43 protein-coding genes and 4 tRNA genes are annotated in these 46,354 nt (G+C 72.1%); 27 read left to right on the forward strand and 20 right to left on the reverse strand.

What is annotated here, in order from left to right; translation table 11 throughout:
• The 4 genes from AC1DQC_RS15935 to AC1DQC_RS15950 all read left to right on the forward strand — a co-directional run.
• A partial coding sequence (locus AC1DQC_RS15935) for a type VII secretion integral membrane protein EccD (protein WP_477052221.1) occupies nt 1-880 on the forward strand: 880 nt, incomplete at its 5' end.
• A gap of 7 nt (nt 881-887) precedes the next feature.
• On the forward strand, nt 888-2,276 hold the full coding sequence (gene eccB / locus AC1DQC_RS15940; protein ID WP_477052222.1) for a type VII secretion protein EccB: 1,389 nt from the start codon (nt 888-890) through the stop codon (nt 2,274-2,276).
• Complete coding sequence (locus AC1DQC_RS15945) at nt 2,273-3,502, forward strand: S8 family serine peptidase (RefSeq protein ID WP_477052223.1); 1,230 nt, start codon at nt 2,273-2,275, stop codon at nt 3,500-3,502. Before eccB ends, AC1DQC_RS15945 begins: the two co-directional genes overlap by 4 nt.
• On the forward strand, nt 3,499-4,233 hold the full coding sequence (locus AC1DQC_RS15950) for a PP2C family protein-serine/threonine phosphatase (RefSeq protein WP_477052224.1): 735 nt from the start codon (nt 3,499-3,501) through the stop codon (nt 4,231-4,233). The genes AC1DQC_RS15945 and AC1DQC_RS15950 overlap by 4 nt, the downstream gene beginning before the upstream one ends.
• On the opposite strand, the gene rarD is transcribed toward AC1DQC_RS15950, so the two are convergent.
• On the reverse strand, nt 4,220-5,200 hold the full coding sequence (gene rarD / locus AC1DQC_RS15955) for an EamA family transporter RarD (RefSeq protein ID WP_477052225.1): 981 nt from the start codon (nt 5,198-5,200) through the stop codon (nt 4,220-4,222). The two genes, AC1DQC_RS15950 and rarD, sit on opposite strands and share 14 nt — an antisense overlap.
• Nucleotides 5,201-5,403: 203 nt before the next feature.
• Between rarD and AC1DQC_RS15960 the strand changes: the two genes are divergently transcribed.
• A complete protein-coding gene (locus AC1DQC_RS15960; protein WP_477052226.1) occupies nt 5,404-6,777 on the forward strand; it encodes an FAD-dependent oxidoreductase in 1,374 nt (457 codons plus the stop codon).
• Nucleotides 6,778-6,837: 60 nt separating this feature from the next.
• Here the strand turns inward: AC1DQC_RS15960 and AC1DQC_RS15965 are convergent, their stop codons facing one another.
• From AC1DQC_RS15965 to AC1DQC_RS15975, 3 genes are read right to left on the reverse strand one after another with little or no spacing between them, the layout of a single operon-like run.
• A complete protein-coding gene (locus tag AC1DQC_RS15965; protein WP_477052258.1) occupies nt 6,838-7,599 on the reverse strand; it encodes an amino acid ABC transporter ATP-binding protein in 762 nt (253 codons plus the stop codon).
• A gap of 23 nt (nt 7,600-7,622) precedes the next feature.
• Nucleotides 7,623-8,489, reverse strand: coding sequence for an amino acid ABC transporter permease (locus AC1DQC_RS15970; protein WP_477052227.1), 867 nt, complete (start codon nt 8,487-8,489; stop codon nt 7,623-7,625).
• A gap of 19 nt (nt 8,490-8,508) precedes the next feature.
• Nucleotides 8,509-9,345 carry an ABC transporter substrate-binding protein gene (locus AC1DQC_RS15975; RefSeq protein WP_477052228.1) on the reverse strand — a complete coding sequence of 279 codons (837 nt, stop codon included), beginning with the start codon at nt 9,343-9,345 and terminating at the stop codon, nt 8,509-8,511.
• A 108-nt stretch (nt 9,346-9,453) separates the two neighbouring features.
• On the opposite strand from AC1DQC_RS15975, the gene htpX reads away from it, so the two are divergent.
• A complete protein-coding gene (gene htpX / locus AC1DQC_RS15980; RefSeq protein WP_477052229.1) occupies nt 9,454-10,338 on the forward strand; it encodes a zinc metalloprotease HtpX in 885 nt (294 codons plus the stop codon).
• Nucleotides 10,339-10,399: 61 nt separating this feature from the next.
• Complete coding sequence (locus tag AC1DQC_RS15985; RefSeq protein WP_477052230.1) at nt 10,400-11,728, forward strand: low temperature requirement protein A; 1,329 nt, start codon at nt 10,400-10,402, stop codon at nt 11,726-11,728.
• A gap of 46 nt (nt 11,729-11,774) precedes the next feature.
• Here the strand turns inward: AC1DQC_RS15985 and AC1DQC_RS15990 are convergent, their stop codons facing one another.
• Nucleotides 11,775-12,278: a YajQ family cyclic di-GMP-binding protein gene (locus AC1DQC_RS15990; RefSeq protein WP_477052231.1), complete on the reverse strand. Its 504-nt coding sequence runs from the start codon at nt 12,276-12,278 to the stop codon at nt 11,775-11,777.
• 160 nt (nt 12,279-12,438) lie between these two features.
• On the opposite strand from AC1DQC_RS15990, the gene AC1DQC_RS15995 reads away from it, so the two are divergent.
• Nucleotides 12,439-12,520: transfer RNA gene (locus AC1DQC_RS15995), tRNA-Tyr, on the forward strand.
• Nucleotides 12,521-12,619: 99 nt separating this feature from the next.
• Here the strand turns inward: AC1DQC_RS15995 and AC1DQC_RS16000 are convergent.
• Complete coding sequence (locus AC1DQC_RS16000; protein WP_477052232.1) at nt 12,620-13,084, reverse strand: hypothetical protein; 465 nt, start codon at nt 13,082-13,084, stop codon at nt 12,620-12,622.
• A gap of 128 nt (nt 13,085-13,212) precedes the next feature.
• Here AC1DQC_RS16000 and AC1DQC_RS16005 point away from each other — a divergent pair.
• The 5 genes from AC1DQC_RS16005 (at nt 13,213) to AC1DQC_RS16025 (ending at nt 14,544) form a co-directional block, all read left to right on the forward strand.
• Nucleotides 13,213-13,285 (forward strand) — tRNA-Thr (locus AC1DQC_RS16005).
• A 61-nt stretch (nt 13,286-13,346) separates the two neighbouring features.
• Nucleotides 13,347-13,420: transfer RNA gene (locus AC1DQC_RS16010), tRNA-Met, on the forward strand.
• An 85-nt stretch (nt 13,421-13,505) separates the two neighbouring features.
• Complete coding sequence (rpmG, locus tag AC1DQC_RS16015) at nt 13,506-13,676, forward strand: 50S ribosomal protein L33 (RefSeq protein WP_029290226.1); 171 nt, start codon at nt 13,506-13,508, stop codon at nt 13,674-13,676.
• A gap of 8 nt (nt 13,677-13,684) precedes the next feature.
• Complete coding sequence (locus AC1DQC_RS16020; protein WP_477052233.1) at nt 13,685-14,134, forward strand: FAS1-like dehydratase domain-containing protein; 450 nt, start codon at nt 13,685-13,687, stop codon at nt 14,132-14,134.
• A complete protein-coding gene (locus tag AC1DQC_RS16025) occupies nt 14,131-14,544 on the forward strand; it encodes a MaoC family dehydratase (protein WP_477052234.1) in 414 nt (137 codons plus the stop codon). The genes AC1DQC_RS16020 and AC1DQC_RS16025 overlap by 4 nt, the downstream gene beginning before the upstream one ends.
• Here AC1DQC_RS16025 and AC1DQC_RS16030 read toward each other — a convergent pair.
• Nucleotides 14,537-15,601 carry a LacI family DNA-binding transcriptional regulator gene (locus AC1DQC_RS16030; RefSeq protein ID WP_477052259.1) on the reverse strand — a complete coding sequence of 355 codons (1,065 nt, stop codon included), beginning with the start codon at nt 15,599-15,601 and terminating at the stop codon, nt 14,537-14,539. The genes AC1DQC_RS16025 and AC1DQC_RS16030 overlap by 8 nt on opposite strands.
• A gap of 178 nt (nt 15,602-15,779) precedes the next feature.
• Between AC1DQC_RS16030 and AC1DQC_RS16035 the strand changes: the two genes are divergently transcribed.
• From AC1DQC_RS16035 to AC1DQC_RS16045, 3 genes are all read left to right on the forward strand, one after another.
• Complete coding sequence (locus tag AC1DQC_RS16035; protein ID WP_477052235.1) at nt 15,780-17,168, forward strand: MFS transporter; 1,389 nt, start codon at nt 15,780-15,782, stop codon at nt 17,166-17,168.
• Nucleotides 17,169-17,205: 37 nt separating this feature from the next.
• The gene (locus AC1DQC_RS16040) at nt 17,206-18,450 is read left to right on the forward strand and encodes an MFS transporter (protein ID WP_477052236.1); all 1,245 of its coding nucleotides are present in this window, start codon (nt 17,206-17,208) and stop codon (nt 18,448-18,450) included.
• 63 nt (nt 18,451-18,513) lie between these two features.
• The gene (locus AC1DQC_RS16045; protein ID WP_477052260.1) at nt 18,514-19,614 is read left to right on the forward strand and encodes a UDP-N-acetylmuramate dehydrogenase; all 1,101 of its coding nucleotides are present in this window, start codon (nt 18,514-18,516) and stop codon (nt 19,612-19,614) included.
• Here the strand turns inward: AC1DQC_RS16045 and AC1DQC_RS16050 are convergent.
• The 8 genes from AC1DQC_RS16050 to AC1DQC_RS16085 form a co-directional block, all read right to left on the reverse strand.
• Nucleotides 19,536-19,976 carry a GntR family transcriptional regulator gene (locus tag AC1DQC_RS16050; RefSeq protein ID WP_477052237.1) on the reverse strand — a complete coding sequence of 147 codons (441 nt, stop codon included), beginning with the start codon at nt 19,974-19,976 and terminating at the stop codon, nt 19,536-19,538. The two genes, AC1DQC_RS16045 and AC1DQC_RS16050, sit on opposite strands and share 79 nt — an antisense overlap.
• Nucleotides 19,973-20,902 carry a hypothetical protein gene (locus AC1DQC_RS16055; protein WP_477052238.1) on the reverse strand — a complete coding sequence of 310 codons (930 nt, stop codon included), beginning with the start codon at nt 20,900-20,902 and terminating at the stop codon, nt 19,973-19,975. The genes AC1DQC_RS16050 and AC1DQC_RS16055 overlap by 4 nt, the downstream gene beginning before the upstream one ends.
• A 65-nt stretch (nt 20,903-20,967) precedes the next feature.
• Nucleotides 20,968-21,990: an adenosine deaminase gene (locus tag AC1DQC_RS16060; protein ID WP_477052239.1), complete on the reverse strand. Its 1,023-nt coding sequence runs from the start codon at nt 21,988-21,990 to the stop codon at nt 20,968-20,970.
• The gene (locus AC1DQC_RS16065; protein WP_477052240.1) at nt 21,987-22,667 is read right to left on the reverse strand and encodes a response regulator transcription factor; all 681 of its coding nucleotides are present in this window, start codon (nt 22,665-22,667) and stop codon (nt 21,987-21,989) included. Before AC1DQC_RS16065 ends, AC1DQC_RS16060 begins: the two co-directional genes overlap by 4 nt.
• Nucleotides 22,664-24,190: a sensor histidine kinase gene (locus AC1DQC_RS16070; RefSeq protein WP_477052241.1), complete on the reverse strand. Its 1,527-nt coding sequence runs from the start codon at nt 24,188-24,190 to the stop codon at nt 22,664-22,666. Before AC1DQC_RS16070 ends, AC1DQC_RS16065 begins: the two co-directional genes overlap by 4 nt.
• A 63-nt stretch (nt 24,191-24,253) precedes the next feature.
• The gene (locus tag AC1DQC_RS16075; RefSeq protein WP_477052242.1) at nt 24,254-25,084 is read right to left on the reverse strand and encodes an ABC transporter permease; all 831 of its coding nucleotides are present in this window, start codon (nt 25,082-25,084) and stop codon (nt 24,254-24,256) included.
• Nucleotides 25,081-25,929, reverse strand: a complete 849-nt coding sequence (locus AC1DQC_RS16080) for an ABC transporter ATP-binding protein (protein WP_477052243.1) — start codon at nt 25,927-25,929, stop codon at nt 25,081-25,083. The genes AC1DQC_RS16075 and AC1DQC_RS16080 overlap by 4 nt, the downstream gene beginning before the upstream one ends.
• A 7-nt stretch (nt 25,930-25,936) precedes the next feature.
• Entirely contained in the window at nt 25,937-27,166 is a 1,230-nt protein-coding gene (locus AC1DQC_RS16085; protein WP_477052261.1) for a pyridoxal phosphate-dependent aminotransferase, read from the reverse strand.
• A gap of 224 nt (nt 27,167-27,390) precedes the next feature.
• On the opposite strand from AC1DQC_RS16085, the gene AC1DQC_RS16090 reads away from it, so the two are divergent.
• The 5 genes from AC1DQC_RS16090 (at nt 27,391) to rplA (ending at nt 30,211) form a co-directional block, all read left to right on the forward strand.
• A tRNA-Trp gene (locus AC1DQC_RS16090) sits at nt 27,391-27,463 on the forward strand.
• A 151-nt stretch (nt 27,464-27,614) separates the two neighbouring features.
• Nucleotides 27,615-27,905, forward strand: a complete 291-nt coding sequence (gene secE, locus AC1DQC_RS16095) for a preprotein translocase subunit SecE (protein ID WP_477052244.1) — start codon at nt 27,615-27,617, stop codon at nt 27,903-27,905.
• A gap of 107 nt (nt 27,906-28,012) precedes the next feature.
• Nucleotides 28,013-28,846, forward strand: a complete 834-nt coding sequence (gene nusG, locus AC1DQC_RS16100; RefSeq protein WP_477052245.1) for a transcription termination/antitermination protein NusG — start codon at nt 28,013-28,015, stop codon at nt 28,844-28,846.
• Between the two features lie 85 nt (nt 28,847-28,931).
• Complete coding sequence (gene rplK / locus AC1DQC_RS16105; RefSeq protein ID WP_056023364.1) at nt 28,932-29,363, forward strand: 50S ribosomal protein L11; 432 nt, start codon at nt 28,932-28,934, stop codon at nt 29,361-29,363.
• A gap of 128 nt (nt 29,364-29,491) precedes the next feature.
• A complete protein-coding gene (gene rplA / locus AC1DQC_RS16110; RefSeq protein WP_477052246.1) occupies nt 29,492-30,211 on the forward strand; it encodes a 50S ribosomal protein L1 in 720 nt (239 codons plus the stop codon).
• Nucleotides 30,212-30,283: 72 nt separating this feature from the next.
• On the opposite strand, the gene AC1DQC_RS16115 is transcribed toward rplA, so the two are convergent.
• From AC1DQC_RS16115 to AC1DQC_RS16125, 3 genes are all read right to left on the reverse strand, one after another.
• Complete coding sequence (locus AC1DQC_RS16115) at nt 30,284-30,811, reverse strand: hypothetical protein (RefSeq protein WP_477052247.1); 528 nt, start codon at nt 30,809-30,811, stop codon at nt 30,284-30,286.
• Nucleotides 30,792-31,421: an RNA polymerase sigma factor gene (locus AC1DQC_RS16120; protein WP_477052248.1), complete on the reverse strand. Its 630-nt coding sequence runs from the start codon at nt 31,419-31,421 to the stop codon at nt 30,792-30,794. Before AC1DQC_RS16120 ends, AC1DQC_RS16115 begins: the two co-directional genes overlap by 20 nt.
• A 67-nt stretch (nt 31,422-31,488) precedes the next feature.
• Nucleotides 31,489-32,904: a S8 family peptidase gene (locus AC1DQC_RS16125; RefSeq protein ID WP_477052249.1), complete on the reverse strand. Its 1,416-nt coding sequence runs from the start codon at nt 32,902-32,904 to the stop codon at nt 31,489-31,491.
• A gap of 310 nt (nt 32,905-33,214) precedes the next feature.
• Between AC1DQC_RS16125 and AC1DQC_RS16130 the strand changes: the two genes are divergently transcribed.
• Entirely contained in the window at nt 33,215-35,626 is a 2,412-nt protein-coding gene (locus AC1DQC_RS16130) for a CHAT domain-containing protein (RefSeq protein WP_477052250.1), read from the forward strand.
• A 37-nt stretch (nt 35,627-35,663) separates the two neighbouring features.
• On the opposite strand, the gene AC1DQC_RS16135 is transcribed toward AC1DQC_RS16130, so the two are convergent.
• Together AC1DQC_RS16135 and AC1DQC_RS16140 are read right to left on the reverse strand one after the other, a co-directional pair.
• A complete protein-coding gene (locus tag AC1DQC_RS16135; RefSeq protein ID WP_477052251.1) occupies nt 35,664-36,212 on the reverse strand; it encodes a hypothetical protein in 549 nt (182 codons plus the stop codon).
• Entirely contained in the window at nt 36,209-36,625 is a 417-nt protein-coding gene (locus AC1DQC_RS16140) for a DUF4383 domain-containing protein (protein ID WP_477052252.1), read from the reverse strand. The genes AC1DQC_RS16135 and AC1DQC_RS16140 overlap by 4 nt, the downstream gene beginning before the upstream one ends.
• A 321-nt stretch (nt 36,626-36,946) precedes the next feature.
• On the opposite strand from AC1DQC_RS16140, the gene rplJ reads away from it, so the two are divergent.
• From rplJ to AC1DQC_RS16165, 5 genes are all read left to right on the forward strand, one after another.
• Nucleotides 36,947-37,480: a 50S ribosomal protein L10 gene (gene rplJ / locus AC1DQC_RS16145; RefSeq protein ID WP_477052253.1), complete on the forward strand. Its 534-nt coding sequence runs from the start codon at nt 36,947-36,949 to the stop codon at nt 37,478-37,480.
• Between the two features lie 83 nt (nt 37,481-37,563).
• On the forward strand, nt 37,564-37,956 hold the full coding sequence (gene rplL, locus AC1DQC_RS16150; protein ID WP_477052254.1) for a 50S ribosomal protein L7/L12: 393 nt from the start codon (nt 37,564-37,566) through the stop codon (nt 37,954-37,956).
• 483 nt (nt 37,957-38,439) lie between these two features.
• Nucleotides 38,440-41,946 (forward strand): DNA-directed RNA polymerase subunit beta, encoded by a 3,507-nt coding sequence (rpoB, locus tag AC1DQC_RS16155; RefSeq protein ID WP_477052255.1) that lies wholly within the window; start codon nt 38,440-38,442, stop codon nt 41,944-41,946.
• 134 nt (nt 41,947-42,080) lie between these two features.
• The gene (locus AC1DQC_RS16160) at nt 42,081-45,950 is read left to right on the forward strand and encodes a DNA-directed RNA polymerase subunit beta' (RefSeq protein ID WP_477052256.1); all 3,870 of its coding nucleotides are present in this window, start codon (nt 42,081-42,083) and stop codon (nt 45,948-45,950) included.
• A 138-nt stretch (nt 45,951-46,088) separates the two neighbouring features.
• Nucleotides 46,089-46,354, forward strand: a 266-nt coding sequence (locus AC1DQC_RS16165; RefSeq protein ID WP_477052257.1) for a hypothetical protein, incomplete at its 3' end; no start/stop codon positions are given.

Consider the following 46,354-nt stretch of genomic DNA (forward strand, 5'->3'; position numbering starts at 1 on the left):
GGCGGGCGCGGTCCTGGCGCTCGCGTGCGGCGCGGTCGTCGGGCGCGTGGGTCGCGAGCCCGCCACCGGGCGCATCCTCGTCCTCGCGGCCGCGGTCCTGGGCGGGGTCGCCGGCCTGACCGTCGGCACGTCCGCACCGGGCTGGGGCTGGCCCGCCGTCTGGGCGGGCGTCGGGCTCGTCGTCGCCGGGCTCGTCGGGATGCCCGCCCTGGTCGACCGTCGCGAGCTCGCCGCCGGTCCGGTGGTGCTCGGCCTCGGGCTGGCGGTCAGCGGGGCGACCGTCGCGCTCACCGACGCGGCAGCCGGCGAGGTGCTCGCCGTCGTCGTCGCGATCGTCGTCACCGCGAGCATCGGCGTGCCGTGGCTCGCCCTGTCGAGCACCCCGTTGCGCGTGGTCAGCGCGCGCACGGAGGCCGAGATCCTGCTCGACCCGCCCCCCGTCGACCCCGAGCGCGTCCGCCGCCAGCTCGAGAGCGGGCACCGCCTGCAGGTCTCATTGCGGGTCGCCGTCGGTCTCTTCGCGCTCGCGGCCACTCCGGCGGTCGTGGCGCTCGGCGCCCTCGGCACGGTCCTGCTGCTCGTGGGCTTCGCCGGGGTGCTGCTCTCGAGCCGCCAGTCCTACTCGCGCCTCGACGTCCTGCTGGTGGTCTCGGCCGGCATCGTCGGCATCGCCGCGACCCTGTTCGAGGCCGCCGTGCTGCACCCGTCGTGGCGGGGCGCGCTGGTCGCGTCGGCGGGTGCCGCCGCGGCCGTGGTCGTTGCGGTCGGCTTGGTGGCCCCGCGCCAGCGGGTCGGTCTCGCGCGTGCGGGTGACGTCCTCGAGGTCACCTGCCTCGCTGTGCTGCTGCCGCTCGGTGTCGCCGCCGCCGGGTTGGTCTGAGCGGCCGATGGCGTCCAAGCGCGACCTCGTCGAGGCGCAGACCTACAGCCGGCGTCGGCTCCTCACGGCCTTCGTCAGCGGCGCACCGGCGGGCCAGGAGCTCGAGCCCACCAAGCCGATGCGCGGCGTCGTGGCCGGCATCCTCCTCACCGTGATCCTCGTGCTCGGCAGTCTGGCGTACGGCCTGCTCAAGCCCACGCTCCCGGCCGGCTGGGACGACAGCTCGCTCGTGGTGGTCAAGGACGTCGGCACGCGGTACGTCGCGATCAAGGGGACGCTCTACCCGGTGCTCAACACCACGAGCGCCCGGCTGGTCGTCCCGTCGTCGGCCTTCCACGTGGTCCAGGTGTCGGAGGACGACATCGCGGACACCCCTCGCGGCGCCGCGATCGGGATCGCCGACGCCCCCGACGCGCCGCCCGCCGCGGACCGGCTCGTCGCCACCGGCTGGCTCTCGTGCCTGGTGCCCGACGGGGCGCGCACGACGATCGGGGTGGACCTGCCGGTCGACGTCGACGGCGACGGGGCGGACGACGACGCGAGCGCCCCGCCCGTGACCACGGGAGCGGCGCCGGGCGTGCTGGTCTCTGTCGACGACGACGTCTACGTCGTCGCGGGCGGTCTGCGCTACCTGATCCCGCTGGAGCACCAGTCCGCGGTGCTGCGCGCCCTCGGTCTGGACACCGTGACCCCGGCCCCGGCCCCGGCCGGCTGGCTCAACCTCTTCCCGGCGGGCACGGACCTCGCCCCGGTGACGCTGCCCGACGTCGGCAAGCAGGTGCCGTCGACGTCGGGCCTGCCCCTCGACACGGTGATCGGCACGGTCGTCGAGGTGACCGGCGTCGGCACCGGCACCAAGCGCTACGTCGTGGACCAGGACGGCGACCTCGCGCCGCTCGGGGACCTGGCCCTCCCGCTGTACGAGCTGGGGTCCGGGCAGGACGCCGCCGTGGTGCAGGCGAGCGCGTCCGACGTGGCGGACGTCCGCACGTCCACCGAGCCCGTCGCACCCGCGGACTGGCCCCAGGCCGCGCCGGTGCCCGTCCCGGACGACCGCGCCGCGTGCGCGCGCCTGACCACCGGCGAGCAGCTGCACGTCGACCTGGTCACGACAGCGGTCGACCCCGACGCGGCTGCCGGGGTCCTGGTCGCCCCCGGCGGTGGCGCGCTCGTCCGCGCGGCGACGACGGACGCGGGGGCCGGCGGCGTGCTCCTCGTGGACGAGAGCGGTTCGGCGTTCCCGGTGCCGGACGCGAGCGACGAGGTGCTGGCGCGGCTGGGCTACAAGCCCTCCCACGTCACGCGTGTGCCCCCGGCGTGGACCGCGCTCCTGCCGGCGGGACCTGCGCTCACCGAGGACGCGGCCGCGACGCAGGTGAGCTCGGCCGGCGCATGATCAGGGGTCTGGCAGGGGGCGCGGCGGTGACGGTGCTGGCCGCCGTCGGTCTCGTCGCTCTGGGGTCTCCCGCGCCGGCCGCCGACGCGGCGTGCGAGATCGACAAGCCCGTGCTCGTCGACCAGCGGCCGCCCGCGCTCGACCGGCTCTCCGCGGACCTCGCCTGGACGACCGCGACGGGCGCGGGCGTGCTCGTCGCGGTGGTCGACTCCGGCGTCGACCCGAGCAACCCCCACCTGAGCACGGCCGTGGTCCCGGGCGTCGACCTCGTGGGCGTCGCGACGGAGACGACGGGTCGCACGGACGTCTTCGGGCACGGCACGGCCGTCGCCGGCCAGATCGCCGCGCGCCCCGTGGACGGTTCCGGCGTGGTCGGCGTCGCGCCGGACGCCACGATCCTGCCCGTGCGGGTGTACTACTCGGACGACGACCAGGCGCGACGCGACGGGGTCGCGCCGGACGCCGGCCGGATGGCCGCCGGCATCCGGGCGGCCGCCGAACGGGGCGCCCAGGTCATCAACGTCTCGATGAGCACGACGGTCGACGACCCGAGCCTGCGCGCAGCGGTCGAGCAGGCCACGGCCGCCGGCTCGCTCGTGGTGGCCAGCGCGGGCAACCGCGCCACCGCGGACGACAAGGCCGACGTCCCGCACTACCCGGCGGCCTATCCGGACGCGCTCGGCGTGACGGCCGTGGACGTCGACGGCAACGCGACGGAGGACTCGATCCACGGACCGCACGTCGACGTCGCCGCGCCCGGCACCAACGTGCTGACCACGCTGCCCGGCGGTGGGGACTGCATGCTCGGGGTCGAGGCGTCGAGCAGCTGGGCGACGGCGTACGTGAGCGCCGCCGCCGCGCTGCTGGCGGAGCAGCACCCCGACGAGTCGCCGGCGCAGTGGGCGTACCGGCTCGAGGTCACGGCGGCGCGGGAGCACCCGGCCGAGCGGGACGACCTCGTCGGCTGGGGCGTCGTGCGACCGGCGTCGGCGCTCAACTTCGTGGACGACGGCTCCGCGGCCGGGCCGGACAGCCCGACCCACGCGCGCCCGGCCGTCCCGGTGGTGCCCGCCCAGGTGATCGACACGTCGGTCGAGCCGTCGCCCCTCGCGGGGCCGCGTCGGGACGCTGCCTGGTGGGTGCTCGCCGGCCTCACGGCGGTGACCCTGACCGCGCTGGCGGCCCGCATGGTGGGCGCCCGACGACGCCGACCGGTCGCCCGATGATCGACGACCGCGTGGCGCTCGACGTCGGCGTCGCCACCGCGCAGGCGCGACGCTCGCAGAACGAGGACAGCGTGTGGGCCGCCGAGGGGGTCTACCTGGTGGCCGACGGCATGGGCGGGCACGACGCCGGCGAGGTGGCCAGCGCGACGGCGATCGGCGTGCTCAAGGGTCTCGGCGACGAGACGCCGACCACCGACGACGTCCGGCGCGCGGTGGTGGCCGCGCACACCGCGGTGCGAGGCCTGCCGTCCCCGACCGGTCGGCGGCCCGGCACGACGGTGACGGGCGTGGTGCTCACGGTGCACGGCGACACCCCGTGCTGGCTGGTGCTCAACGTCGGTGACTCGCGGACGTACCGGATGGCCGGCGGGGTCCTCGAGCAGGTGACCGCCGACCACTCGGAGGTGGCGGAGCTGGTCGCGCAGGGGCTGGTGACCGCGGACGAGGCGACCCGGCACCCCCGGCGCAACGTGGTCACGCGCGTGCTCGGCGGCGGGGCGTCGGCGGTCGAGCCGGACGTCTGGCTGCTGCCGGTGAGCCCGGGGGACCGCATGCTCGTGTGCTCCGACGGGCTGACGGACGAGCTGTCGGACGCACGCATCCAGGCCGAGCTGCGGGCGGAGGGCGCTGCCCAGCCGGCGGCGGACCGGCTGGTCGCCGCCGCGCTCGCGGCCGGCGGCCGGGACAACGTGACGGCGATCGTGGTCGACGCGACGCTCAGCCGGCGCTGAGCTCCGCGGCGCGGCGCCCCAGCCGCTGCGCGCGCCCGTTGCGGATGCCGTCGAACGTGAGCATGGCGAGCGCGACCCAGACCAGCCCGAACCCCCACCACCGGGCGGCGGGCATCTGCTCGTGCAGCACGGCGACACCGATGATGAGCTGCAGCGTCGGGGCGATGTACTGCAGCAGCCCGAGCATCGACAGCGGCAGTCGACGTGCGGCCGAGTTGAAGAGCAGCAGGGGGATGGCCGTGACGACGCCCGACGAGACGAGGATCAGCGCGTGCCCGAGGCCGTCGGTCGTGAACGTCCCGGTCCCGGTCGCGTTGATCCAGACGAGGTAGGCGAGCGCCAGCGGGGCGAGCACGAGGGTCTCGACGGCGAGACCCGGCACGGCGCCGACGCTGCGTCCGACCCGGTTCTTGATCAGGCCGTAGAACCCGAAGCTGAGCGCGAGGGCCAGCGCGATCCACGGCAGCCGGCCGTACCCGGCGGTGATGACGACGACGGCGGCGGCGCCGAACCCCAGCGCCGCCCACTGCATGGCGCGCAGGCGTTCCCGCAGGACGACGACGGCGAGCGTCACGGTGACGAGCGGGTTGATGTAGTACCCGAGCGCGGCGTCGACCACCCGGTCGGTGAGGATGCCGAAGACGAACACCAGCCAGTTGACGGCGAGGAGCACGGCCGCGATCGACAGCAGGCCGAGGGTGCGGCGGTGCCGCAGCGCGGCGACGAACGCGCCCCACGTGCGCGTGACCCCCAGCAGCAGGACGCAGAAGAGCAGCGACCAGACGACGCGGTTCGCGATGATCTCGACGGCGCCGGCCGGCTGGAGCAGCGGGAAGTACAGGGGCAGGACGCCCCAGAGCACGTAGGCACCGATGCCGGCAGCGAGCCCGAGCCCGTCCAGAGGGGCGTCGAGGGAGGCGCCGCGCAGGGCGGCGGTCGGTCGCGTGGCGGCGGGGGAGTCGGGCACGGGACGAGCCTAGGTCCGGTGACGGCGCCACCCCTCCGGGCGTCTCACGGCTGTCCAGATGGTGGCGCCCGACAAAGGATGCCCTCACCGCCGGTCCTACACTGGTGGCGAGCACAGTCCTGCACCGTGCCGTCTGTCGTGCGCTCAGCCGACGTGACGCACCAGCCCGCAGGGCTCCCCTGATCGGAAGGCACCCGCGTCCCGTGAGCACCCCGACTCTGCGAGTGGCCGTCGTCGGCGCAGGACCGGCCGGCATCTACGCCGCCGACATCCTGTCGAAGACCGACCTCGATGTCAGCATCGACCTCTTCGAGCGCCTGCCTGCGCCGTTCGGCCTCGTGCGCTACGGCGTGGCGCCGGACCACCCGCGCATCAAGCAGATCATCGTCGCCCTGCACAAGGTGCTCGAGCGCGGCGACATCCGCCTGCTCGCCAACGTCGACTACGGCACCGACCTGAAGCTGGACGACCTGCGCCAGTTCTACGACGCCGTCATCTTCTCCACGGGCTCCATCCGCGACGCGGCGCTGCCGGTCCCGGGCATCGACCTCGAGGGCTCCTACGGCGCCGCGGACTTCGTGTCCTGGTACGACGGGCACCCGGACGTGCCGCGCACGTGGCCGCTGAACGCCCAGCACGTCGCCGTCCTCGGCGCCGGCAACGTGGCCCTCGACGTGGCGCGCATCCTGGCCAAGCACGCCGACGACCTGCTGCCCACCGAGGTCCCGGGCAACGTCTACGACATCCTCAAGGCCTCGCCGGTCACGGACGTCCACGTGTTCGCCCGCCGCGGCCCGGCCCAGGTGAAGTTCTCGCCGCTGGAGCTGCGCGAGCTCGGTCACGTCCCCGACGTGGACGTCATCGTCTACCCCGAGGACTTCGACTTCGACGAGGGCTCGATGGCGGCCATCCACTCCTCGAACCAGACCAAGCAGGTGGTGAAGACCCTCACGGACTGGACCCTCAAGGAGCCGGAGGAGAACACCGCGAGCCGGCGCATCCACCTGCACTTCCTGCACAAGCCCGTCGAGATCCTCGGCGAGGACGGCCACGTCGTCGGCGTCCGCACCGAGCGCACGGCCCTCAACGGCGACGGCAACGTCACGGGCACCGGCCAGACGCACGACTGGCCGGTCCAGGCCGTCTACCGCGCCGTCGGCTACTTCGGGTCGCCGCTGGTCGACATCCCGTTCGACGACGTCGCCGGCGTGATCCCCAACCGCGAGGGCCGCGTGGTCGACGTCGACGGTGAGCACCTGCCGGGCGTCTACGCCACGGGCTGGATCAAGCGCGGCCCGGTCGGCCTCATCGGCCACACCAAGTCGGACGCGTCGGAGACCATCCGGCACCTCGGCGAGGACGTCGCCGAGGGCGGCGAGGCGTTCTACACCGCCACCGACCGCGACCCCGAGGCGGTCACGGAGTTCCTGCACGGCCGTGGCGTCGACGTCATCACGTGGCAGGGCTGGGAGCTCCTCGACGCCTACGAGCGCTCGCTGGGCGAGCCGCACGGCCGTGAGCGCGTGAAGCTGGTCCCGCGCGAGGACATGGTGTCGGTCTCGCTCGGCCGCGCGTAGCACCACCCGCAACGTCCGAGCAGCTGCAGGTCGGAGCCTGCAGCTGCTCGACGTTGTCGTCTACGGGCCCGTGATGCGGCGCAGGAACTCGCGCGTGCGCTCCTGCTGCGGGTCGCCGAGCACCTGCTCGGGCGTGCCGCGCTCGTGCACGCGACCCTCGTGCAGGAAGCAGACCTCGTCGGCCACCTCGCGCGCGAACGCCATCTCGTGCGTCGCGACGACCATGGTCAGCCCGGTGTCCTTGAGCTCGGCGAGCAACGACAGGACCTCGCCGACGAGCTCCGGGTCCAGCGCGCTGGTCACCTCGTCGAGCAGCATCACGGCCGGCTTGCCCACCAGGGCGCGCGCGATCGCGACGCGCTGCTGCTGACCGCCGGAGAGCTCGTCGGGGAACGCCTGCGCCTTGCTCGCCAGGCCGACCCGCTCGAGGACGGCGAGGGCCTCGGCCAGCGCCTGCTCGCGCGACGTCTTGTGCACCAGCCGGGGCGCGAGCGTCACGTTGTCGATGACGCGCAGGTGCGGGAACAAGTTGTACGCCTGGAAGACCATGCCGATCCGGGCGCGGACCGCGTTGGCGTCGAGCCGCGGGTCGGTGATGTCCTGCCCCTCGAGCTCGATGACGCCGTCGTCGATCTCCTCGAGCAGGTCGACGCAGCGCAGCAGCGTGGACTTGCCGGAGCCCGAGGCGCCGATCAGCACGACGACCTTGTGCGCGTGCACGTCGAGCGAGAGGTCGTCGAGGACCACGTGGTCGCCGAACGCCTTGCGCACCCCCCGGACGGAGAGCAGGGGCGCCCCGAGGCTCAGGGGCTTGCCCGGCATCGGGTCGCGCATCCGTCCGGGCGTCACCGGAGCGCACCGCCGCCCGCGAGGGCGCCCTGGGACCCCACCCAGCCGGATCGCTTCGCGAACGCGTCCGTGAACCGGGTGAGCGGGATGGTGAGGGCGACGAACAGCACCCCGGCGACGACGTACGGCGTGAAGTTGGCGTAGCGCGCGGTCTCGATCTGCGCGGCCCGCACGGCGTCGATGGCGCCGAGGATCGAGATGAGGCCGGAGTCCTTCGACAGCGCGACCAGGTCGTTGAGCAGCGGCGGGATCACGCGGCGGACGGCCTGGGGCAGCACCACGTGCCGCATCGCCTGCGCGTGGGTGAGCCCGAGGGAGCGCGCGGCGGCGACCTGGGACGGGTGGATCGACTCGATGCCCGCGCGGAACACCTCGGCCACGTACGCCGAGTACGTGAGCACCAGGGCGAGCCCGCCGAGGACGACCGCGGATGTCGGCACCCCCTGCAGGCGCAGCCCGGGCAGACCGAAGCCGACGAGCAGCAGGACGAGGATGAGTGGGAGCCCGCGGAAGATGTCGACGTAGCCGGTGGCCAGCGCGCGGACGGGGTAGAACACCGGGCCGCGCAGCGTGCGGGCGAGCGCGAGGATCATCGCGAACACCACGATGAACACCGCGCTCACCGCCATGACGCGGATGTTCAGCCACAGGCCCTGCAGGATCGCCGGGAAGGACGCCGTCGCCACGTCCCAGTCGAAGAAGGACGCCTTGACGCGCGGCCACCCGGGCGACGACGTGAGCGCGAGGACGGCGATCGCCACGAGCGCGACCGTCGAGACGGCGGCGACGGTGGTGGACCGGCGCGCGCGGGTCCGGCGGTAGGCGTCCCGTTCCTGCTGGCGCTCCGAGGGGACGAAGCTCACCGGGGAGCTCACTGGAGGATCACTGCAGGACCGGAGCACCCGCGGCGTCGGTGAGCCACTGGGCCTCGAGGTCGCCGAGCGTGCCGTCGTCGTCCAGCGCGTCCACGGCGGCGCTCACGGGCTTCGTGAGCGCGCTGCCCTTGTCGAGCACGAGGCCGAACTGGTCGCCGCCCGCGCTGTCCGGCAGCGTGCCGACGAGGATCCCGCCGTCGAGCTCGGCCGCCGTGATGTAGAGGGCGGTCGGCAGGTCGACGACGATCGCGTCCACGAGGCCGGACGTCAGGGCCTGCTTGACCTGGTCGTTGTCGTTGAACGGCGACACCGGCGTGGTCGGGTCGATGGCCTCCTGGGCGGCGGTCAGGCTCGTCGTGCCGACCATGGCGCCGATCTTCAGGGCCTTGAGGTCCGCGAGGGTCTTCGCGCCCGCACCGGCGGAGCCCTCGAGCGTCACGACGGCCTGCGACGTCGTGTAGTACGGCGACGAGAAGTCCAGGTTGGCCTTGCGCTCGTCGCTGATCGACACCTGGTTGATCGCGAAGTCGAACTTCTTGGCGCCGGGCGCGATGATCTGGTCGAAGCTCGCGGCGGTCCACTTCACGTGGTCCTTGTCGAAGCCCAGCTGGTCCGCGACGGCGTACGCGACGGCGGACTCGAACCCCTTGCCGCTGCTCGGGTCGTTGTCGACGACCCAGGGCTCGTAGGCGGGATCGGAGGTGGCGATCGTGAGCACCCCGTCGGTCACGGTGGCGAGGCTGCCGTCGCTCGGGGCGGCCCCCGCGTCGTCGTCGGTCGGCGCGCACGCCGCGAGCGCCAGGGCGGCGAGGGCGGCGAGGGCTGTCCAGCGGGCTGTGCGCACGGCGATCTCCGGAGGGTGTGGTCGGGGCGTGGGGGCCAGGATACGAGGGAACCTGCGCGCGACGGCACGCGTTCCACGGGGTGCACGAGCGGAACAGAGAGAAGGACGATGGGTCACCAGCACAACAACGGACTGAAGACGGCCGCGCTCTTCGGAGCCATGTGGGCCGTCCTCCTCGGGATCGGCTGGCTGCTCGGCGGCGGGACGCCGAAGTACCTGCTCCTGTTCACCGGCCTCGGCCTCGTCATGACCGCCTACAGCTACTGGAACTCGGACAAGATCGCGATCCGGGCCATGCGCGCGCGGCCGGTCAGCGAGATCGAGCAGCCCGGCATGTACCGCATCGTCCGCGAGCTCTCGACGGCCGCGCGGCAGCCCATGCCCCGCCTGTACATCTCCCCGACGGCCGCCCCCAACGCCTTCGCGACGGGCCGCAACCCGCAGAACGCCGCCGTCTGCTGCACCGAGGGCATCCTGCAGCTGCTCGACGAGCGCGAGCTGCGCGGGGTCCTCGGGCACGAGCTCATGCACGTCTACAACCGCGACATCCTCACGTCGTCGGTCGCGGCCGCCGTCGCGGGCGTCATCACGTCGCTCGCCCAGTTCGCCCTCTTCTTCGGCGGGGGCAGCGACCGCGACCGCGGCGGCAACCCCCTGGCCGGCCTGCTCCTCGCGTTCCTCGCGCCCGTCGCCGCGACCATGATCCAGCTCGCCATCAGCCGCACCCGCGAGTTCGACGCCGACGAGGACGGCGCCCGCCTCACCAACGACCCCCTCGCGCTGGCGTCGGCCCTGCGCAAGCTCGAGCTGGGCACCAAGGCCCGCCCGCTCCCGCAGGACCGCGAGCTCGTCGACGTGTCGCACCTGATGATCGCCAACCCGTTCCGCGGCGCGGGGATCGGCAAGCTCTTCTCGACGCACCCGCCGATGGCCGAGCGCATCGCGCGCCTCGAGGCCCAGGCCGGCCAGCAGGGCGGCATCGAGCGCTACTGACAGATCGTCGACACTCGCTGGTCGATGTGCTCGAATCTGACGCGATGAGACGCGCGCGGGCATGAGCGAGCACGACGAGGACGTCAGGTCGGCGCTCCGGCGGGAGCTGCGGCACCGCCTGCGCCCGATGACCGGCCTGGTCCCGCCGGGCGGCGAGCGCCGGGTGACGCCGCTCGAGCTGCTGTACGACCTCACCTACGTCATCGCGTTCGCCGCGGCAGCGGAGGAGCTCGCGTCCGCCGTCGCCGACGGGCACTTCGCGGCCGGCCTGGGGGCGTACCTCTTCGCCATCTTCGCGGTCGGCTGGGCGTGGCTGAACTTCACCTGGTACACGTCCGCCTACGGCAACGACGACGCGCTGTTCCGCGTGGCCACGATCGTGCAGATGGTCGGAGCCCTGATCCTCGTCTTCGGTCTGCCGCAGAGCTTCGAGGACGCGACGGACGGGCAGAGCCCGAACAACGTCCTGCTCGTGGTCGGCTACCTGGTCATGCGGGTCCCGCTGATCCTGCTGTGGTTGCGGGCCGCGGCGCACGATCCCGCCCACCGCAGGACCGCGAGCGCCTACGCCGTCCTCATCGTGGTCGCCCAGCTGGGGTGGCTGCTGACCGCGGTGCTCCCGCTGCCGCTGCCGCTCGCCGCCCTGTCGCTGGTGCTCCTCGTGGCGGCGGAGATGACGGCCCGGGTGGTCATCGAGAACGTCCTGGGCTGGACGCCCTGGAACGCGAGCCACATCGCCGAGCGGTTCGGTCTGCTCACGCTGATCGCCCTCGGGGAGGTCATCGCCGCCACCACGCGCACGGTCAGCGTGCTCACCCACGACTACGGGTGGTCGCTCGGCGCGGTGGTGATCGCCACGTCGGGTCTCGTCCTCGCGGCGGGACTGTGGTGGGCGTACTACCTGGTCCCGTCCCAGGTCCTGCTGCGCCTCTGGCCCGGACGGGTCTTCGCCTGGCGGTACACCCACCTGCTCCTGTTCGCCGCGATCCCGGCCGTGGGCGCCGGGCTGCGGGTCGCCGCCGAGGCCCTCGAGGGTGGCCGCCTGACGCTCATGCAGACGACGCTGGCGCTCGTCGTCCCGGTGGCCTGCGTGCTGGTCCTGATCTTCGTCCTGTGGAGCGTGCTGACCCGGTCCTACGACCTGACCCACGTGCCCCTGCTGCTCGTGTCGCTCGTCCCGCTGGTGGCGGCGGTCCTGGTGGCGGCGCTCGCCGGCGGAGAGGGCGCCTTCGACCCGGGCAGCGGCCCGGCCGTCAGCGCGCTCTGCGCGATCGTGGCGCTGGTCGCCGTCAGCGTCGTCGTCGAGGTCGTCGGCCACGAGCTCGTCGGGTACCCCCACACCCTCAGGGTGGTCGAACGCCAGCTGGCCGAGCCGACGGGCACGGACTGACCGCCCGAGGTCCCGGGACCTCTCCCGCGGTCCCGGGACCGCGGCGTCAGCGGTAGTTCGTGAACTGCAGGTCGGCGTCGACGTCGGCGCCCTTGAGCAGCGCGATGACGGCCTGCAGCTCGTCGCGGCTCTTGCCCGACACCCGCAGCTCGTCGCCCTGGATCTGCGTCTTGACGCCCTTGGGTCCCTCGTCGCGGATGATCTTCGCCACCTTCTTGGCGGTCTCGCTGCTGAGGCCCTCCTTGATGAGCGCCTCGAGCCGGTACTCCTTGCCGGACGGCTTGGGCTCGGGCCCGTCCTCGCCGGTGTCCAGGGACTTCAGCGAGATGCCGCGGCGGATCAGCTTCGACTGGAACACGTCGAGCACGGCGAGCACCCGCTCGGACGAGTTGGCGATCATCAGGATCTTCTCGCCGCTCCACGCGATCGAGGCGCCGACGCCCTTGAAGTCGTACCGCTGGGCGATCTCCTTCGAGGCCTGGTTGAGGGCGTTGTCCACCTCCTGGTGGTCGACCTTGCTGACGACGTCGAACGAGGCTTCGCTCGCCATGGCTCTCCTCCTGCTGCCCGCGCTGGCGCGGGGCTGGTCTCGTGGGCGTCGGTGCGTGCCGGCGTTTCGCGAGCACTGCCCGGGTGTTGCTATCCTTCCACCCGCACGCTGCACGCGCGTTCGCCCCTCGGGCGTCCTCTCGGTCGGCGGGCACACCCTTGGCGGGTTACCCGAGTGGCCAAAGGGGGCTGACTGTAAATCAGCTGGCAACGCCTACGGGGGTTCGAATCCCTCACCCGCCACGATCGGACGGCCGTCCTCCTCGCGAGGACGGCCGTTCGTCGTTGAACCACAGGAAGGGCCGTCCCGGCGATCCGGGGCGGCCCTTCCGTCGAACGCTGTCAGCTCGCCGCGCCGCAGGTGTACGTCCCCTCCGTGAGCGAGACCATCGACCCGTCGTACAGCGTGAAGAACGTCCCGGCGTCCTGCTCGGACGCGAACGCGACGCCGACGCCGAGCGGGTCGGCGATCCCGGTGAGGCCGGCCAGCTGCTCCTCGGCGCCGCTCTGGCACGCGGGGTCCCACGGCAGGGTCGGGTACCCGAGCGCGGACAGCGAGTCGATGGAGGGCTGGAGCGCCGTCGTGTCGCCGTCGCCGGTCTCGGTGACGTCGGTCCACACCACCCAGAACGGCTCGGACGTCACTGTCGGGTCGATCGCGGTGGGCCACGTCGTCGCGGCCGGGGTGCCCGATGGGGCCGGATCGGGGGTGGCGTCTTCGTCCCCGCCCGTGCACGCGGAGGTGGTGAGCAGGAGGGCGGCGGTGAGCGTGAGGGCAGCGACGGTGCTGCGGCGAGGCTGGCGCATGGGCCGGATCGTGGCACGCAGCGCGGGGGGCCGACCATGAGATGAATCGTTTAGGCAGGGCACCGCCGGAGCGGTCCGACCAGCCGATTTCGCGAGCACCCCAGGGCCCGTGTAACCTTGCTCGCGCTGCCCCGATAGCTCAGTCGGCAGAGCGTCTCCATGGTAAGGAGAAGGTCAAGGGTTCGATTCCCTTTCGGGGCTCTGTGGTGTGTTCGAAGGAAGTGCCGTGATTGCGCGGCACGGACGAAGGGCACATCGACATGGCGGGGTAGCTCAGGTGGTTAGAGCACACGGCTCATAATCGTGGTGTCGCGGGTTCGAGTCCCGCTCCCGCTACCGCCAGTGACACAACAGCGCGTCGGCCGGCGCGCAATGACGAGATCGCATGCATCCCGTACCGGGTGCGAGAGGTGGCAAGACCATGGCCAGCAAGAGCTCGGACGTCCGTCCGAAGATCACGCTCGCGTGCACGGAGTGCAAGGAGCGGAACTACATCACGAAGAAGAACCGTCGGAACGACCCCGACCGTCTCGAGATGAAGAAGTTCTGCCCCCGCGACAACCGTCACACCCTGCACCGCGAGACCCGCTGACCTCGCCCATGCCGGTCGACGTCGGGTACGCGGGACGCCAGTACCCGCCGACCGAGGCCTACGAGGTAGGCCGCGAGAAGCTCCGGGAGTTCGCCGACGCGGTCGGCGCMTCCCACGCAGCCCACACGGATCCGTCGGTGGCGCGGACGCTCGGGTATCCGGACGTCATCGCGCCGCCGACGTTTGCGGTCGTGGTGGCCCAGCGCGCCGAGGCGCAGCTGTTCGAGGACCCCGCCGCCGGCATCGACTTCAGCCGGGTCGTGCACGCCGACGAGCGCTTCACGCACCACCGGCCCATCCACGCGGGCGACCGCCTGGTGACCGTGCTGCACGTGGACTCGATCACCGTGCGCGCCGGGCTGGCCATGATCACCACGCGCGCCGAGATCGCGGCTGAGGACGGCGAGCCCGTCGCGACCGTCGTCTCGACGCTGGCCGTCCGCCCGGAGGACTCATGACGAGCGAGCTGACGGTCGGCGACGAGGTCGCCCGCCGCGAGATCACCGTCGACCGCGCCCGGCTGGTCCGCTACGCCGGCGCCAGCGGCGACTTCAACCCGATCCACTGGAACGACCGCGTCGCCACGTCGGTCGGCCTGCCGGGCGTCATCGCGCACGGCATGTGGACCATGGGCGCGGCGTCGAGCGTCGTCGCCGACTGGGCGGGGGACCCGGGCGCCGTCCTCGACTACCAGGTCCGGTTCACGCGTCCCGTCCCGGTGCCCGATCCCGGCGCCGCGACCATCGAGGTCGTCGCCGTCGTCGGTGCGCTCGACCCGGAGGCCGGGACCGCACGCATCGACCTGACGGTCGCTGTCGCCGGCGTCCGGGTGCTCGGCAAGGCGCAGGCGGTCGTCCGGCTCAGCTGACGGGCACGGGGCCCGTCGTGGTCCCGACCCGCAGCTGCACCGGCAGCTCGCGCGTGGACGGACCCTCGCCGGCGAGGAAGTCCTCGACCGCATGACCGACCGCGGCGCCCTTCTCCTCCAGCGGCTGCACCACGGTGGTGAGCACGTCCGGCTGCAGCCACGGCAGGTCGAGCCCGTCGAACCCGCTCACGGACACGTCCTCGGGGACGCGCAGCCCGAGCTCGCGCGCGGCGAGCACGACCCCGGACGCCAGCAGGTCGGACTGGCAGGCGATGGCGGTCGGGCGGTCGGCGGCCGTGAGCAGCGCGGTGCCGGCGGTGCGGCCGTGCTCGACCAGCGAGGCCGGCGTCTCCCAGATCGCGACCGGCGTGACGCCCGCGTCCGTGATGCCGGCCATCCGGCGCCGGGTGATCTCCCAGTCGAGGTGCAGCATCTGGTCGGGTGCGACGAGCCCCTCGCCGCGCGAGCGGTCGAACGGCAGCGTGACGGTGGCGATGCGCGTGTGCCCGAGGCCGAGCAGGTGCTCGGTCACCTGGCGCATCCCGCCCTGGTCGTCGATGCCCACGGAGCTGACGTCGCTCTGGTGCTGGCCCTCGACGAGGACCGTGGGGATGCCGCGGCGACGCAGGGCGCCGAGCATCGGGTCGTCGGTCGTGCCGCCCCACATGATCACCGCGACGTCCATCGCGGCGGACTCGAGGAGCGGGTCGACCGCGGGCCCGCTCGGGTCGCTGGAGCCGGGGATGAGCAGGACGCCCAGGTCAAGAGGGCCGAGCGTGCTCACCAGACCGTCGAGCACCTGGATCGACACGGGGTCCCGGAACGCGCGGCGCAGGGAGTCGCCCACGACGACGCCCACGATCCCGGACCGGCCGCGGCGCAGCTGGCGGCCGAGCGGGTTGGGTCCGGAGTAGTCGAGCGCCGTGGCGGCGTCGAGGACCCGCTGCCGCGTCGCCGCCGCGATGGGGCCGGCGCCCGAGAACGCGAGCGAGGCGGTCGACACCGACACGTGCGCGGCGGCCGCGACGTCGGCGAGGGTGGGGCGGTGCGGAGACAGGTCTCAGACCTCCGGGTCGGCGGCGGACCTGGGGGGACGCGCCGCGCGGGCGGGCAAAGCGTTTGACGCAGCGGCCAGCGTACCCGCAGAATGTCGCCGTCCCTCAAATCGATTCGACCGATCCCGACGGCGCCCGGTCGAATCGATTCGATACGTAGCCAGAACGATGGAGCAAGCCGTGCGCCACCCCACCACCGCCGTGAGTCGAGCCCGCTGGCTCCTCATGGGGCTCTTCGCCCTCGCGGGCATCACCTTCTCCAGCTGGCTCGCCCGGATCCCGACGGTCCGCGACCTGCTCGATCTGTCGACCGCCGAGCTGGGCGTCCTGCTGCTGATCGGCTCGGTCGGCGCGCTGCTCACCGTCACCGTCTCGGGCGTCGTCGTCCAGCGGTTCGGCAGCCGGGTGGGGATCGTGGCGTCCACGGCCGTGCTCGCGGTCGCGCTCGTGCTCATGGGCGTCGGCCCCGCCCTCGGGTCGCTCACCCTGCTCGGCGTCGGCGTCTTCCTCAACGGCGTCGCGGTCGCGCTCGGCAACGTGCCCCTCAACGTCGAGTCGGCCCGGATCGAGCGGGCGATGGGTCGCACGGTGATCCCGCAGTTCCACGCCGCCTTCTCGATCGGCGCGGTGACCGGCTCGGCGCTCGGGGCGACGGCGTCGCACCTCGGCATCTCGGTCACCGCGCAGTTCGTCGCGGTCGCGGTCCTGGCCGTCGTCTGGCGGCTGGCCTCTCTGCGCGGCGTGGTGCTCGCTGCCGCCCCCGGCGACCGGCCGCGCACGCCGGTCGTGGCACCGGCGGGCACGGCGACCGTCGGCCGCCGCCGCCGGATCGCCAGCTCGCTGGACGCGTGGCGCGAGCCCCGCACGCTGCTGATCGGCGTCGTCATCATGGCCGCGGCCCTTTCCGAGGGGTCCGCCAACGACTGGCTGTCGCTCGCGGTGGTCGACGGGTTCGGGCGCTCCGAGGCCGTGGGCGGCGCGATGCTCGGCGTCTTCGTCGGCGCGATGACCGTCGTCCGGCTGCTCGGCACCCGCCTCATCGACCGGTTCGGCCGGGTGCCGGTCCTGCGGGTCTCGGGGGTCGTCTCGATCGTCGGGCTGCTGCTCTTCGGCTTCGCGCCGTCGCTGGTCCTCGCCGGGGCCGGCATCGTCCTGTGGGGCTTCGGCGCCGCGCTCGCGGTCCCGGTCGGCATCGCCGCGGCGTCCGACGACCCCATGCGTGCGGCCGGCCGCGTCGCCGTCGTGTCGGCCTTCGCCTCGGTGGCCTCCATCGCGGCGCCGCCGCTGCTCGGCGTCGCGGCGGCGTCGACCGGTGCCCGGCACGCCCTCGTGCTCATCGCCGTGGCCATGGTGGCCAGCGTGCTGCTCGCCGGCCGCGTCGCCCCGGAGCGGGTGTCGATCGCGGACGAGCCCGAACGTCCTTCCGACGACGAGCCGATCGTCCATCTCGCCGACGCCGACCCCGACCCGTACGGAGCGATCGCCGCCCGGCACGCCGACCGCGTGACGGCCGACAGCCGCCGCATCCACCGCACCCGCACCCGCCGCCGCCTCGTGCGCGTGCCCTGACCCCCGAACGGACGACATCATGAGCAGCGGAGGGCCGATGACGACGCCAGCGGGACGAGACGACGAGCTGATCGGGACCGGCGCGCCCGCGCGGCCCGGCCGCGTGGTCGAGAAGGCGTCGATCGCCGTCTTCCTCGTCTTCTTCCTCAACGGCTTCAACTTCGCCAGCTGGGCCGCGCGCCTGCCGGCCATCCGCGACGGGCTGGGGTTCGACCCTGCCCAGATGGGTCTGCTGCTCCTCGTCGGCGCGGTCGGCTCGCTGGTCGCGCTGCCGCTGTCCGGCATGGTGATCGAGCGCCTCGGTGCCCGCCGCACGGTGCTCGCGTTCGCGATCCTCAACGCGAGCGGGCTCGTCGTCGCCTCGATCGGCGTGGCGCTCGGCCAGGTCCCCGTCGTCGGCCTGGGCCTCGTGCTCTTCGGCGTCGGCACCGGGGTGTGGGACGCGTCGATGAACGTCGAGGGCGCGGTCGTCGAGCAGCACCTGGGCCGCACGATCATGCCGCGCTACCACGCCGGGTTCTCGTTCGGCACGGTCGCCGCCGCCGGGGTTGCCGCCGTCGCGGCCGGTCTGCACGTGCCCGTGGTCGTGCACATCCCGATCGCGGTCGTCCTGTCGGTGATCGGCGTCGCGTTCGCCGTCCGGGCCTTCCTGCCCGCGGCCGACGAGCCTGACGTGCGGCACGCCTCCGAGAAGCCGGAGAAGGGAGCTCGCGGAGCGCTGGCCGCGTGGCTCGAGCCGCGCACCCTGCTCATCGGCCTCGTCGTGCTGGCGGCAGCCCTCACGGAGGGGTCGGCCAACGACTGGGTCAGCCTCGCGGTCGTCGACGGCTTCGACGTGCCGCACGCCCTGGGCGCCCTCGCGTTCGCCATCTTCGTCACCGCGATGACCGCCATGCGCTGGTTCGGCACCCTCCTGCTCGACCGGTACGGCCGCGTGGCGATCCTGCGGCTGTGCGGCGCGCTCTCGCTGGTCGGCCTGGTCACCTTCGCCCTCGCCGGTCACCTGGGGCTCGCGATCGTGGGCATCGTGATCTGGGGGGCGGGGGCCGCGCTGGGCTTCCCGGTCGGCATGAGCGCCGCGGCCGACGACCCGATCCGCGCCGCCGCCCGTGTCAGCGTGGTCTCGACGATCGGGTACAGCGCGTTCCTCGCCGGTCCGCCGCTGCTCGGGCTGCTGGCGCAGCACGTCGGGTACCGGCACGCGCTGCTCGTCATCGTCGTGCCCGTGGTGCTGGGTCTGCTCGTGGTGAACGCCGCGGCCCCGCTCAAGAACCGCGGCTAGCCTGAGGGCGTGCAGACCGAGCTGAGCACGGACGACTGCTCGCCCGCGAGCGTCCCTCCGACGATCCACTGGCCCGCGACGACCGCGCAGTCCTCCACCCTCGCGGACCTCACCACGCTCCGCGTCGGCGGGGCGCCGTCGCGGTACGTCCAGACCTCGACCGAGGCCGAGCTGATCGCCGCCGTGCGCGCGGCCGACGAGTCGGGGGAGCCGGTCCTCGTCGTCGGGGGCGGATCCAACCTGCTGGTGGCGGACGCCGGCTTCGACGGCGTGGTCGTGCGCGACGTGCGCAGCGGCATCGACGTCCCCGACGCCTCCGCGTGCGCCGGGGCGACGCTCACGGTGCCGGCCGGGACGCCGTGGGACGAGGTCGTGCGGTACGCGGTCGAGCAGGAGCTCACGGGCATCGAGACGCTCTCGGGCATCCCCGGCTCGACGGGCGCGACGCCGGTGCAGAACGTCGGCGCGTACGGTCAGGAGGTCTCGCAGAGCATCGCGACCGTCCGGGTCTGGGACCGGGGGCGCGGCAAGGTTCGCACGCTGCCGCTGGTCACGCTCGCGTTCGGCTACCGCACGTCGCTGCTCAAGCGCTCGATGCGGTCCGCCGACTCCGACGACCCGCGCGCCCCGTGGTCGCCGACGCCCCGCTACGTGGTGCTCGACGTGACGTTCCAGCTGCGCCCCGGTGACCTGTCCCGCCCGATCGTCTACGCCGAGCTCGCCCGCACGCTCGGGATCGAGATCGGTGGGCGTGCCCCGCTCGCCGCGGTCCGCGAGACCGTGCTTGCGCTGCGCGCCCGCAAGGGCATGGTGCTGGACCCCGACGACCACGACACGTGGAGCGCGGGCTCGTTCTTCACCAACCCGCTGCTGACCGCCGAGGCGGCGGCCGCGCTGCCGGACGACGCCCCGCGCTTCCCGACGGACGACGGCCGCGTGAAGTCGAGCGCGGCCTGGCTGATCGAGCGGTCAGGCTTCTCCCGCGGTTTCGGTGCCCCCGGCCCCGCGACGCTCTCGACCAAGCACGCGCTCGCGCTGACCAACCGCGGCGGCGCGAAGGCCGAGGACCTGCTCGCGCTGGCCCGTCAGGTGCGCGACGGCGTCCGGGCGTCCTTCGGCGTCGAGCTCGAGCCGGAACCCGTGCTCGTGGGCGTCACGCTCTGACGCCCGAGCAGCGCGCCGTGCACCAGCACGAGCGCCTCGTCGTCGGTCAGGCCGGCGGCGCGGACGGCCGCGACGTACGTCTCCGCGGCCCGGCGCGCGAGGTCCGTCGGCACCGACGCCCCCTCGGCGATGACCGTCCCGGCCCGGCGACGGGTCTCGACGACGCCCTCGGCCTCGAGCTCCCGGAACGCGCGCGCGACCGTCCCGGCGGCCAGGCCGAGATCCGTGGCCAGGGCACGGATGGTCGGCAGGCGGTCGCCGGCCACCAGCCGTCCGGCAGCCACGTGCGCGACCACCTGCGCGCGGATCTGCTCGAACGCGGGGACGCCGGAGGTCAGGTCGACCTCGAGCTGCGCGGTCATGCCGTGACCTGCGGCCGGGCCGCGACGGGTGGGGCGGTGACGCGCGGCGCCCGGCTGCACCGCAGCGCGATGACCGGCGCGGCCGCGGCGATCGAGACGGCGACGATGGCCACGGCCGACGCCACCGCCTCGGAGCTGCCGACCCCGAACGCGTCTGCCCACCGCGGCTGCACGCTGCGCACGGCGTTGGCGGCGACGAACAGGCAGGCCGCGAGCGTCCACCCGATGGTCAGCTGCACGCCGGCCAGCACGCGTCGCGCGGAGGTGCGGCGCAGCGTGAGGTCGTCGGCGGGATCCGTGTCCGCGACCGCGGGACGGCGCGCGACGAGCGCGAGGACGGCGAGGCAGCCGATGACCAGGAGCACCAGCGCGACCCCGATCCACCGTCCGTAGTACCAGCCCGGAAACGGGCTGGCGGTGTTCACGACCTGCCCCGCGTGGGCGTAGGAGAGCGACCGTCCTCCCGTACCTGCCGCGGCACCGGCGACGACGAGCAGGAGCGCCAGGAGCGCGGCCCAGGTGCACGTCAGCGCGAGGAGTGCGCGCGGGGCCACGTCGCGGATCTGCCGGCGGACCAGGGGTGCCCGACGCACCGGGCCGTCGGGCCGGGGCCAGGTGAGCTCGCCGACGAGGTGGACCGCGGCGAAGCCCACGCCGGCGAGCAGCGGGACGGCCCCCGGGGCGACACCGCCGACCGCGGGGGTCGTCAGGGCGAACGCCGACGCCATCGGCGCGAGCGTGAGCACGAGGACCGGCACGGGGATCAGCACGCACCACGCCACTGCCGTGACCCGTCGGGCGTGCCGCTCGGCGGCAACGAATGCCTCGGAGGGGGAGGTCGCGCCCGTCGTCCGGACCGGACGGAGCGCCCAGCCGATGCCGAGCGCGAGCCCGAGCAGCAGCACGAGCCAGATTCCGACGGACATCGTGTCAGCTCCTTGTGTCAATGAATCAATCTATTGACACAATAGCGCGACCGGTCGCGGTCGAGTCAAGACGCGAGCCACGCGTCGACCCCGGCGAGCAGCCGGGCGCGGACGTCGTCACCCGCGCGGCTGGCCCGGATCGACGACCGCGCCAGCTCCGCGAGCTCGTCGTCGGAGAACTCGTGCACCTCGCGCGCCAGCACGTACTGGTCGAGCAGGCGCGACCGGAAGAGCAAGGGGTCGTCGGCGCCGAGCGCCACGGTCGCGCCGGCGTCGACCAGCGCGCGCAACGGCACGTCCGACGCGCGGTCGTACACGCCGAGCGACACGTTCGATGCCGGGCACACCTCGAGCGCCACGCCCTCGTCGACCACGCGCTCGAGCACCCGCGGGTCCTCCGCCGACCGCACGCCATGGCCGAGCCGATCCGGGTGCAGGTGCTCGACGACCTCCTCGACGTGCGCAGGCCCGAGGAGCTCCCCGCCGTGGGGCACCGAGGCCAGCCCGGCGTCACGGGCGATCGCGAACGCGTGCGCGAACTCGGACGTCTCGCCGCGGCGCTCGTCGTTGGACAGCCCGAAGCCGACCACCTGACCCGGCCCGTCACCGGCATGGTGCGCCGCGAGCCGGGCGAGCGTGCGCGCCTCGAGCGGGTGCCGCATGCGGGACGCGGCGACGATGACGCCGACGTCGACGCCGGTGCTCGCCGCGGCCTCGCGGGCGGCGTCGAGCACGATCTCGAGCGCGGGCGTGAGGCCGCCGACGAACGGTGCGTACGACGTCGGGTCCACCTGGATCTCGAGCCGACCCGAGCCCTCGGCAGCGTCGTCCTGCGCGGCCTCCGCGACGATCCGGCGCATGTCGGCCTCGCTGCGGACGCACGCGCGGGCGGCGTCGTAGAGGCGCTGGAACCGGAACCAGCCGCGCTCGTCGGCGGGGACGTGCAGGGCGTCGTCGTCGAGCAGGGCGGACGGCAACCGGATCCCGTGGGTCGTCGCCAGCTCCGCGAGCGTGGACACCCGCATCGAGCCGGTGAAGTGGAGGTGCAGGTGGGCCTTCGGCAGAAGGGCCAGGTCCCGGGCCGTCACACGCCTGCCGTGGTCGCGTCGATGAGCCGGTACCCCACGCCGCGCACGGTGTCGAAGTGCTCGGCGCCCACCTTGCGGCGCAGGTACCGCACGTACACGTCGACCACGTTCGAGCCGGGGTCGAAGTCGAAGCCCCACACCTCGGAGAGCAGGCGCTCGCGGGTGAGCACGTCGCCGGGGTGCCGCAGGAACGTCTCGGCCAGTGCGAACTCGCGGGCGGACAGATCCACCTCCTGCGTGCCGACCTTCATCCGGCGCGTCCGCAGGTCCAGCTCGAGCGCTCCGTGGCGCAGCACCGACGCCTCGGGGGAGGTGGTCTGCGCCCGCAGCCGCAGCCGGACGCGGGCCAGGAGCTCCTCGAACCGGAACGGCTTGGCCATGTAGTCGTCGGCCCCGGACTCCAGCCCGGTGACGGTGTCGGTGACCGACGAGCGGGCGGTGAGCACGATGACGGGCACGGTCTCGCCGGCGGCACGCAGGCGCCGGAGCACCTCGAAGCCGTCGATGTCCACCAGCCCCAGGTCGAGCACGAGCAGGTCGACGTCCCCGGCCCGGACCAGCGCGATCGCGTCCTCGCCGGACGTCACGGCGCTCGTCTCGAACCCCGCGGCGCGCAGGCCCTTCGCGACGAACGCGGCGATGCGCTCCTCGTCCTCGGCGATGAGGATGTGCGTCATCGGTTCTCCACCAGCTGGGCGACGGGTCGGGTCTCGCCGTCCACGAGATCGACGGCGGGCAGGTCCAGCACGAAGACCGCGCCGGGCCCGACGTTAGCCGGTGGATGCTCCACGAACACACCGCCGTGGTGGGCGTGGGCGATCGCGGCGACGATCGGCAGCCCCAGGCCGGCGCCGTGGGAGATGCGATCGGCCTGCCCGCGGTGGAAGCGCTCGAAGATCCGGCCCTCCTCGCCGGCCGGGACGCCGGGCCCCTCGTCGCGCACCCACAGCAGCAGGCGGTCGCCCGCCACCTCGCTGCCGAGCCGGACGGTGGAACCCGGGGCGGAGTAGCGGCAGGCGTTGGCGAGCAGCTGCAACCACGCCTGGGTGATGCGCTGCGCGTCGAGCTGCACCGTCACGTCCGCCCGCGAGGCCACCACCCAGCGCCGGTCGCCCAGCGCCCGCGCCTTCTCGTGCACGTCGTCGGTCAGCCGCCCCACGTCGGTGGGCGCGTACCGCACGAAGTCGGGGCGGTCCGTGGTCGCGAGCGTCATCAGGTCGTCGACCAGGCGCTGCATCCGGTCGAGCTCGTCGAGCGCCAGCGCCTGGGTGGCGCGGACGTCGTCGGGGTCGTCCGGGTCCAGCAGCTCGAGGTGGCCGCGCACGATCGTCAGCGGGGTGCGCAGCTCGTGACCGACGTCGTCGAGCAGCTCGCGCTGCGACCCGAACGCACGCTCGAGCCGGTCGAGCATGGCGTTCACGGTCCGCGCCATGTTCGACAGGTCGTCCTTGCCGGTCACCGTGATGCGCTCGGACAGGTCCGACTCCGTGATCCGGCGCGTGGTGTCCCGCAGCAGGCGGATCGGCCGCAGCAGGCGCCCGACGACGAACCAGGCCACGACGGCGATCACGGCGAGGGCGGCCAGCCCCACGGCGGAGTACGTGACGAACGTGCTCCGCAGACTCGACATCTCAGCGGTGCGGTCGAAGGCGACGACGAACATGCCGGTGCCCGGGTCGCCGGACAGGAGGACCGGCACTGCGATCAGGCGGTACTGCGTCACCGCTGTGTCGACGGTCCGGGCGACCGAGGTGGTGTCTGCCGGCAACGTCGCCAGGACCGCGACGAGCTCCGGGTCCCGCTCGAGCCTGACTGCCCGCGTCTCAGGTGCGGGCAGCCACTCCGGCTCGCCGTCGACCAGCGTGATGACCCCCTCGTTCTTACCGGGCACGCGGTTCCGGACGCCCTCCTTCAGCACAGCGCTCACGCTGTCGAACGGCAGTTTCGTGGTGGAGTCCCGCTCCGCCTGGACCTGGCGGAGCGCCGCGACCGCTCGCGACAACGAGTTGTCGATCCGGGCGTCCGTCTCGGCCGCCTGAAGCGCGAATGCGGTTCCACCGGCGATCATCACCGTCACGGCCGCCAGCAGGACGACGGCCGTGAGCAGCCGGGCCCGGACGGTGAGGTGCGCCAGCGTGCGCCGGTGCATCGGGATCGCACCGGTCGTGGCACCGGGGGCGACCCGGGCGCGGCGTGGCATGACGGACAGTATGTCCGCCGTGCCCGCCCCCGCGCAGGCGTCTCCAGAGCCGGCGTGACGACGTCAGCCGTCGTCGCGGCGCTGCCAGCGGAACGTCCGGACGCCGACCAGCAGCGCGGCGACCGCCCAGGCGATCAGCACCAGCGCCGTCGCGCCGTGCTGCCACGAGCCGCTGACCTCCCACGACTCGGCGCTCGCCGGCAGGAACACCGAGCGCATGCCCTGCGCCATCCACTTGAGCGGGAACACCGCCGCCACCTGCTGCATCCACGTCGGCAGGTCGTTGTACACGAAGAACACGCCGGAGATGAACTGCAGGACGAGCACGACCGGAGTGACCACCGCGCTCGCAGACCTCCCGGAGCGGGGCACCGACGAGAAGGCGACGCCGCACAGGGTGCCCGCCGCGGTCCCGAGCAGGAACACCCAGGCGAACGTGGTCCACGCGGCGGCGGTCGTCGGCAGCGGGACGCCGAAGAACAGCGCTGCGGCGGCGAGCAGCAGCGTCGTCTGGACCAGCGAGGTGGCCAGCACCTCGCCGGTCTTGCCGAGGAAGTAGGCCGCCGGCGGCAGGGGTGCGCCGTGCAGCCGCTTGAGCCCGCCGTCGTCCCGCTCCACGGCGATGGTGATAGCGAGGTTCTGGAAGCTGGAGAGCATGATGCCCGTCGCCAGCATGCCCGGCAGGAAGTACTGGGCGAACGGGATCCCCGGCGCCGGCCCCACCGTCGCGCCGTCCTGCCCGAACACCGTCGCGAAGATCGCGAGCATGATGATCGGGTACGCGAAGATGAAGACGACGGCGTCGCGCTCGCGGAAGAACGTGCGCACCTCGTAGCCGGTCCGCGCGAGCCCGAGGCGCACGACCCCGGGCAGCGCCGTCTGCTCGGCGGTCATGCCCGCGCCTCGTCGGCGATCAGGGTGAGGTAGACGTCCTCCAGCGTCGGGCGCAGCACCTGCAGGCCCGGTACCTCCCCGCCCAGGCTCGCGGTCAGGTCGACCACCGTCTGCGTCGGCGTGTCGGTCCGGACCTCGCGCGTCACGCCGTCCTGCGTCCAGCGCACGACCGCCTGCCGCGCGGTCCGGCCCCCGAGGTCGGCGGGTGGCCCCTCGGCGACCACCCGCCCGTCGTGCACCACGACGACGCGGTCGGCGAGGCGCTCCGCCTCCTCCAGGTAGTGGGTGGTCAGCAGGATCGTCGTGCCGTCGGCGGCCAGCGCCTCGACCAGGTCCCAGAACGAGCGTCGCGCCTGCGGGTCGAAGCCGGTGGTGGGCTCGTCGACGAACAGGAGATCAGGCCTGCCGACGATGCCGAGGGCGACGTCCAGCCGGCGGCGCTGACCGCCCGACAGCTGGCGGGCACGCGTCCGCGCCTTCTCCTGCAGCCCCACGGAGGCGATCACCTCGTCCGGGTCCCGCGGTGCGGGGAAGAACCGGGCGAAGTGCCGCACCAGCTCCGCGACGGTCGCCTCGGCGAGGTCGTTGTTGCTCTGCAGCACGATGCCGAGCCGCGAGCGCCAGGCCCGGTCGCCGGTCTGCGGGTCCCGCCCGAGCACGCGCACGTCGCCGCCGTCCCGCGTGCGGTAGCCCTCGAGGATCTCGACCGTCGTCGTCTTCCCGGCACCGTTCGGTCCGAGGATCGCGACGACCTCCCCGGTGGCCACCCGCAGGTCGAGGCCGTCGACGGCCCGCTTCTCGCCGTAGGCCTTGCGCAGGCCGGTGACCTCGACGGCGTCCGGCACGGACGGTCTACTCGGCCTCGGCCAGCAGCGACTGGATCCGGCTGATGCCCTCGACCAGGTCGTCGTCGCCCAGGGCGTACGACAGCCGCAGGTAGCCGCTCGGGCCGAACGCCTCGCCGGGCACCACGGCGACCTCGACCTCCTCGAGGATCAGCGTCGCCAGCTCCGCCGAGGTGGTCGGCGTGACGCCGCGGATGGTCCGGCCGAGGACGCCCTTGACCGACGGGTACACGTAGAACGCGCCTTCGGGCGTGGGGACCTGGACGCCGTCGATCTGCGCGAGCATCTCGACGATGGTCCGCCGGCGCCGGTCGAACGCGGTCCGCATCTCCTCGACGGCCGCGAGGTCGCCGGTGAGCGCGGCGATCGCGGCCCGCTGCGACACGTTCGCCACGTTGGACGTGAGGTGCGACTGGAGGTTCGTCGCCGCGGCGATGACGTCCGGGGGACCGATCATCCAGCCCACGCGCCACCCGGTCATGGCGTAGGTCTTCGCGACGCCGTTGAGCACGATCGTCGTGTCCGCGAGCTCGGGCACCACGCGCAGGATGGGCGTGAACACCGCGTGGTCGTAGGTGAGGTGCTCGTAGATCTCGTCAGTGATCACCCAGATGCCGTGCTCGAGCGCCCAGCGGCCGATCTCCGCCGTCTGCTCGGGGGAGTAGACCGCGCCGGTCGGGTTGGAGGGGGAGCAGAAGAGCAGCGCCTTCGTCTGCGGCGTGCGGGCCGCCTCGAGCTGCTCGACGGTCACCAGGTACCCCTGGTCGGCACCCGCGAACACCTCGACCGGGACGGCTCCGGCCAACCGGATCGCCTCCGGGTACGTGGTCCAGTACGGCGCGGGCAGCAGCACCTCGTCGCCCGGGTCGAGGATCGCCGCGAACGCCTGGTAGACGGCCTGCTTGCCGCCGTTGGTCACCAGGACGCTCGACGGCTTCACCTCGTAGCCGGAGTCGCGGAGCGTCTTCGCCGCGATGGCCTCGCGCAGGGCAGGCAGCCCGGCGGCCGGCGTGTACCGGTGGTTCACGGGGTCCTGGGCGGCGGCGATGGCCGCGTCGACGATGTACCCCGGCGTGGGGAAGTCGGGCTCCCCGGCGCCGAAGCCGATGACCGGGCGACCAGCGGCCTTGAGCGCCTTGGCCTTGGCGTCGACCGCCAGCGTCGCGGACTCGGCGATCGCGGCCAGTCGGGCGGACACACGGGCACGGGGAGGGGTCTGCTCGCTCACGGCCCCCATAGTGGCAGAGGTCACGTCGACCCGTGCCCGGCATGTCAGCGCCCCCGCTGGTGCTCCCCGGCGGGTTCGACCCACGGGCGCACGTCGCGTACAGTGAACCCCCGGCGGTTGACGTCCGCCATGATGAGCCGTGCCCCGGAGGTCTCCGGGAAGCCGCGCGGACCCCCTGCGGGTGGTGTCCGACGGCGTGCGCACGGGTCGTCGTGGGGGGCGCAGGCCGCCGTAGGGCAGTGGCGCAATTGGTAGCGCAGCGGTCTCCAAAACCGCAGGTTGCAGGTTCGAGTCCTGTCTGCCCTGCGCACGCGTCTCGGACGTCCGGGGTTCCCCGGGCGGACCAGATGGCGAGCAGGACCGCCGGTCGGTCCGGCGCGACGCGTCGGCCTGTCCGTCTGCCGGGTATCCGCACGGGCCCGGCTTGAGGAACCACCACGAGACGTAGGGGCCAGACGTGAGCGAAACAGCACCGGCTGCGGCGTCCGACGCCGAGGGTTCGGCGGCGCGCCCGTCGACGCCCAAGGGTGCCCGCAAGGGGTCGTCCGAGTCTCGTGGGATGTTCGCCCGCATCGCACTCTTCGTCCGCCAGGTCATCGCGGAGCTGAAGAAGGTCGTCCGGCCCACGCGGTCGGAGCTGATCACCTACACGAGCGTCGTGCTCGTGTTCGTCGCCGTGATCATGGCCTTCGTCACCGTCATCGACCTGGGCATCGGCAAGCTCACGTTCTGGGTCTTCGGAGGCTGACGGCCGGTCGGGGACAGTTCCCGACAGCTAGGCAGTCGCCCCACCAGGGTCGAGCAACCACCGCGCCGGTTCGCCGGGCGCACACGCTGGAGAAAGCAGGTTCGCACGTGTCGCAGGAGTCGCAGGAGCCCACCACGGGCGCCGAGGCGGAGCTCGAGGACGCCATCGCGTCGGTCGAGGCCGTCGAGGGGTCGGCGCAGGACGGCGTCGACGACGCCGTCGTCGATGACGCCACCGAGAGCGACGAGACCGGCGACGAGGTTGCTGAGCTCGACGACGACGAGGCCGACGAGGCCGACGAGGCCGACGAGGCCGAGGCCGACGACGAGCCCGACGTCGAGGAGGACCCGGTCGCCGCCTTCAAGCAGCAGCTGCGCACCCAGCTGGGCGACTGGTACGTCATCCACTCCTACGCCGGCTACGAGAACCGCGTGAAGGCGAACCTCGAGAACCGTCGCCAGAGCCTCAACATGGAGGACTTCATCTACCAGGTGGAGGTCCCCATGGAGGAGGTCGTGGAGATCAAGAACGCGCAGCGCAAGGTCGTCAAGCGCGTCCGGATCCCCGGCTACGTCCTCGTCCGCATGGACCTCACCGACGAGTCGTGGGGCGCCGTCCGGCACACCCCGGGCGTCACCGGCTTCGTCGGCCACACACACCAGCCCGTCCCGCTCACGCTGGACGAGGTCTTCTCGATGCTCGCGCCGTCGCTGGAGCCCAAGCAGCCGACCACGGCCGCCGGCGCCGCCAAGGCCGCCTCGCAGATCAAGGTCGACTTCACGGTCGGCGAGTCGGTGACCGTCACGGACGGCCCGTTCGACACGCTCCCCGCCACGATCTCCGAGATCAACGCCGAGAACCAGAAGCTCAAGGTCCTCGTCTCCATCTTCGGCCGGGAGACCCCGGTCGAGCTGTCGTTCAGCCAGGTCGCCAAGATCTGACTGTTCTCGCGTCGGGCCCACGCCCGACGTCCTGCAACCGGGTCATCGCCCACGGCGTCGGCCCACGACACGAACGGAAGCAGCTATGCCCCCGAAGAAGAAGGTCACCGGCCTCATCAAGCTCCAGATCAAGGCCGGCGCGGCCACCCCTGCGCCGCCGATCGGTCCGGCGCTCGGTCAGCACGGTGTCAACATCATGGAGTTCTGCAAGGCGTACAACGCTGCCACCGAGGCGCAGCGCGGCAACGTCATCCCCGTGGAGATCACGGTGTACGAGGACCGCTCGTTCACCTTCATCACGAAGACGCCGCCGGCCGCCGAGCTGATCAAGAAGGCCGCCGGTGTGGCCAAGGGTTCCCCGACCCCGCACACCGTCAAGGTCGCCACCCTCACCAAGGCGCAGGTCAGCGAGATCGCGAGCACCAAGCTCGAGGACCTCAACGCCAACGACCTCGCCGCGGCCGAGAAGATCATCGCGGGCACGGCCCGCTCGATGGGCATCAAGGTCGAGGGCTGAGCGCAGCTCAGACCGAGGAATCGGTACCGAGGGCTGACGAGCTAGCACGACAACGGCGGGCCGAGTCCGGCTCGCTGAGCACTGTGGAAGGGCCTGAACGGCCCGACTGACCACGACAGGAGAAGAGCATGGCGAAGCACAGCAAGGCGTACCGCGCCGCGGTCGAGAAGATCGAGGCCGACCGTCTCTACACCCCGCTCGAGGCCGTCCGCCTCGCGCAGGAGACGTCCACCACCAAGTACGACTCGACCGTCGAGGTCGCGTTCCGCCTCGGTGTCGACCCCCGCAAGGCGGACCAGATGGTTCGCGGCACGGTCAACCTGCCCCACGGCACCGGCAAGACCGCCCGCGTCATCGTGTTCGCCACGGGCGAGCGTGCCGAGCAGGCCCGCGCCGCGGGTGCCGACGAGGTCGGTGGCGACGAGCTCATCGACAAGGTCGCAGCCGGCTACACGGACTTCGACTCCGCCGTCGCCACGCCCGACCTCATGGGCAAGGTCGGTCGACTGGGCAAGGTCCTGGGGCCGCGCGGCCTCATGCCGAACCCGAAGACCGGCACCGTGACGATGGACGTGGCCAAGGCCGTGTCCGACATCAAGGGCGGCAAGATCGAGTTCCGCGTGGACCGTCACGCGAACCTGCACTTCATCATCGGCAAGACCTCGTTCAGCGACACGGCGCTCGTGGAGAACTACGCCGCCGCGCTCGACGAGATCCTGCGTCTGAAGCCGTCCGCCTCGAAGGGTCGGTACATCGCCAAGGCGACGTTCTCGACGACGAACGGCCCCGGCATCCTGGTCGACCAGAACAAGACGCGGAACCTCACCTCCGAGGACGACGCCGCCTGACGCTGGCAGCACGCACGACGAAGGCCCGGTCCCCCCTGCGGACCGGGCCTTCGTCGTTCGTGGAGACGGGTGTCAGTACGGCAGCCACTGCGTGATGCAGGTGCCGCCGTCGCTGGAGCACTCCAGCCGCAGCGGCCCGCCGGGGCGCACGTCGAACCGGAAGTACCCGACGTCGTCGGTCTCGATCGTGGCGACGTCCCCGTCGGGGGTCCGCAGCGTGACGCGACCGGGTGTCGCGGGCAGCAGCTGCCCCTCGATGGACGACGTCTCGACCTCCACCTCGACGCCGAGTCCGTGCCCCTCGAACACGAGGGTGCGGGAGGCGCCGCCGGAGCGGTCGCGCACGCCGGCCGGCGCGTCGAGCGCGGTGGAGTCGTAGACCAGCTCGAGCAGGAGCAGGTCCATCTCCAGGCCGGCGCGGGCATCGAGCATGCCGCGGTGCGCGCGGAACGCCACGTCGGCGCTGGCGACGACCCGGTCGTAGGTGTCCGCCTCGGCGAGTGCGAGGTTCAGGTCCGCGGCGAGTGCCTCGTCGTCGGGCCACGGCGATCCGCCGTACGGTCCGGAGGTGTGGGCGCGGTCATCCGAGTGCCAGGACATCGCGTCCTCCTTCTTCAGCCGTGGAGGCCGTCCAGGCCTGCACGTAGTTCTTGATCGCCGCCGTCTGACGCAGGCGGGCGAGGCCACGACCCCGGGTGGGGCCGATCGAGCCGACAGGTACGCCGAGCTTCTCGGCGATCTCCGCGTAGCTCAGCGGAGGGTCGACGGCGAGCATCAGGAGGATCTCGCGCTGGTGCTCCGGCAGCTCAGCCAGGCCTTCGCGCAGGGCACGCTCGCGCTCGACGTGCAGCATCCGCTCGTCCATGTCGGAGTCGGACACGCCGTCCAGCCGGCCGCCCTGGGGGTCGACCGGGACCGTGCGCCGGTTGACGTTGGTGACCCGGATGCACTCGTGCCGGGCCGTGGTCGCGATCCACCCGGGCAACGCGTGCGGGTCGCGCAGCTTCTCGAGGTTCTCGAGCAGGTTCAGCCACACGGTCTGCGCGACGTCCTCGGCCTGGTGCGGGGTGAGCCGGAACTGGCGCACCCTCGCCACGACCGCCGGGGTGTGCCGTCGCACGATCTCGCCCCACGCGCGTGAGTCGCCGGCCAGGGCGCCCGCGACCAGCGCAGGGGCGTCCCACCGGCGGTACGGATCCTCGTCGTCCATGTCAGCATCCCTTCGTCCGAGGACTCGGTTGCCATCATGGCGCGCTGTGGGAACGGTGCCCAGCACTTCAGACCCCCGGCAGGATGCTGAAGGTCTGCCCGAAGTCGGGCAGGGGCCGGCCCGAGGCGAGCAAGGAGATGTAGGCCTGGCGCGTCGAGATGCCCTGCGTCTGCGCGATGCGCGCGATGGCGCCGGTGACCTGTGGCGCCGCGAAGGACGTCCCTGTCCAGCGTGCGAAGGCGTTCGGTCCGAAGGAGTCGGGGTCGTCGGTGAAGGCCGGCGACTGCGCCCCCTCGACGTACGTGGAGAGGATCCCCTCGCCCACCGTCGAGCAGTCGACCCACCAGCCGCGGCTGGAGAAGGTGCTGGGCCGCAGGTCCGACGTCAGCGAGCCCACGGAGACGACGCGCCGGAACGCGGCCGGCCAGGTGGGGACCGTGTCGCCGAAGTTCCCGGCGGCCGCCACGATCAGCGTCTCGGTGCTCGTGTCGCGCTCGTGCTCGGCGATGACCTCCAGCGCCACCGCGAGGGCGAGCGCCGGCTGGTTCGACAGCGTCTGGGTGCCGAGCGACAGGTTGACGATCTGCGCGCCGTCGCGCACGGCGTGGATCAGCGCGCACGCGACGTCGATCTCCGACCCGGTGCCCGCCGTGGTGAGCGCGCGGTACACCGTGATGTCGGCACCCGGCGCGACCTGCGCCACGATGCCGCTCACGAAGGTGCCGTGGCCGGCCGAGAAGTCGAGCAGGCCGTCCAGCGGGTCGACGTCCAGCGGGTCGACGTTCGAGTCGTTCTCGGGTGTCGCGGCGTCGTCGGGCGTCCGGGGGATCCCCACCAGCCACCCGTCGGTGCGGGGGCGGCCGTCGATCCCGGTGTCGACGATGGCGACCTTGACGCCGTCGCTGTCGCCCGAGCTGACGGGATAGTCGGGGAACGCCTCGATGGCCGTGGCAGCGACGCTGCTGCAGGGCTTCACCACCGGCTGCAACGGGGTCACGTGCGTCAGCGAGGCAGCGTGCCCGCGGTCGCGGAGCTCGGCGACGATGTCGTCCAGCTGGCGGGTCGTCGTCGCCTCGTCGGCGACGAGTCGCACGAGCCGGCTCTCGAGGGCCTCGCACCCGACGGGTTCGCGCCGCAGCCCGCGACCCTCGACGTAGGCCCGCACCCGCGCGTCCTCCCACGACGTCTGGCGGAGCAGGATCTCGCCGCGCAGGACGAGTGAGTCGGGTCCCTCCGTGGTGGTGACGAGGTCGATCGGCACGCGCCGGGTGCTGGCCCACCTGGACTGCACCGCACCGACGAGGTTGCGCCGGCGACGGTCGTCGGTGCGTCGCTGCGTCAGCTCCGTGACCTGCTTCTGCACCCGCTGGCGGACGCGCGCGTCGATGCCGGTCGCAGCGCGCAGGTTGTCGTACTCGTCGCCGAAGGGTCGACCCGGATTGCCACCGAAGGGCCGACCGGGACCGCCGGGGAGTTCGCTCACTTCTGCTCCTTGTTGTCCGCCTAGAATCCTGAAGATGTGCCCGTCCAGGCTCGGAACCGAGCCGGCGAGGTCGGACCACGAGCCCTACGCATCCTTGGAGGGCCGAGCCGACCTCCTGATACATGCGCGCGCGCTCATGGATGCCGTCGACGCTGATCCACGTGCTGTCGAGCCCCAGGCGGTCGCCCTCGTCGCCACTGCTCGGAGGTTGAGGGACCCGGAGCTCCTCGGCCTGAGCCTACGGGCGTTGGCGTGGGCATTTCGGGCACGATGGGACGAATCGGCGGCGCGTCGCACTCTCAACGAGGCGGTGCGTGTCGCTCGTCGTCATCAGCTGCACCACGTCGAGGCCCTCGCCCTCATGAGCCGCGCCGCGGTCCTCCTCGAGCTGGGCAGCTCGACGGCGTCGGCTCGCGACCTCGCCGTGGCGGCCGAGGCCATCGCCCGGGCGAACAGCGTCGACGGTGCCGAGCAACGCAGGCTTCTCGCCCAGATCCAGCTGTCCCGGGCGGTCGCCGACCAGGCCGCGGGCCGCCTGGCCGCCGCCGAGGCGAAGCTCAGATGGGTGCTGCGCGTGCCCGGTGTCGACGACCGGCTCGCGGCAGTGGCCAGCAACAACCTGGCGCTCGTGCTCGCGGAACGGGGCGTGTACGACTCGGCCCTCCTCCAGGCCGACGAGGCCATCCGGCGATCTGCCCAGCTGCCGGCCCTGCAGGCGATCCTGATCCAGACCCGCGCCTGGATCGCCGTCCGGGCGGGCCACCTGATCGAGGGGCTCCGCGAGTTCCACCGGTCGGCCGAGGCCTACGAGCGGGCCGGGATGCCGCTGGGGGAGTACTACACGGAGTACGCGGACGCGATGGTCGACCTGCGGCTGCTCCCGGAGGCGTCCGTGGCCGCCGAGCGAGCCGCCGAGGAGTTCGTCCTCGCGGGCGTGCCGCTGCTCGCCACGGAGGCGCGGCTCCGTCTGGCACGGATCTCGCTGCTCGCCGGTGAGCTCGATCGCGCGGGAGCGCTCGCCGACGAGGTCGCCGACGAGGCCCGGCGCCAGCGGAGGGGGGTCTCGCGGGACCACGCGGTGGTCATCGGGGTGGAGTCGCGGCTCCGTCTGGGCCGGGCCGGTCCGGCCGAGCTCGTCGTCGCGCGCCGGGCCGCGGGCCGCTTCGAGCGTGCCGGCAACCTGCACAGCGCCGTCGAGGCCTACCTGGTCGCGGGCCGCGTGGCGCTCGACATCCATCGGGACCGGGACGCCGTGCAGACGTTGTCGCGGGCGGACGGCCTGGCACGGTCGGGTCAGGTCCTGGTGCGGCTGCGTGGCCGGGTCGCCGCCGCGCTGGCCGCCCGGGTCGAGAGTCGGTCGCACGATGCCCTCGCCCACTGCCGCTCCGGTCTGCGGGACCTCGCGCACCATCGGTCCAGCCTGCCGACGATCGAGCTGCGTGCGCTGGCCTCCGGCCACGGCGCCGAACTGGGCGAGATCGGTCTGGGTGTCTACCTGGACCGCGGCTCACCGGCTCGCACCCTCGCCTGGATGGAGCGCACCCGGGCAGCGGCGCTGCTCGCGCGGGCACCCGCCGTCTCGGTCCCGCTCACCCGCGCGCATCAGCACCACGACGCGGAGCCGTCGGACAGCGTCGACCGCTCCGGACCCGGCGCGGAGCGGCACGACGAGCACCGGCTGCGCGCGGCGGAGTGGCGACAGACCCTCGAGCCGCAGAGAGCAGATCCGTCCATCGACGTCGTCGGTCTCGCGGATCTGCGCGCGAGCCTCGGTGAGCGGACGCTCGTGGAGTTCGGACGTTTCGAAGCGCGCCTCGTCGCCGTCGTCGTCGAGCCGCGCCGCGCACGCCTGGTCGAGCTCTGCTCGGACGGCGAGGTCATGGACGAGCTGCGCCCGTTGCTCTTCGCGCTGCGCCGGCTCGCGAACCCCCGTGGCTCGGCAGCGGCGGGTGCGGCGCGGGCGAGCGCGGACCTGCGCATCGCTCGCCTGCGCGCCCTGCTGACGGCGCCGCTCGGCGTCCCGGCGGACGCGGAGCTCGTCGTCGTCCCGGTCGGCGTTCTGCACGGCGTGCCGTGGTCGTGCCTGMACGACGGACCGCTGACGCAGGCGCCCTCGGCGACGTTCTGGGTGCGCACCCGACGGGCGGCCCTCGCGCACACGAGCCCGGGGCGCACCGTGCTCGTCGCAGGGCCCGAGCTCGACGGTGCGCGCGAGGAGGTCGTGACCCTCGAGAAGGTCCATCCCGGGGCGCAGGTCCTCACGCGCGAGCAGAGCCACGCGGAGGCTGTCGTCGCGGCGCTCACGGACGCGGACCTCGCGCACCTCGCCTGCCACGGCTCGCCCCGCGCCGACAACCCGATGTTCTCGTCGCTGCTGCTCGCGGACGGTCCGGTGACGGTCCAGGAGCTGCACGGTGCGGGCGTCGCGCCGCACCGGCTCGTGCTGGCGTCCTGCCATTCGGGCGCGGACGTCGCCTACCTGGGCGACGAGGTGCTCGGGTTCGTCAGCGCCATGCTTGCCCAGGGCACGGCGGGAGTCGTCGCCAGCATCGCCGCCGTTCCCGACGTCGCGGCGGTCGACCTCATGCTCGAGCTGCACCGCGAGCTGCGCGAGGGCAGGACGATGGCCCGCGCCCTGCACGCCGCCCGCGGACGCATCGACCGTCAGAGCCCCGAGGGCTTCGTCAACTGGTGCACGTTCAGCGCGCACGGCGCGGCCTGAGCCACGGTCGTCGTCGGCGCGGACCCGCGCCGACCGGTCAGCCGTGACCGTGGTGCGACGACCCCATCCCCGGCATCCCCGGTGCGGCGGTGCCGGCGGCGGTCGCCGCAAGACCCGGCACGGTGATCGCCGCCGCGACCAGGGAGCCGACCGCCAGGACGGTCAGGCGAGCGACCGGCCCGGCGGCCCTCGCCGACCCCACGGACCGCAGGCAGACCGCCAGGAGGACCGCGGCCGCGAGCTGCAGGGTCACGGCGACCGCGTTGGCGAGTCCGAGCGTGCCCGTGGCGCTCGCCGCTGCTGCCAGCCAGCCGACCGCGCCGCCGAGCAGGACGCCGAGTGCGACGCGGGGGAGCGGCGCCGGACCGCGCAGCGCGACGACGGCCCAGACCAGCTCGGCGGCGCCGAGCGCGAGCGCCCCGACCCCGAGCCCGAGGTGGTGCGCGACGTGCTCCGACCCCAGCGCGACCAGGACGAGGCCCGCGCCGAGGGCCGCGTAGGCCGACCCGGTCCGACCGACGAACGCGAGGGCGTCCTCGTCGGGCGCGAAGGGCAGTGTCGGCCGGGCGGTGGCGAGCACGGTCATGCCGTCCGCGCGCTGCCGACCTCGCGCCGGCTCGTGTCGGCGGCGAGGCCGACGCCCAGCAGGAGGATCGCGCTGGCGAAGTGCAGGACGTTGTCCGCGCCGTTGAGGGCGAGGATGTTCGCGCTGGAGCCGACCAGGAACAGCCCGAGGATGCCGACCAGCAGGTACACCGCGCCGATGGTCGTGTTCATACCCTTGGCGGCGCGCACCGACGAGCGCGCGGCGATGAGGAGCGCCGCGCCGATGAGCAGGTGGACGATGTTGTGCAGCGGGTTGACGTCGAAGACGATCAGCGGCTCGCCCTCCGTGGCGGCGAACGAGACGCCGCCGGTGACGACGAACCCGGCAAGACCGACGAGCAGGTAGACGACGCCGAAGATCGTCCCGACGAGGCGGTTCGGGGACTGGGTCATGAGTGGCTCCTTCGTAGGACGGGTACGTGCATGCACCACATGGTTCGGACCGAGACCGTGCCCGGATGGGGACGGATTTGGTCGTCGTCGCCCGGTGCCGTACCTTGGGAGCATCCAAAGACCGCCGGTCGTCGGTCCGTCGTGCTCACACCAGTGCGCATCTCGGTCCGCCCGAAGTCCCGCAGCAGCGGAGGCCAGCGCAGGTGAGAGTTCCCGGATGGATCGGTTCGCGCCGATGTGCCTGACGAGCCCCGCGCCTGCGCGGGGCTCTTTCGTTTGCGGGGCGTGACGACCGGTGGCACCACCATCGGAAGGATTGCCATGGCGAGGCCGGACAAGGCAGCCGCTGTCGCAGAGCTCACGGACCTGTTCCGCGACTCCAACGCGGCCGTGCTGACCGAGTACCGCGGGCTCACCGTTGCTCAGCTCAAGAAGCTGCGCAAGGCGCTCAGCGGCAACGCAACGTACTCCGTGGTGAAGAACACGCTGACCGCGATCGCGGCCAAGGACGCCGGACTGACTGGCCTCGACGACGCGCTCGCGGGCCCGTCGGCGATCGCCTTCGTCTCCGGCGACCCGGTCGAGGCGGCCAAGGGACTGCGTGACTTCGCCAAGGCGAACCCCGCACTGGTCATCAAGGGCGGTGTCCTCGACGGGCGCGCCCTGACCGCTGCGGACGTCACCAAGCTCGCGGACCTCGAGTCCCGTGAGGTTCTGCTGGCCAAGGCCGCCGGCGTGTTCAAGGCGTCGCTGTTCCAGGCGGCCTACCTGTTCACCGCCCCGGCCGCTCAGGCTGCACGCACCGTCGACGCTCTCCGGCTCAAGCTGGAGGAGTCGACCGAGGTCGCTGCCTGAGCCGTCGGCTCCAGGCACTCACTGAACCCCCGCTCGGTCCGGCCGCCGTGGCCACCGAGCATCGAACGGAAGGAACCGCCATCATGGCGAAGCTCACCACCACCGAGCTCATCGACGCGTTCAAGGAGCTCTCCCTCATCGAGCTCTCCGAGTTCGTGAAGGCGTTCGAGGAGACCTTCGAGGTCACCGCTGCTGCTCCGGTCGCCGTCGCGGCCGCTCCGGGCGCCGGCGGCGGCGCCGCCGAGGCCGAGGCCGAGGAGGAGAAGGACTCGTTCGACGTCGTCCTCGAGGCCGCCGGTGACAAGAAGATCCAGGTCATCAAGGAGGTGCGCGTCCTGACGTCCCTCGGCCTGAAGGAGGCCAAGGACCTCGTTGACGCCGCCCCCAAGGCCGTCCTCGAGGGCGTCGCCAAGGACGCTGCCGAGAAGGCCAAGGCGACCCTCGAGGCCGCTGGCGCCACCGTCACCCTCAAGTGATCACCGCCTCCGACCAGGTCGGTCCGCCGACCGGTCGGAGGTAGGGAGCAGCGCTCCCGCAGCACGTCCGACGAAGCCCGTGCCCCCACGAGGGGTGCGGGCTTCGTCGCGCCGCGACCGTCGCGGTCACCCGGTCCGTCCACAGCCGGACGGGTGCCAGGCTTTCGTCGGCCCGCGGGGTGTGCCACCATGTGCGCGGCGACAACGTCGTCGCCGGACGGGCGGAGCCGCCTGTTCTACCGGACGCCTCAGGGTCCACGTCGATGTCGACGGGGAGCTCGCCCCGAGGTGTCGATGCCGGGTGGACTTAGCCACAGCGGCCGAGTATGCTAGCGCTTTGCGCTGGCCTGTGCCCGCGATCCCGTATAACCCGAGCCCACCCTCGTCGTTCGTACACGACGTCCGGAGGCTCGCCGGCCGGGGGATCGCGCCTAGCCAGGACCAGCGCAGCGTGCACTCGATCCGCTGGGAAGGACCCCTCTTTTGGCTGCCTCGCGCACCCCTTCTGCTCCGACCGCCGACGCCATCGCGAACCGCACCGCATCCCGCCGTATCTCTTTCGCCAAGATCCACGAGCCCCTCGAGGTCCCGGACCTGCTCGGTCTGCAGACGGAGAGCTTCGACTGGCTGCTCGGCAACGAGAAGTGGCAGGGCCGTGTGGCCAAGGCCCTCGAGGCCGGTCGGCAGGACGTTCCCGAGACCGCTGGTCTCGAGGAGATCTTCGAGGAGATCTCACCTATCGAGGACTTCGGCGGATCCATGTCGCTGTCGTTCCGCGAGCACCGCTTCGAGCCGCCGAAGTACACGGCCGAGGAGTGCAAGGAGAAGGACTTCACCTTCGCCGCCCCGCTGTTCGTCACGGCGGAGTTCGTCAACTACACCACCGGTGAGATCAAGAGCCAGACGGTCTTCATGGGCGACTTCCCGCTCATGACGGAGCGCGGCACCTTCATCATCAACGGCACCGAGCGCGTGGTCGTCTCGCAGCTCGTGCGCTCGCCCGGCGTGTACTTCGAGCGCACCGCCGACAAGACGTCCGACAAGGACGTCCTCACCGCCAAGGTCATCCCGAGCCGTGGTGCCTGGCTCGAGTTCGAGATCGACAAGCGCGACAACGTCGGCGTGCGCGTCGACCGCAAGCGCAAGCAGAACGCCACGGTGCTGCTCAAGGCGCTCGGCATGACGGACGCGGAGATCCGCGAGGAGTTCGCGGCGTACCCGGCCGTCATCGACACCCTGGACAAGGACCACGTCCAGACGCAGGACGAGGCGCTGCTCGACCTCTACCGCAAGATCCGCCCGGGCGAGCCGCCCACGGTCGAGGCCGGTCGCGCGCTCATCGAGAACTTCTACTTCAACCCGAAGCGCTACGACCTGGCGAAGGTCGGCCGCTACAAGCTGAACAAGAAGCTCGGCCTGGACGTGCCGCTCGCGGACTCCGTGCTGTCCAAGGACGACGTCGTCGCGACCATCAAGTACCTCGCGTCGCTGCACATCGACCTGCCCACGCTGCCCGGCACGCGGGCCGGCGAGTCGGTCGACATCCGCGTCGAGCCCGACGACATCGACCACTTCGGCAACCGTCGCATCCGCGCGGTCGGCGAGCTCATCCAGAACCAGGTCCGCACGGGCCTGTCGCGGATGGAGCGCGTCGTGCGCGAGCGCATGACGACGCAGGACGTCGAGGCGATCACGCCGCAGACCCTGATCAACATCCGCCCCGTGGTGGCGTCGATCAAGGAGTTCTTCGGCACGTCGCAGCTGTCGCAGTTCATGGACCAGAACAACCCGCTCGCGGGTCTGACGCACAAGCGTCGCCTGTCCGCGCTCGGCCCGGGTGGTCTGTCCCGCGACCGCGCCGGCATGGAGGTCCGTGACGTCCACCCGTCGCACTACGGCCGCATGTGCCCGATCGAGACCCCTGAGGGCCCGAACATCGGCCTCATCGGCTCGCTCGCCACGTACGGGCGGATCAACCCGTTCGGCTTCGTCGAGACGCCGTACCGCAAGGTCATCAAGGGCAAGGTCTCGGACGAGGTCCACTACCTGACGGCCGACGACGAGGACCGCCACGTCATCGCGCAGGCGAACGCCCCGCTCAAGGCGAACGGTGCCTTCGAGGAGGACCGCGTCCTCGTCCGCGTCAAGGGCGGAGAGATCGAGTACGTCGCCGGCGAGGCCGTCGACTACATGGACGTCTCCCCGCGCCAGATGGTGTCGGTGGCCACGGCCCTGATCCCGTTCCTCGAGCACGACGACGCCAACCGCGCCCTCATGGGTGCCAACATGCAGCGCCAGGCCGTCCCGCTGGTCCGTTCCGAGGCCCCGCTCGTGGGCACCGGCATGGAGCGTCGTGCGGCCATCGACGCGGGCGACGTCATCGTCGCGACGAAGCCGGGTGTCGTCACCGAGGTGTCGGCCGACCTGATCGTCGTCGCCAACGACGACGCCACCACGTCGACGTACCGCGTGGCGAAGTTCCGCCGCTCGAACCAGGGCACCTCGTACAACCAGCGCGTGCTGGTCGACACCGGCGCCCGCGTCGAGGTCAACTCGGTGCTCGCCGACGGCCCGGCCACGGACGAGGGCGAGCTCGCGCTCGGCCGCAACCTGCTGGTCGCGTTCATGTCGTGGGAGGGCCACAACTACGAGGACGCGATCATCCTGTCGCAGCGCCTCGTGCAGGACGACGTCCTGTCCTCGATCCACATCGAGGAGCACGAGGTCGACGCGCGCGACACCAAGCTCGGCCCGGAGGAGATCACGCGGGACATCCCGAACGTCTCCGAGGAGGTCCTCGCGGACCTGGACGAGCGCGGCATCATCCGCATCGGCGCCGAGGTCGCGGCCGGCGACATCCTCGTCGGCAAGGTCACGCCCAAGGGCGAGACCGAGCTGACCCCGGAGGAGCGCCTGCTCCGCGCGATCTTCGGCGAGAAGGCGCGCGAGGTCCGCGACACGTCGCTCAAGGTCCCGCACGGCGAGTCCGGCACGGTCATCGAGGTCCGCACGTTCAGCCGTGAGGACGGCGACGAGCTGCCCGCCGGCGTGAACGAGCTGGTCCGCGTGTACATCGCGCAGCGCCGCAAGATCACGGACGGCGACAAGCTCGCCGGCCGTCACGGCAACAAGGGCGTCATCTCCAAGATCCTGCCCGTCGAGGACATGCCGTTCCTCGCGGACGGGACCGCGGTCGACGTCGTCCTCAACCCGCTCGGTGTGCCCGGCCGCATGAACGTCGGCCAGGTCCTCGAGACGCACCTCGGCTGGGTGGCCAAGCAGGGCTGGGACATCCAGCTCGCCGAGGGTGACGTCTCGTGGCGGGACGACGTCCCGGCCATCGCCGCGTCGTCGCCGGCCGGCAACCCGGTCGCGACGCCCGTGTTCGACGGTGTCCCGGAGACGACCCTCACGGGTCTGCTCTCGGCCACGCTGCCGAACCGTGACGGCGAGCGCACCGTGGGTGGTGACGGCAAGGCGCGCCTGTTCGACGGGCGCTCCGGCGAGCCGTTCCCGGAGCCGGTCGCGGTCGGCTACATGTACATCCTCAAGCTGCACCACCTTGTCGACGACAAGATCCACGCACGCTCCACGGGTCCGTACTCGATGATCACGCAGCAGCCGCTGGGTGGTAAGGCGCAGTTCGGTGGCCAGCGGTTCGGCGAGATGGAGGTCTGGGCCCTGGAGGCGTACGGCGCTGCCTACACGCTCCAGGAGCTCCTCACCATCAAGTCGGACGACGTCCCCGGCCGCGTGAAGGTGTACGAGGCGATCGTCAAGGGGGAGAACATCCCCGACTCGGGCATCCCGGAGTCCTTCAAGGTGCTCCTCAAGGAGATGCAGTCGCTCTGCCTGAACGTGGAGGTGCTCTCCTCGGACGGCGTCTCCATCGACATGAAGGAGAACGACGACGAGGTCTACCGCGCAGCGGAGGAGCTCGGCATCGACCTGTCCCGGCGCCCGAACGCCAGCAGCGTCGAAGAGATCTGACGTCGAGCCCCGGTGCGGCTGCTCTTACGAGATGCCGCACCGGGTGCCCGCACAAGTACCCCTAGAAACATTTCCGTTCCGCCGGGCTGCATTCACAGAATGAAAACCGGCAAGCGAAGGAAGTAGGACCCCCCTTGCTCGACGTCAACGTCTTCGACGAGCTGCGTATCGGCCTTGCCTCGGCCGACGACATCCGTGCCTGGTCGCACGGTGAGGTGAAGAAGCCCGAGACCATCAACTACCGGACCCTGAAGCCGGAGAAGGATGGCCTGTTCTGCGAGAAGATCTTCGGTCCCACCCGGGACTGGGAGTGCTACTGCGGCAAGTACAAGCGCGTGCGCTTCAAGGGCATCATCTGCGAGCGCTGCGGCGTCGAGGTGACCCGCTCGAAGGTCCGTCGTGAGCGCATGGGCCACATCGAGCTGGCCGCGCCCGTCACGCACATCTGGTTCTTCAAGGGTGTGCCGTCGCGCCTCGGCTACCTGCTCGACCTCGCCCCGAAGGACCTCGAGAAGGTCATCTACTTCGCGGCCTACATGATCACCTGGGTCGACGTCGACGGTCGGCACGAGGACCTCCCCAACCTCCAGAACGGGATCGACCTGGAGAAGAAGGAGATCTCGGACCGCCGCGACAACGACATCAACACCCGCGCCCAGAAGCTCGAGGCCGACCTGGCCGAGCTCGAGGCCGAGGGTGCCAAGGCCGACGCCCGCCGCAAGGTGCGCGACTCGGCCGAGCGCGAGATGGCTCAGCTGCGCAAGCGTGCCGACCTCGAGCTCGACCGCCTGGACCAGGTCTGGGACCGGTTCAAGAACCTCAAGGTCGCGGACCTCGAGGGCGACGAGATGCTGTACCGCCAGCTCCAGGACCGGTACGGCAACTACTTCGAGGGCTCGATGGGCGCCGCGGCGATCCAGAAGCGTCTCGAGGCGTTCGACCTCGAGGCCGAGTCCGACTCGCTGCGCGAGATCATCAAGACCGGCAAGGGCCAGCGCAAGACGCGTGCCCTCAAGCGCCTGAAGGTCGTCAACGCGTTCCTCACGACGACCAACTCGCCCACCGGCATGGTGCTCGACGCCGTCCCGGTCATCCCGCCGGACCTGCGTCCGATGGTCCAGCTCGACGGTGGCCGTTTCGCCACCTCGGACCTGAACGACCTGTACCGCCGCGTGATCAACCGGAACAACCGCCTCAAGCGGCTGCTCGACCTCGGCGCGCCCGAGATCATCGTCAACAACGAGAAGCGGATGCTCCAGGAGGCCGTCGACTCGCTGTTCGACAACGGCCGCCGCGGCCGTCCGGTGACGGGTCCGGGCAACCGCCCGCTCAAGTCCATCTCGGACATGCTCAAGGGCAAGCAGGGTCGGTTCCGTCAGAACCTGCTCGGCAAGCGCGTCGACTACTCGGGCCGTTCGGTCATCGTCGTCGGCCCGCAGCTCAAGCTCCACCAGTGCGGCCTGCCGAAGCAGATGGCGCTCGAGCTGTTCAAGCCGTTCGTGATGAAGCGCCTGGTCGACCTGAACCACGCGCAGAATATCAAGTCGGCCAAGCGCATGGTCGAGCGCGCGCGTCCCGTCGTCTGGGACGTGCTCGAGGAGGTCATCACGGAGCACCCGGTGCTGCTCAACCGCGCACCCACGCTGCACCGTCTCGGCATCCAGGCGTTCGAGCCCCAGCTGGTCGAGGGCAAGGCGATCCACCTGCACCCGCTCGTCTGCGCCGCGTTCAACGCGGACTTCGACGGTGACCAGATGGCCGTCCACCTGCCCCTGAGCGCCGAGGCGCAGGCCGAGGCCCGCATCCTCATGCTCTCGAGCAACAACATCCTCAAGCCGTCGGACGGTCGTCCGGTGACCATGCCCTCGCAGGACATGATCATCGGCCTGTACCACCTGACCAACGACAAGGACGAGGCGCTCGGCGCCGGCCGCGCGTTCAGCACGGTCTCCGAGGCGATCATGGCGTTCGACCAGGGCAGCCTGGACCTCAACGCCGTGGTGAAGATCCGCTTCGACGACCTGGTCCTGGCCGAGGAGGACGCGCCCGAGGGCTGGACCGAGGGTGAGCCGCTGCTCTTCGAGACGACCCTGGGTCGTGCGCTGTTCAACGAGCTGCTGCCCGTCGACTACCCGTACGAGAACGGCGTCGTCGACAAGAAGCGTCTCTCGGTCATCGTCAACGACCTGGCCGAGCGCTACCCGAAGGTCGAGGTCGCGGCCTCGCTCGACGCCCTGAAGGAGGCCGGCTTCCGCTGGGCCACCCGCTCGGGCGTGACGATCTCCATCTCCGACGTCGCCACCCCGGCGGCGAAGGCGGAGATCCTCGAGGCGCACGAGGGTCGCGCGGCGAAGGTGCAGGGCCAGTACGAGAAGGGCCTCATCACCGACGACGAGCGTCGCCAGGAGCTCATCGAGATCTGGACGCAGGCCACCGACAAGGTCGCCGACGCGATGCGGGAGAACTTCCCGCGCCAGAACACCGTCTACAAGATGGTCGGCTCGGGTGCGCGTGGTAACTGGATGCAGGTTCGCCAGATCGCCGGCATGCGTGGCCTCGTGGCCAACCCGAAGGGCGAGATCATCCCGCGCCCGATCAAGTCGAACTACCGCGAGGGGCTGTCGGTCCTCGAGTACTTCATCGCGACGCACGGTGCCCGCAAGGGTCTGGCGGACACCGCTCTGCGGACCGCCGACTCGGGCTACCTGACCCGTCGTCTGGTGGACGTCTCGCAGGACGTCATCGTCCGTGAGGACGACTGCGGCACCGAGCGTGGTCTGACCATGCCGATCGGTGTCCCCGGGTCGGACGGCGCCCTGCGTCGTCACGACAAGGTGGAGACGAGCGTCTACTCGCGCACGCTGGCGAGCGACATCGAGGTGGACGGCGAGATCATCGGCCACGCCGGTGACGACGTCGGCGACGTGCTGCTCGACCGCCTCCTCGAGGCGGGCGTCGACACGCTCAAGATCCGCTCGGTGCTCACCTGCGAGTCCCGCGTCGGCACCTGCGCGCGCTGCTACGGCCGTTCGCTGGCCACCGGCAAGCTCGTCGACATCGGCGAGGCCGTCGGCATCATCGCGGCCCAGTCGATCGGTGAGCCCGGCACGCAGCTGACGATGCGTACCTTCCACACCGGTGGTGTGGCGTCGGCCGACGACATCACGCAGGGTCTGCCGCGTGTCCAGGAGCTCTTCGAGGCCCGCACCCCCAAGGGTGAGGCGCCGATCGCGGAGTTCTCGGGCCGCATCGCGGTCGAGGAGGGTGACCGTTCGCGTCGTCTCGTCCTCACGCCGGACGACGGCTCGGAGGAGATCGCCTACCCGATCACCAAGCGTTCGCGCCTGCTGGTCTCGGACGGCGACCACGTCTCGGTCGGCACCCAGCTGGTCGTCGGTGCGGTGGACCCGAAGAAGGTCCTGCGCATCCTCGGCCCGCGTGCCACGCAGAAGCACCTGGTCGACGAGGTGCAGGTCGTCTACTCCTCGCAGGGTGTGGACATCCACGACAAGCACATCGAGGTCATCGTGCGGCAGATGCTGCGTCGCGTGACGGTTCTCGACTCCGGCACCACCGACCTGCTGCCCGGCGAGCTCGCCGAGCGTGGGCGCTTCGAGGACGCGAACCGCGCAGCGGTGTCCGAGGGCGGCCAGCCGGCGTCGGGCCGTCCGGAGCTCATGGGCATCACGAAGGCGTCGCTCGCGACGGACTCGTGGCTGTCGGCGGCCTCCTTCCAGGAGACCACCCGGGTGCTCACCGAGGCCGCGATGTCGGGTCGTTCCGACCCGCTGCTCGGCCTCAAGGAGAACGTCATCCTCGGCAAGCTCATCCCGGCCGGCACGGGTCTGCCCCGCTACGGCAACATCGCGGTCGAGCCCACCGAGGAGGCCAAGGCCGAGCTGTACCCGACCTTCGGCTATGACGAGATCGACTTCCCCGCCCTGGGCCTCGGCTCCGGCGAGGCGATCCCGCTCGAGGACATCGACTTCGGCGACTACCGCTGATCTCGACCTCACCTGCCTGACCCCGAGGGGGCCCACCGTKMACGGTGGGCCCCCTCGGGCGTTCGTGCCGCGCCTCCGAGCCGCATCGTTCGATACCGTGGCCGCCATCGACGTGGACGGACGAGATGGGGGCACCTCGTGAGCGACAACCCGCTGGTCGCCTCGCGCGTCGACACGTCCACCGCGTTCGGTGGTGCGGGTGTGCTGGATTCGGTCACCAGCCTGTGCTCGTCGTTGGAGTCGGGGTCGTGGGTCGCGGTCGGGCTGTCCGGGGTGGGTGCGGCGCTGGATGTGGCGGCGACGGTGATCGATCCGTTGGGGTCGTTGATCGGTGCCGGGCTCGGGTGGTTGATGGAGCACCTGGAGCCGCTCAAGGGGTGGTTGAACGACCTGACCGGTGATGC

This window comes from Cellulomonas sp. P4_H12, assembly GCF_056400905.1.

Bases quoted from the DNA above. Each gene is read 5' to 3' on its own strand.
- AC1DQC_RS16065 (WP_477052240.1), bottom strand. From the start codon at position 22,667: ATGACGCACATCCTCATCGCCGAGGACGAGGAGCGCATCGCCGCGTTC.
- AC1DQC_RS15985 (WP_477052230.1), top strand. From the start codon at position 10,400: ATGAGCGAGCACGACGAGGACGTCAGGTCGGCGCTCCGGCGGGAGCTG.
- AC1DQC_RS16040 (WP_477052236.1), top strand. From the start codon at position 17,206: ATGACGACGCCAGCGGGACGAGACGACGAGCTGATCGGGACCGGCGCG.
- AC1DQC_RS16070 (WP_477052241.1), bottom strand. From the start codon at position 24,190: ATGCCACGCCGCGCCCGGGTCGCCCCCGGTGCCACGACCGGTGCGATC.
- AC1DQC_RS15950 (WP_477052224.1), top strand. From the start codon at position 3,499: ATGATCGACGACCGCGTGGCGCTCGACGTCGGCGTCGCCACCGCGCAG.
- AC1DQC_RS15945 (WP_477052223.1), top strand. From the start codon at position 2,273: ATGATCAGGGGTCTGGCAGGGGGCGCGGCGGTGACGGTGCTGGCCGCC.
- rplJ (WP_477052253.1), top strand. From the start codon at position 36,947: ATGGCGAGGCCGGACAAGGCAGCCGCTGTCGCAGAGCTCACGGACCTG.
- rpmG (WP_029290226.1), top strand. From the start codon at position 13,506: ATGGCCAGCAAGAGCTCGGACGTCCGTCCGAAGATCACGCTCGCGTGC.
- rplL (WP_477052254.1), top strand. From the start codon at position 37,564: ATGGCGAAGCTCACCACCACCGAGCTCATCGACGCGTTCAAGGAGCTC.
- AC1DQC_RS15990 (WP_477052231.1), bottom strand. From the start codon at position 12,278: ATGGCGAGCGAAGCCTCGTTCGACGTCGTCAGCAAGGTCGACCACCAG.
- AC1DQC_RS16055 (WP_477052238.1), bottom strand. From the start codon at position 20,902: ATGTCCGTCGGAATCTGGCTCGTGCTGCTGCTCGGGCTCGCGCTCGGC.
- AC1DQC_RS16085 (WP_477052261.1), bottom strand. From the start codon at position 27,166: ATGGGGGCCGTGAGCGAGCAGACCCCTCCCCGTGCCCGTGTGTCCGCC.
- AC1DQC_RS16140 (WP_477052252.1), bottom strand. From the start codon at position 36,625: ATGACCCAGTCCCCGAACCGCCTCGTCGGGACGATCTTCGGCGTCGTC.
- AC1DQC_RS16050 (WP_477052237.1), bottom strand. From the start codon at position 19,976: ATGACCGCGCAGCTCGAGGTCGACCTGACCTCCGGCGTCCCCGCGTTC.
- eccB (WP_477052222.1), top strand. From the start codon at position 888: ATGGCGTCCAAGCGCGACCTCGTCGAGGCGCAGACCTACAGCCGGCGT.
- AC1DQC_RS16135 (WP_477052251.1), bottom strand. From the start codon at position 36,212: ATGACCGTGCTCGCCACCGCCCGGCCGACACTGCCCTTCGCGCCCGAC.
- AC1DQC_RS15965 (WP_477052258.1), bottom strand. From the start codon at position 7,599: ATGCCGGGCAAGCCCCTGAGCCTCGGGGCGCCCCTGCTCTCCGTCCGG.
- AC1DQC_RS16025 (WP_477052234.1), top strand. From the start codon at position 14,131: ATGACGAGCGAGCTGACGGTCGGCGACGAGGTCGCCCGCCGCGAGATC.
- rplA (WP_477052246.1), top strand. From the start codon at position 29,492: ATGGCGAAGCACAGCAAGGCGTACCGCGCCGCGGTCGAGAAGATCGAG.
- AC1DQC_RS16115 (WP_477052247.1), bottom strand. From the start codon at position 30,811: ATGTCCTGGCACTCGGATGACCGCGCCCACACCTCCGGACCGTACGGC.
- htpX (WP_477052229.1), top strand. From the start codon at position 9,454: ATGGGTCACCAGCACAACAACGGACTGAAGACGGCCGCGCTCTTCGGA.
- rplK (WP_056023364.1), top strand. From the start codon at position 28,932: ATGCCCCCGAAGAAGAAGGTCACCGGCCTCATCAAGCTCCAGATCAAG.
- AC1DQC_RS16000 (WP_477052232.1), bottom strand. From the start codon at position 13,084: ATGCGCCAGCCTCGCCGCAGCACCGTCGCTGCCCTCACGCTCACCGCC.
- AC1DQC_RS16075 (WP_477052242.1), bottom strand. From the start codon at position 25,084: ATGACCGCCGAGCAGACGGCGCTGCCCGGGGTCGTGCGCCTCGGGCTC.
- AC1DQC_RS16120 (WP_477052248.1), bottom strand. From the start codon at position 31,421: ATGGACGACGAGGATCCGTACCGCCGGTGGGACGCCCCTGCGCTGGTC.